The organism is Aquirufa antheringensis (genome assembly GCF_023921165.1).
GTDB lineage: Bacteria > Bacteroidota > Bacteroidia > Cytophagales > Spirosomataceae > Aquirufa > Aquirufa antheringensis.
In genome coordinates this window covers 2,347,152-2,404,822 of the sequence record NZ_CP049835.1, presented here as the reverse complement: position 1 = coordinate 2,404,822, position 57,671 = coordinate 2,347,152, and the positions used below count along the sequence as shown (strand labels likewise).

Below are 57,671 nucleotides of genomic sequence, written 5' to 3'. Positions count from 1 at the left end.
CTGTACGCTGTATTTTTTTCCTCAAGTAATATATTTAAATGCTGATCGATTTAAGCGTATTTTGAATCCACAAGAAGCGTATTGGTGGAAAATGGATCAAGCTTTGAATGCGACCTATATTTTTGATAAGCCCTTTCTCGATCCGTTTTTATCTTTGGATCAATTCGGGGAATTAGTCCAAAAGGATACAAGAGAAATACGAGATTTTTTCGAACTTTATCTTTTCACTAGTTTTACAGATGAAATGAACCGCTTACGCGTTCAGTTTGCGAAGAACTTGATTAAACAAGGATGCCAGCAGAAAGCTTGTTTGAATAATTTGTATAAGGATTCAGGTTTTGCTCGTGCGGAGGATTTGGAGCATTATTTTTCTGAATTTGAAGGCTTAACAGTGAAAGAGTTTATTCTAACATTAAAATAATAATCTTATGAGAAGTGCACTAATTACCTTTATCTTTATTTTATCTGCTCAAGTGATTTATTCCCAAAAAGTAATTAGTTCTGCCATTGGAGCTGGAGGCGCTACCACGGTGGTAGATGGTAAATATTATTCTCAAATTATTGGTCAGCAAAGTGCCGTAACAGGCACATCTACGAATGGTGGAGTAGTCGTACGCCAAGGATTTAAGCAACCTTCTCTTTTAGAGAGGAGCATAGCCGCTTCAGGTATAAAGTTAAATGTGCAAGAAGAGAATCCCATTACTTATACCACATTTCCCAATCCTTTTATCGATAAATTAACGATTGGTTTCTCTTCACCTAGTACTAAACCAACCTTTGTAGCCATTTATGATCAATTAGGTTCAGTTATTTACCAACACACCTACGAGGCTCCCATTAAAGAGATTGTATTTACTGACTTTTCTGGTATTCGGGTGGGCAAATATGTTTTGCACGTGATTTCAGCTGGAAAACCTTTTGCTACTACGATTGTAAAAGAATAATTAGAGGCTAAAGGCAATGTATTTATTGCCTTTAGGAGTTCCTAATTTCGTTCCTCCACAGGCGATGACAATAAATTGCTTTCCATTCACTGCATAGGTGGATGGTGTCGCGAAAGCTGCTGCAGGCAAGGTAATTGTTCGTAGCAGTTTTCCTGTTTTACTGGCATAGATGCGCAATTTTCCATCTTTGGCAGCACCAATAATGAGTAATCCGCTTGCCGTCACGATTGGGCCACCATAATTTTCAGCACCCGTACCAGTGATCCCTTGTTTAGCTAACGCTGGTTCATCGCCAAAAGGTATTTTCCAAGCGTATTTACCTGTATTTAAATCGATAGCATTTAGGGTTCCCCACGGCGGACTGAGTGCAGGTAGTCCTTTTGCGTCTAAGAATTTGATATATCCTGTCATTTGGTAAGGTGATACATAGCTATTAGAAGTTTTAGAAGCTACTTCTTTAGGCAATTCGTCGTTGATAAATGATAGAATATGATCCTTTTCCTCTTTAGATAGATGGTTGAATCCAGGCATCATCCCTTTCCCATTGTTGATTATCTGCTGGATATACGTTTTTGATTTTTTTGAGGAAATGCCTACTAAGGTAGGATAACCACTGAAGGGGTTTCCTTTTTTATCCGCGCCATGGCATGATTGACAATTCGTTTGATAAATTTTTTCACCTGGATTTAAACTGCTTCTTTTTGTGGGTACCATCTTTTGAATCCAAGCCATTTCATTACTATTCACATAAAGAATACCGTTAGGGTCAGCCGCTGCACCTCCCCATTCTCCACCTCCATCAAATCCAGGTAAAATAAGATTTCCTTTTTCACTTGGGGCTGCGTGCCAGCTTTTGTTTAAAGAAGCCAAGGTGTTGATTAATTCCTCTTTATTCTCTGAATAGGGGTTAATGTCGTTATGCTGTATTTCTGAAGATAATCTAGCGTAAGGCTTTGGTAAAGTGGGGTAGGGCTGTGTTAGCCAGGCTTTTTCCCCTTTTAATGCAGATCCCATTACTTTTTTTTCAACGATAGGGAAGAGGGGTTTTCCACTAACCCGATCAAAAAGAAAGACGAATCCTTGTTTGGTTATTTGGGCGACTGCAGGAATTTTTTTACCCCGGTGTGTTACTGTGATCAAATTAGGTGGGGCTGGTAAATCGCGATCCCAAAGATCGTGGTGGGTTGTTTGGAAATGCCAGAGCCGTTTACCTGTTTTAGCATCGAGGGCAATGAGGCAATTGGCAAATAAGTTAGCCCCCTTTCTGTTTCCGCCATAAAAATCGTATCCTGCTGAACCGGTAGGTACAAATAGGATACCTCTTTCGTTATCGACTGCCATCCCTGCCCAGTTATTGGCAGCCCCAGTATGGGTGTTTAAATAGGCATCTTTTGGCCAGGTAGTATACCCTTTTTCTCCTGGGTAGGGAATCGTATGGAAGGTCCAAACTAATTTTCCAGTTAATACATCAAAGGCACGAATATCTCCAGGGGCTGCATCAGCTCCTTCAGATAGGCGAACTGGCATAATGATGAGGTTATGGTAAATGGTGCCTGGTGTATTAGAAATAATAAATTTAGAAGAGGCAATGGCTGGTAAGCCTAGGTGTAAATCGATTTTACCTTGTTCACCAAAACTAAGAATAGGTTTTCCTGTCTGAGCATCTAGTGCCCAAAGATTAGGACCTGCTGTATATAAAATGCGTTTCTCAATCCCATTTGTCCAAAAGCTAACTCCGCGCGAAGTACTGGCCCAGTTTTTTAAAGGATCGCAAAATCGCCAAATTTCTTTACCTGTCGAGGCGTCCAAGGCAAAAGCTTGAACAGTGGAGCTTACTCCATAAAGGACTCCTTGGATAATCAGTGGATTTACCTGCATTTGGCCTGAATCCGGAAGATTATATTCCCAAGCTACTTTCAGCTGATCGACGTTATTTGCTTTTATTTGCGTCAATGTAGAATAGTGGTTGCGATCAGAACCACCTAAATACGCCGCCCAATCAGTAAAATCAGCAGGTTTAAGGGCTAGTATGATGATTAGAATAATTAATTCAATGAAATAAAGTACTTTCCTAGGGTGACTAAGCATAGTTCAGGATGATTATTAAACTAAATTCGGAAGCTGATATTCCAAATCTATCATTATTTTAGGTAATATTAGAAACCTTTTGACTTTGAAATTTATAAACTAATTAAATATGGGTTCTATACTAGGTCTTTTCTTTCATTCCCTTGGTGGTTTCGCGTCGGGTTCTTTTTACATTCCTTACCGTAAAATTCAAGTCTGGTCTTGGGAAAGTGCTTGGTTAGTAGGGGGAGTATTCTCGTGGTTGATTGTCCCGATTGTAGCGGCTTGGCTAACCATTCCAGATTTTATGGGAATTATTCAATCGATTGATTCTGATACCTTTTTCTGGACTTTTGTTTTTGGGTTATTATGGGGAATTGGTGGATTAACTTTTGGTTTAGCTATGCGTTATTTAGGGATGTCTTTAGGGATGTCTATCGCCTTAAGTTTGTGTAGTATCTTCGGTGCTTTAGTTCCACCCATTTACCGAGAATTAGCAGGAGTGGAAGGTGATACGATTTCTCACATTGTGGGAAGTACGGGTGGCCAAGTGGTTTTATTGGGGATTTTAGTTTGTGTTTTTGGTATTTTTCTTTGCGGTAAAGCAGGAATGATGAAAGAGAATGAGCTATCTCAAGAGCAAAAGCAAGAAACAATTAAGGAGTTTAGTTTGACCAAAGGTTTGATCGTTGCGACGATTTCTGGACTTTGTTCTGCTTGTTTTAATTTTGGCATTGAAGCAGGTAAGGATTTGGCAGACGCTGCGGTGGCTAAAGGCTGTGATCCCTTGTTTCAAAACAATGTCATTTTTATCGTGGTGTTATGGGGAGGATTCTTGACTAATTTTATTTACTGTATGTATTTAAACTTCTCAAATAAGACTTTTGGTGATTATGTAAATGCTTCAGCGCCTCTTCGTATGAATTACCTTTTTGCCGCAGTGGCTGGTACCACCTGGTTTTTGCAATTCTTCTTTTACGGAATGGGGGAGAGTAAATTAGGAAATGGTGCAAGTTCCTGGATTTTGCATATGGCTACCATCATCATGACTTCTAATTTCTGGGGATTGTATTTTAAAGAATGGAAAGGCGTTTCGTCTACGACAATGCGCACAGTTATTGGTGGAATTGTGGTGATTCTTATTTCAGTTATTATTGTGGGAATCGGTAATTCTATTCACTAATGTTGCAGCTGATACAAATCGATGAATTTTCCTCCACGCCTAAATACCGACAATTAGCGAATGCTATTATTGAAGGTATACAGCAAGGGAAAATAAAGAAGGGAGAATCATTGCCTTCGATTAACGAAGTGAGTTTTGAGCATTATATGGCTCGAATAACGGTGGAGAAGGGTTATAATTACCTCAAGCAACAAGGTATCATCGATTCAATTCGCGGAAAGGGATTCTATATTAAAGTGGAGGAAGTTCCTCGAAACCTCCGCATATTTCTTCTTTTTAATAAATTAAGTGTTCACAAAAAAATCATCTATGATGCTTTTGTAAAAGCGATAGGGGACCAAGGTTCTGTCGATTTTTACATTTACAACAATGATTTCAATCTCTTTAAAAAGATCGTAGATAGCCGAGATCGGGATTATACACACATGGTCTTGATCCCACATTTTGTGGAAGGAGAGGAGATGGCGGTTGATTTGATTAATTCACTGCCTAAAGAGAAGTTGATTTTATTGGATAAGTTGTTGCCCGGAATTCAAGGGAAGTTTGGAGCGGTGTATGAAGATTTTGAACATGATATTTACCAAAGCCTACAACAAGCCAAAGAATCAGTAGCCGCCTACCAGCAGATTCGGCTCGTTTTTCCGGCGCAGAGTTATTATCCAAAAGAAATCGTTCAAGGATTTATTAATTTTTGCCGAGATTATGCTTTTGAGTATGACGTAGTGGAATCTGTAAATGAGGTTATTTTGTGTGCAGGTCAAGTGTATATTACGGTGATGGAGGATGATTTACTACTTTTATTAGAACGAATTCGAAACGAGTCATTACAATTAGGAAAAGAGATAGGGATAATTTCTTATAACGAGACCCCCATTAAGCGGTTGTTATTTGAAGGTATTGCTACGATTTCGACGGATTTTGAAATGTTAGGTCGCAAAGCAGCTGAATTAGTGCTTTCGAATGAGCGGAATAAATGGCCAAATCCGTTTGTATTTATCTCCCGCGCCTCACTTTGACTTTTATTTTATTTGGCAAAATTCCAATTTAACAGCCGATTTGCTTTGCATTTTTGCAAAAAAAACGCCATTTTTGTAGCTTAATTATAATTAAAGCGCCTTTTAAATTAATTGATATAATGAGCAATTCCCCAACAACCTTATTTGATAAAGTATGGGACTCACATGTCGTTCGTAAGATTGCTGATGGTCCAGATGTGTTTTTCATTGACCGTCATTTTATTCACGAAGTGACGTCTCCTGTAGCCTTTTTAGGTCTTGAAACACGTGGTATTGGTGTATTATTCCCAGAGCGTACCTTTGCGACTGCGGATCACAATACGCCTACGATTAACCAACACTTACCCGTTGAGGATCCTCTATCTGCGAATCAATTATTGCAATTAGAGAAGAATACAGCGAAATACGGTATTTCTCATTGGGGTTTAGGTAATCCAAAGAATGGTATTGTACACGTAGTGGGGCCAGAAAATGGTATCACCTTACCAGGTATGACTATCGTTTGTGGTGATTCTCATACGTCTACGCACGGTGCTTTTGGAGCCATTGCATTTGGTATCGGAACTTCAGAGGTGGAGATGGTGCTATCATCTCAGTGCATTATGCAGCCTAAGCCTAAGAAAATGCGAATTAACGTAAATGGGGAATTAGGTAAAGGAGTTACGCCAAAGGACGTTGCTTTATACATTATTTCTAAATTAACGACTTCAGGAGCTACGGGTTATTTCGTAGAGTATGCGGGGGATGTGTTTGAGAAAATGTCAATGGAAGGCCGTATGACGGTTTGTAATTTGTCTATTGAGATGGGTGCTCGTGGTGGCATGATTGCTCCCGACCAAACAACATTTGACTATATCGAAGGACGCGAATTAGCCCCTAAGGGAGCAGATTGGGATAAACAATTGGCTTATTGGAAAACGTTGAAAACGGATGCAGGCGCTACGTTTGATGAAGAAATCACTTTCTTGGCTTCAGATATTGAACCGATGATCACTTATGGTACCAATCCAGGAATGGGTATGGGTATTTCTAAGCAAATTCCGAATGCGGATGAGGTAGAAGGAGGAGTAGCGACTTATGAGAAGTCTTTGGAATATATGGGCTTTGCTCAAAATGATTCCATGATCGGTAAGAAAGTAGATTACGTATTCATTGGTTCTTGTACCAATGGTCGTATTGAAGATTTTCGTGCTTTTGCATCGATTGTAAAAGGTCGTAAGAAAGCGGATCACGTGACGGCTTGGGTAGTACCAGGTTCTCATATTGTGGAAGCACAAATTAGAGAAGAAGGTATTTACGATATTTTGACGGAAGCAGGATTTGCCCTTCGTCAGCCAGGATGCTCTGCTTGTTTAGCAATGAACGATGACAAGATTCCGGCAGGTAAATATGCGGTGAGTACGTCTAATCGTAACTTTGAAGGTCGTCAAGGACCAGGTTCTCGCACTTTATTAGCGAGTCCTTTAGTCGCTGCGGCGGCTGCAATCACAGGTGTTGTAACTGACCCTAGAGAATTTTTATAAGATCGAATAAATAAAAGCAAGATGGCTTACGATAGTTTTAATGTATTAAAAAGTTCTGCAGTACCTCTTCCGATTGAGAACGTGGATACAGACCAAATCATCCCAGCTCGTTTCTTAAAGGCAACAGAGCGTAAGGGTTTTGGAGATAATTTATTTAGAGATTGGCGTTATGATAAAAACGATGCTCCTAAGGCAGATTTCGTTTTAAATAATCCCACATACTCAGGTAAGATTTTAGTAGGAGGAAAGAACTTTGGTTCGGGTTCTTCGCGTGAACACGCTGCTTGGGCGATTTACGATTATGGCTTCCGTTGTGTGGTTTCTTCTTTCTTTGCGGACATCTTCCGTGGAAATGCAATTAACGTAGGTGTTTTACCCGTACAAGTGAGTCCTGAGTTTTTACATCAGATTTTCACGGCGATTGAGGCTGATCCGAAAGCAGAATTAGAGGTTAGTTTACCGGAGCAAACTATCACGATTGTAGCGACTGGTGCGTCTGAAAAGTTCGCTATTAATGGATACAAGAAAAATAATTTATTGAATGGATTCGATGACATCGATTATTTACAAGCGATGAAGTCGGAAATCAGTACGTTTGCTGAAAACCGCTAGTCATTTGAAACGCCACATAGAAATAATGGATACGACGCTTCGCGACGGAGAACAAACCAGCGGAGTATCGTTTTCAGCCTCAGAGAAGTTAACCATTGCTCAATTGCTATTGACCGAATTGAAGGTTGATCGTATTGAGATTGCCTCTGCGCGTGTATCTGAAGGCGAATTTCAGGCGGTGAAGAAGATTACGTCTTGGGCCGCTGCGAATGGTTTTTTGGATAAAGTGGAGGTGTTAACCTTTGTTGATGGAGGAACCTCTGTTCAATGGATGCTAGATGCAGGTGCTAAAGTGATGAATTTATTGACTAAAGGATCTCTTAATCATTTAAAACATCAATTAAAAAAGACGCCGGAACAACATTTTAAGGAAATTGCAGAGACCATTTCTTTAGCCAAGTCGAATGGTTTATCGGTGAACGTCTATTTAGAAGATTGGAGTAATGGGATGCGCAATAGTGCAAACTATGTGTTTCAATACTTAGATTTTCTGGCTACACAACCAGTCGATCGCGTTTTACTCCCAGATACCTTGGGCATTCTAACTCCTTATGAAGTATCGGATTTTATTAAGCAGTTAATCGCAAAGTATCCGAACACGCATTTTGATTTTCACGCACACAACGATTACGACCTTGGAACGGCAAACGCCTTAGAAGCGGTTCGTTGCGGCGTTCACGGTTTGCATTTAACGGTGAATGGAATGGGTGAACGTGCTGGAAATGCACCATTAGCGAGTGTTATTGCGGTTTTGAATGATTACCAAACGGATGTAAAAACCTCTGTTTGCGAAAAGTCATTATACCGTGTTAGTAAATTAGTGGAAACTTTTTCAGGTTTCCGTATTCCTGTGAATAAGCCGGTGGTGGGAGAGAATGTCTTCACGCAAACGGCGGGTATTCACGCGGATGGTGATAAAAAGAATAATTTATACCATAATGATTTGATGCCTGAGCGTTTTGGCCGTGAGCGTAAATACGCTTTAGGAAAGACGTCTGGTAAAGCGAATATTGAGAATAATTTAGCTGCCCTTGGCATCCAGTTGTCTGATCAAGATTTAAAGATTGTTACGCAGCGTATCATTGAATTAGGCGATCGTAAAGAGGTTGTCACTCAAAATGATCTTCCTTACATCATATCTGATGTGTTAGATAGTAATACGATAGAAGAGCGAGTTCAGGTGTTGAACTATGTCTTGACACATTCGAAAGATTTGCGACCTTCGGTTACCTTAAAGATTTCGATTGATGGTGACGTATTTGAAGAACACGCACAGGGAGATGGTCAATACGATGCCTTTATGAAAGCATTAGGAATTATCTTCGAGAAGCACGGTAAAATACTTCCGGTATTGAAGGATTATGCGGTGCGTATTCCACCTGGCGGTGATTCAGATGCGCTTTGTGAGACGATTATTACTTGGGCAGACGGAGATAAAGAGTTAATTACGAGAGGTTTAGATTCTGACCAAACAGTTTCAGCTATCAAGGCCACTCAGAAAATGTTGAATTTGATTTAATAAAAATAATAATGGCGAAGAAGCATATTTTAATTGTTCCAGGTGATGGAATTGGTCAAGAAGTGACTGAAGTAGGAAAGAAAGTATTAGAGAAAATTGCGGCTAAGTTTGGTCATGATTTTACTTATGACGAAGCATTAATTGGTCACGTGGCGATTGAGGCGACAGGGGATCCATTGCCAGCAGAAACGTTGGAGAAGATGAAAGCATCTGATGCGGTTCTTTTTGGTGCGGTAGGTCACCCGAAATACGATAATGATCCATCAGCCAAGGTTCGTCCAGAGCAAGGATTGTTAAAAATGCGTAAGGAATTAGGTCTATACGCGAATCTTCGTCCGATTAAGTTATTTGATGAATTATTGAGTGCGTCTAGCATTAAGCCGGAGATTTTAAAAGGAGCAGACATTTTGTTCTTCCGTGAATTAACAGGAGATATTTATTTTGGTGAAAAAGGTCGTAAAAATAATGGCGATACAGCGTATGACGTTGCGGAATACAGCCGTTACGAAGTAGAGCGCATTGGTCGCAAGGCTTTTGAAGCAGCTCGTACGCGTAAGAAGCATTTAGTTTCTGTCGACAAAGCGAACGTATTAGAGTCATCTCGTTTATGGCGTGAAGAGATCCAAAAATTAGCGTTGGAATACCCTGATGTAACGGTGGAATACCAATTCGTAGATGCGACAGCGATGTTGTTGATCAAAGATCCTAAACGTTTTGATGTAGTGGTTACTGCGAATTTATTTGGAGATATCTTAACAGATGAAGCATCTCAAATTGCTGGTTCGATGGGTATGCTAGCTTCTGCTTCTATCGGTGATGGTACGGGTGTTTACGAGCCTATTCACGGTTCCGCACACGATATCACGGGTAAAGGCTTAGCAAATCCAATGGCGTCCGTTTTATCTGCCGCTCTTTTATTAGACATTTCTTTCGGAATGAAAGCGGAGTCAGAGGTGGTTATAAACGCAGTGGACCAGGTATTGAAGAAAGGATTCCGCACTGGTGATATCGCTGATGCGACAACAGATAAATCAATGATTTTAGGAACCGATGCGATAGGTGAAGAAATCTTGAAATTGATTTAATCGAATTAACTCGTATTTTTATGCTCAGTGTCATGCGATACTGAGCATTTTTTATACCTAGACATTTCATCTATGAAACATTTATTTTTTTTACTTTTCACTTTTAGTGTTTTAGCCAAAAGCCCTAAAGAGAAAATTCAAGTTACTGATTTACTGAAAATCAAGACAGCAGGCAAACCTATTGTCTCCCCGAAAGGTAATCAATTCCTCTACACGGTTACTTCCATTGTGGATGATCCCGATAAGAAGAATGAATTTGTATACCAGACGCATTTATATCTTGGTAGTCTGCAGACAGGTGAATCGAGAGCCTTAACCTCTGGCAAGAATTCTATCTCATCGCCAGTCTGGAGTCCCGATGGTACCAAAATAGCTTTCACTCGCGATATGGGTGCTAAATCTCAGGTGTATGTCTTGGATTTAGCAGGAGGGGAGCCTCAGGCGATGACCAACCTACCATTCGCGGTTTCCAATCCAGTTTGGTCTGCTTCTGGTCAGGAAATTTATTTCCAATCTTCATTTACTATGAAGGAATTCCTTGTGGATTCGGTCTATAATAAGAAAGGTTTAGTTCCGTCTTGGACTTTGGAAAAACCCATGCTTTCAGGCTTAGCTAAGAAATTAAAAGCAAATCCCAATGGAAACTTAGACGAGGTGAGAGCCTACCTAGCTCAGAACGAAGCTGATAAAAAGGCTAAAGTGATCAATCGCCTGAATTTCCAAGAGGAAAGTACAACCACCTCTGATATAAGCATTCCAGCTTACTTTAAGACAAATTTGACAGGAAAAGCTGTTTTATTGAATAATCCATTCTCACGTTGGTCAGATGTAGAAATAGCTTCCAATGGTATCTATGCGGTCATTCCAGCCGATTCATTAGCTCATCCCGATAAAGTATTGGATTCGTATATTGTTTTTGGGTCAAAGGTTATCTACCAAAAAGTAGGATACCGGATGTCCAATTTGACCTTATCTCCTTCAGAAAAATGGTTAGCCTTTCAAGAAGCTAAATCTACTGGAGTTCAAAATGCGGTGCTTCAAATTATCTCCGTGGCTAATCCCTCTCAAATCTATAAGGTTCCCATCGATCGCGTGATTACGCAAGTTAAATGGTCTTCAGATGAAACTAAGCTTTATTTTACCGCACAAAATCAGGGTGGCGCCCCACTTTATGTGTATGATGTGGCGACCAAACTGGTAAAACAAATGACTGACAATAACACAGGTATTTTAGGATTTGATCTGACTAAGGCTGGTTTTGTGTATGCTAAAACAGGAATTGAAAACCCGTCTGAAATCTACCAGCAATCTGCAGATTCTGTTCGCACATTTACTTCATTGAATACGGGTTGGTTAGCTTCTAAAAACATTGTTCGACCTATTAAACATACTTTCACAAATGCGAAAGGCCAAAAAGTGGATTATTGGGTGATGAAGCCGACAGGTTTTGAAGTGGGTAAGAAATATCCAGTCGTTTTAGAAATTCACGGTGGTCCCTCTGCTATGTGGGGAACTGGAGAAGCAAGTATGTGGCACGAATTTCAGTATTATGCAGCTAAAGGAATGGGTGTAGTGTATGCGAATCCGCGCGGTTCAGGTGGCTACGGTTCTGATTTCTTAGCGGCTAACGTGAAGGATTGGGGTGCAGGACCTACTGCTGACGTGATGAAAGCCTTGGATTTGACTATTGCCGAAGGTTGGGCAGATACTACTCAACTCGCTGTTACAGGTGGCTCCTACGCAGGTTACCTTGTGTCTTGGATCGTGGGTCACACGAATCGCTTCAAGGTAGCGTGTGCACAGCGTGGTGTCTATGAGCTTTCAACCTTTATGGGCGAAGGAAATGCGTGGCGTTTAGTGCCAAATTACTTCGGTGGATATCCTTGGGAAAAAGCAACGAAGTCTATTTTAGATAGAGAATCGCCTTATACCTATGTGCAAAATATCAAAACCCCTCTGTTAATTTTCCACGGCGAAAATGATTTGCGGACTGGTGTTATCCAAAGCGAAATGCTGTACAAAAGCCTAAAAGTATTAGGTCGTGAGGTGGAATATGTCCGTCATCCGGGCGGTACACACGAATTAACCCGTTCAGGTAATAACCGCCAGCGTATTGATCAATTGTTGAGGACGTATGAGTTCTTTGCGAGGTATTTGAAAATACAGTAATCAGTAGACAGTAATCAGTAGACAGTAATCAGTAGACAGTAGACTGTAATCAGTAATCAATAGACAGTAATCAGTAGACAGTAATCAGTTCCACAAAAAAGAGTAGAAAAAATTTACCTTCTCTAATCTATAATTTACTGATTACTGGCTACTAGATACTGTATATTAATTAAAAATAACGCCAATCCTCATTTCCCTTCACCTTCAATAAGCATTGGTAAATAAGATCGATCACTGCATTCATATCATCTTTCGCAATGGTCTCTACGGTGGTGTGCATATATTTCAATGGCAAACTGATAAGAGCGGATGCGACGCCTTCTGTGGCGTAAGCAAATGAATCCGTGTCTGTTCCTGTAGAGCGAGATACGGCCTGTCTTTGGAAGGCTATCTTGTTTTCATCTGCCACATCGATAATAAAATCGCGCACATTATTCTGTACAGCTGGTCCATAACAAATGACTGGTCCTTTTCCGCAGGCCATGTCGCCTTGCGTTTTTTTGTTATACATAGGTGACTGAGTGTCGTGTGTCACATCAGTAATGAATGCTAAATCTGGCTTCAATCGGCGAACAATCATTTCTGCTCCACGTAATCCAATTTCTTCCTGTACTGTATTAACGACGTAAAGCGTATAGGGTAGGGTGATGTTATTTTCTTTCAGTCTTCTAGCGACCTCTGCAATCATATAACCACCTATACGGTTGTCTAAGGCTCGTCCTACTAGGTATTTTCCGTTTAATTCCATTAAACCATCTTCGAAAGTAACGACTGTTCCCACGTGAATCCCCATTTCTTCTACCTCCTTTTTATTCGCAGCACCACAGTCGATGAAGATGTCAGCGATAGCTGGTGCTTTGTCTTTGGCAATATCTCTTACGTGAATGGCTGGCCACCCAAAAATCCCTTTCACCACTTTATCTTTCGTGTGAATATTCGCCCGCATGGAGGGCGCAATCAAGGCATCTGATCCGCCGTTGCGACGTAAAAACAGATATCCATTATCATCGATATAGTTCACAAACCAAGAGATCTCATCTGCATGCGCTTCAATGACCACCTTGTAAGGTTGCCCTGGATTAATGACGCCCACAGCAGTTCCGTAGGTATCGATGATTTTTTCATCGATGAAAGGTTGAATATAATCTAACCAAATTTTTTGTCCACTTGCCTCAAATCCGGTAGGAGAGGCGTTATTTAAATAGGAGTACAAAAATTCGTTTGCGTTCATGTGTGCTTTATATTTAATGTGACTAGCTCTCAAATTTACGTTTTTATTGCATTTTTAATACCAAAATTCGAGGTAAAAAGAGAGAAAGATTGTATTTTTGAAAGAATAAAGAGTCTAAGAAATTATACGACAGAAGAGATGAAGAAAATAGCTGTATTTACGTCGGGTGGTGATGCCCCAGGAATGAATGCTTGTATTAGAGCAATTGTTCGAGGTGCTGCGTACCACGGTGTGGAAGTATTTGGGATTGTAAGAGGATATAATGGAATGATTAAAGGGGATATTATTCCTTTGAATTCACAATCTGTTAGTAATATTATTCAGCGTGGAGGGACGATTTTAAAATCAGCTCGTTCTAAGGAATTTATGACAGCAGAAGGTCGTAAGAAAGCCTATGATAAGTTGCAAGAATTAGGGATTGAAGGTTTAGTGGCGATTGGAGGTAATGGAACCTTCACTGGAGCTGAGATTTTTTATAATGAATTTAAGATACCCACGGTAGGTGCCCCGGGTACTATCGATAATGATTTATTTGGTACAGATTATACGATTGGTTTTGATACAGCCGTAAACACTGCGCTAGATGCAGTAGATAAAATTCGAGATACGGCCGATTCACATGATCGCGTGTTCTTTATTGAAGTAATGGGTCGTGATTCTGGTTATATCGCCATTCAATGTGCGATTGCAGGTGGAGCCGAGTCTGTGATGATTCCTGAGAATTTAACTTCAGTAGATGAGATTTCTTCTATACTTCAGAAAGGTTTTGATAAGAAGAAGTCATCCTCTATTGTGATTGTTGCTGAGGGAGATGAAGAAGGGAACGCACAGATTGTGGCTAAGAAAATTAAAGACAAAATGGGCGAGAATTTAGATATTCGCGTTACTACTTTAGGTCACATTCAGCGAGGTGGAATTCCTACTGCCTATGACCGTATTCTAGCTAGTCGTTTAGGTTTAGGTGCTTTAGAGGGCTTATTACGTGGAGAGAAAAATGTAATGGCGGGTGTAGTGAATAACCAGTTGATTTATACGCCATTCCATGATACGATTACTAAGAAGAAGCCTGTTTCGGAAGATTTAATCCGCATGGTTGAGATTTTGTCTACCTAGGCAAAACCAACAATTTTATAAATGACGTAACCAGCCATTTCCCTGATTAATTCAGCGAATTTACTGAGGTTACGTTCTTGAGGAATAACTAGATCGAGGATACCTGAAGGGGTATCCTTTTTCTTTATGTCTGCAGGGAAGTCAACCACGATAAATCCTTCCTTTATATAACATGCTTTAGCTCTTGGCATATGCATAGCAGAAGTAACTAATACCATTTTTTCTTTAAGATACGGTTTAAGAATCTGTTTGGTATAGACCGCATTTTCATGTGTATTTCGAGCACTTTCTTCTAAAACGATATCTTCCGGTTTTACACCCATAGCAATGAGTATTTCCTCCACTTTCTTGCTTTCTTGCGTTTCGTCGATCTTTAGACCTTTAATATTGACGTTTCCACCTGTTATAAGGAGTTTTTTTACGATACCTTTTTTGTAAAGGAGTAATGGTTGAATAAATCGATCTGCTGTTTCACCTGTTCGATAGCCTTCTCCTGCGCGCATCATTCCACCACCTAAGATGATGCACCACTGGTAGTTTTGGGTCAATTTTACTTGAGGACTTTCATAGGCCAAATAACACTGGTTGACAAACCAGCCGTTACTACAGAGAATAAGAGCACCTAAAGTGACTAAAATGAGGCGTTTTGTGTATTTACTAAAATAGGCGACTCCCAGCAGGATAAATATCCAACAAAGTGGTTGAAGGAAAAAGTCGATTATTTTAGATAGGATGAAAAACATTGTAAATTTGGAGGTTAGTGACACAAATTTATTCTAATCTTATGAAAGTAGTCAGTACTCTTCTTTTTATTTTCCTGTTTGCTTTTAATTCTGATGCCCAATATTCCATAAAAGGTAAGATTAAAGGTTTGTCTACATCTGAGGTGTATTTAGCGCATTATTTTGGTTATAACCAACAAGTTATAAAAGATACAGTGGTAGCGAATGAGGTGGGGGAGTTTGAATTTAAAGGTTCTGAGGTTTTACCTAAAGGATTATACTTGATATCCTTTCTTAAATCTAAATACATTGATGTGGTAATCGAAGATCCTCATTTTTCTTTTTCCTTAGACACGACTGATATTTTAAAATCGATCAACTTTGTAAATTCCGCGGAAAATACAGCTTTTTATGTCTTCCAAAGGAGAATGAATGACTTGTATGCCCAGATAAATCAACCAACTCTTTCTCTTTCTAGCCGAAAGAATTTACAATTAGAAGTGCAGCAATTTCAACAGCAATGGAAAAAAGCTAATGCTTCTTTATTCGTTTCTAAACTCATTGAATCTTCCTTTGATCCAGAAATTCCAGTCTATTCAGGCAGTTTAAAGTCGAAGGCGGATACCACTAAAATGCAAGTGTATCAATACCAATACTACAAGAAGCATTATTTTGATGGGATGGATCTGGGGGATGAGCGCATGGTGCGTACGCCTTTTTTACAGCGTAAATTAGAACGATTTTTTAAAGATTTAGTAGTTCAAGATCCGGATTCGATTTCGCGCGAATCCGATATGATTCTATCAAAAGCTAAAAACCCCGAAGTGCGTCGTTACATCATCTATAAAATTGCGAGTACGTATGAGAACAATCCTATTTTAGGTACTGAAGGGGCATTTGTTCACTTAGCGGAGAAGTATTACATTGGAGAGCCGGCCTTATGGGATACAAGTACGGTAAGGCGAATGAAAGAACGTATAGCAATCATTAAACCTTTACTTGTAGGCAAGCCCTTTCCTAAGATGTATTTGACTGATGTGGGTGGTAAAGAAATTAATATGAGCTCTTTGCCCTTTAAATATACAGTTGTGTTTATCTATGATCCAGAATGCAGTCATTGCAGGATTGAAACCCCTAAACTAGTGGCATTGAAAGATTATTTTAAAGCCAAAAATGTGGGAGTTGTGGCTAGTTCTATCGTTCGAGATAAAGTCGCCTGGAAGAAATTTATAACGGAGTTTAATGCAGGCTCTTGGCTAAACGGAATCGATATTCATGTGAATTCTAAAACAGGAAAAGAAGAATTTTATACTGATTTTAGAAAGACGTTTGATGTCTACTCCACACCCGTAGTTTATGTGTTAGATGAGCAAAAAAGGATTGTGGGTAAGCGGATACCAGTAGAAAATTTGATGGATTTTATTCAATATTTGGAAACAAGACGTAAATAAGACTAACGTTTGATATATTTTTTGTTTTGGACGTTCTTCTTCATTTTGTACTGCGTCTTGTATTTTAGACGTGATTTTTGGTAGAAGTTACGGCTGAATTTGGGGGTACTTACTAAGGATAATTTTTGATAGGGGATGAGCATTAATTCATTCTCAAATCCAACTATCTTTATTTTTACACGTACTAATCCTATTTTCTTTAGGTTTAATTTCTTTGCAGCTGCTTCTGATAAATCAATGACTCTTCCTTTTCGGTAAGGACCACGATCATTAATACGAACAATGACGCTTTTGCGATTGGCTAGGTTAGTTACTTCAACTAATGTATTAAAGGGAAAACGCTTGTGGGCAGCCGTTAATAAGGTCTTCTTTAATTTTTCTCCGCTGGCCGTTTTTTTGCCATAGAATGAATTAGCGTAAAAAGAAGCGATACCTACTTTTTCGTATCCTAATTCTTGTGCTATAGAAGAAAAGGATAAAAATAGTGCTAACAATAGTACTATTGAAGGTATTTTTATCATTAAATAGGATGGATGATGATTGTAAAGATGGAGGATTTAGTTGGGAATTAAAAATGACAAGTTTTTAGGTCTCTGCTTAATTCTGGATATTTTTTTTGAGTGAATGAGAATAAATAGTAGATTTACACATTGTGAAACTATAATTTTAATACCAGTGGAAGAAAGAGATAGAGAAGAATTATTTTCTAAACGTATTCGGGCAGGAAAGAGAACCTATTTTTTTGATGTGAAGTCAACCCGTTCTCAAGATTATTACATTACGATCACAGAAAGTCGTCGTCACCAGAAAGAAGATGGCTTCGTATACGAGAAACATAAAATGTTTTTGTACAAAGAAGATTTTGATAAATTTATCGAAGGTTTGAATGAGGCCGTTAATCACGTTAAGACTGAATTGATGCCAGACGTTGATTTCTCCTCGTTTAATCGTGATGAGGACGAGTTTGGGAACAGTGAATTGAAATGGGAGTAATTATCTTTAAAATATTCAAAAAAGCCTCTGAGAAATCAGGGGCTTTTTGATTTTTAGCCGTACTTTTGTGCTTTCATTTTTAAAATTACTATGGGATTAACTTGTGGAATTGTCGGATTGCCTAATGTGGGTAAATCAACTTTGTTTAGTGCTATTTCTTCTAATAAAGCAGAAGCGGCGAATTACCCGTTTTGTACTATCGAGCCTAATGTGGGTATCGTCACTGTACCAGATAATCGGTTGAACGTGTTAGCTGAATTAGTGAATCCGAATCGCATTTTACCTACTGTTATTGAGTTTACAGACATTGCTGGTTTAGTAAAAGGTGCTTCGACTGGAGCAGGTTTAGGGAATAAATTCTTAGCTAATATCCGAGAGGTAGATGCTATTATTCACGTAGTTCGTTGTTTTGAAGATGAAAATATTGTTCACGTGGAAGGACGTGTGAACCCAGTAAGTGATAAAGAAATTATTGATTTAGAATTACAGATAAAGGATTTAGACTCTGTAGATAAGAAGATTTCTAAAACAGAACGTGCTGCGAAAGCAGGGGATGCCAAAGCAAAAGCTGAATTAGCGGCATTACAACAATTTAAGGCCACCTTAGAGGAAGGTAAATCAGCGCGTACGGTTGTAATGGATGATGAACTTCGTCAAGCGGCAATAGGTGATTTATATCTATTGACTGATAAGCCTGTGATTTATGTGGCGAATGTGGATGAAGCTTCGATTGCCGCAGGTGGCAATCAGTATGTGGACGAGCTGAAAGCGAATGTAGCGCCTGAAAATGCAGAGGTTGTAGTCGTTTGTGCTGCTTTAGAAGCTCAGATTGCAGAAATGGAGGATTTGGACGATCGTGCGATGTTTTTGGAAGAATATGGTTTGACAGAATCTGGCTTAGATAAGTTAATCCGTAGTTCGTATCATTTATTGAATTTGATTACCTACTTCACAGCGGGTGTTCAAGAAGTGCGCGCTTGGACGATACAAAAGGGGTGGAAAGCACCCGCTGCAGCTGGTGTAATTCACACAGACTTTGAACGAGGTTTTATTCGTGCTGAGGTAATTAAATTAGCTGATTATGTCGCTTACAAAACCGAAGCAGGATGTAAAGACGCCGGTAAATTAAGTGTGGAAGGCAAGGAGTATGTAGTGCAAGATGGTGACATTATGCACTTCCGTTTTAACGTGTAAGGACTGTCTACTGACCACTGATTACTGTTGTATACCCCACCAGTGAATCATATCTTGTTCCTGGTTTTTGATAATAAACGAGTACCTCATATAGGTTTTCGGTTTGAGCATGATTTCCCTCTAATGTCACATTAGGGGGATTTTTGCTTTTAAACTGGTAGTTATAAATGCCTTGTTTTAGCATTTGGGTATTTTCTAAGAAACCGGTTGCGGGGTTTAAACGCAATGGAGCATTAAACGTGAAATTATTGAATCCTCCCGCCACAAAGACATCGTTGAGCGAATCTGTAGGCTTTAATCGAAAAGTACATTCTACATAGTCCGCTTGCAATGGATTCTCCTGGTTTTCATATGATTCAATTACATAAGCACCATTTAGGTCATTTCTTTGTACGTATGGATATAGTCCTTGGGCTTGTTCTATTTGGGTGCTGACGGAGTTTATTGTTTCACCTGTTGCGACATGATCCACAAAGGAAAGTTTTTGCTGTGAGCTTCGTAGGTCGATGAGTCTAAATTCATTGGATCCCGGAAATGCATTTTCTTGGCCAAAGAAGGGGAATGTTAAGCTATTTTCTTGAAGATTAAATTGGCCTTCAGGTAATCTTTTTAGCAAGTTCTCTGATTGGTGGTTTTGGCGAACCTGGATACTTAGCTGATCATCACCTGCGAAATTTAAGCTAGGAGGAATGTGTAATTTGAAATCGATGGTTTGATGGCTGGCACGTAAGGTATTGGTTTTGGCATACGAAAAAGACGTCTGCACTTTCACCAGTTGTTCTGCTACAGAGAATCGAACGCATAATACAGTATCGCGTTTATTCCGTTTATTATACACCATCGCGATGTAATTCCCACTGACTTTTAGGCTTGAAATAGGAACGGCATAGTGTACATAGGGGACTTTGGTCCCCACGGAGGAAGATGGATTCCGAAGCGGAATATCATTGAAATCATCCAAATATTCAATGTCTGAAAGAGGGGATGGTTTCCAATCTGCCTGGCAATGGATAATACGGAAATAATAGGACGGGTAGGTGATCCCTAAGTCATCGAATTGCAAGGTCGCCTCGTTTGAAGAACCTAAATTCAGTACAACATTCGGATGAAGGAATCTGTCGGATGTTTGTATAAAAGCCGTTTTAATATTCGGATGATGAATACGCGAAACGATTTGTGGATAAACAGAAAAAGGAAGACCTAAAAATAGCAAAAGCGAGATATAGGTCTTCATTTTGGTCTAGATTAATGCTTCCCAAGAAGCGGTTGTTTTAGATAAGTTCTCTTTTTCAGCAGCGAGTGACACCTCCAGTTGCTTCAGGCCAGCATAGTCGGATTGATTTGCTAAATCTACCATTTGTACTTCGATGGCAGCAATTCGATTTTCGATTTCCATGATCTCAGACTCTAGCTTTTCTATTTGCTTAGCCTGATTAGGTGTTTTGGCTTCTACTGGAGCTAATTCGGGCTTTGCTTTAAGAGCTGCCTTTATAGAAACAGGTTTTGATGTTTCGCGAGTAGCCATCCAAGTCTCGTATTCATCGAATGAGCCTGGATATTCTTTGATTTCGTGATCCTCGATGTACCAAATCTTATTGGCGATATTACTAACGAAATAGCGGTCGTGGGAAACGACTACATAGGTTCCTTCGTATTGTTGTAAGGCTTGAATCAAGATATTCACCGATTGCATATCCAAGTGATTGGTAGGCTCATCGAGTAAAAGGAAGTTCGCTTCAGAGATTAATACTTTAGCCAAAGCCACACGCGATTTCTCTCCCCCTGAAAGTACCTTGATCTTCTTGAATACTTCTTCTCCTGAAAACAAGAAACAACCTAATACCGATCGTAATTCCATATCGGTTTTTGTCGTCCCTGTGCCCTTTAATTCATCTATTAAGGTATTTTCTACCGTTAAACTTTCTAATTGGTGCTGAGCGAAGAAGGATTCAATCACATTGTGACCTGTACGTCTTTCTCCTTCGATTTGTTCTGTACCAGAAATGATACGAAGTAAAGTTGATTTTCCTTTTCCGTTTGCACCGATCAAGGCAATTTTATCACCTCTATTAATGGTTGCAGAAGTATTCTTTAAAATAACCTTTTCTCCAAATGCCTTTGAAATGTGTTCTAAGAACAAAATGAAACGACCCGGTTCAGTTCCAAAGTTAAATTTGAAATTCACCTTCGCTTTTTCATCTATCACATCATCAATAATATCTATTTTATCCAATGCTTTTACGCGCGATTGTACTTGTCTAGCTTTAGAAGCTTTGGCCTTAAAACGCTCGATGAATCGTTCTGTCTGGCGAATCTGAGATTGTTGGTTCTCAAATGCCCCTTTTTGAATCTCATTCCGGAGTGCTTTTTCTTCCATATAGAAAGAATAATTACCCGGATATAAGGTGATTTTAGCGCCAGAAACTTCGGCAATATTATCAATGGTGCGATCTAAGAAATAGCGATCGTGAGATACGACCACAATGGAACCTTCATAATCGTGTATGTATTTTTCAACCCATTCAATGGACGGTAAGTCCAAGTGGTTAGTAGGCTCATCAAGCAGGAGTAAGGCAGGCTTTTGTAATAATAACTTGGCTAACATCACCCGCATACGCCACCCTCCAGAAAATAATTTCAGGGGGCGATCTAAATCGCTCGTGCTAAATCCTAAACCTTCTAATATTTCCTCAGTTCGAGATTGGATAGTATAACCGTCCAAACGCTCGAAATCTTCCTGCAGTTTTGCTAATACATCAATGTCTTTATCTTCATAATTTGTTTCCATCTTATGAAGTACTTTATCAATATCTTTTTGAAGCTCTAACTGCTTTTCAAAAGCCTGCATGGCCACATTCAAAATACTGTCATCCGTTTGGTAGGACAATAGATCTTGGTTTAAGAAACCAATGGTACAATCTCCAGACTTAGAAATCGTGCCACCATCGGGAGTGTATTCACCAGAAATAAGGCGTAATAAAGTAGATTTACCGGTACCGTTCGCACCGATTAAACCGATTTTAGTCTTAGGCTTGATGTGTAAACTAGCTCCTTCGTACAAGGCGCGACTTCCGAAATAGAAGTTTAAATTTGATATTGATAACATATTACAAAGATAGCCGTTTTCTTGCATTTAGACCACCCAAATGCGGACATTTGACTAAATCTTCTAAACCAGAATAGCTTATTTCGGTTTTGGTATATCCTAAAGCCTTAGAAAGTGCCATGGTTCGATTATTGTCACCCATCGACCATTCGATATCATCCATCGTCATTTGAGTAGGGTGTTCATAGCCACAGGCATGTGTAATTTCTGCGATTTCTTTGACTAAGGTATAATGGTAGCGGTAATACCGTTCGCTTTTTAAAGTGACGTCGATACCTGCTTGAAGCCATTTATTGGAAGTGGCAATTCCGGTAGGGCAGTGGTTTGTGTGGCATTTTTGGGCTTGAATACAGCCAATCGACATCATGGCTTCGCGCGCAATGTGAATGCTATCTGCTCCCATCGCAAAGGCCATTAAGGCTTTCTCAGGGAAGCCCAGTTTTCCAGAGGCAATAAAGAAGATCTTATCAGTTAGGTTATGACGTTGGAATATTTGGTATACTTTCGCAAAAGCAAAAGTAAAAGGCATCGAAACGTGGTCAGCAAACGCGTGTGGAGCAGCACCCGTTCCACCCTCGCCACCGTCGATAGTGATAAAATCAGGTCCTTTGCCGTGTTTTTCCATATAGGCAGCTAATTCTTCCCATTGTTCTAATTTACCAATAGCAGATTTTACCCCTACAGGTAATCCCGTTTCAGCAGCCATCGACTCAATGAAATCGACCATCTCTGGGACCGTGGAGAATTCAGAGTGAAAAGCGGGTGACATAGCATCTTTATCCATCGGAATATGGCGTATTTCCGCAATTTCTTTATTGATTTTAGATTTAGGAAGCATTCCCCCTTTTCCGGGTTTAGCTCCTTGCGAAAGCTTTAATTCAATGGCTTTGATGCATGGATTTTCCTCCACTTTTTGCCTAAGTTTTTCCATCGAAAAGCGTCCATCTAGTTCTCTAACGCCAAAATACGCGGTTCCAATGTTTAACATCACATCAGCACCGTTTTGGTGGTAGGGAGACAAGGAGCCTTCGCCCGTGTTGTGATAGCATCCAGCTAAAAGTGCTCCTTTGTTTAGTGATTCTACTGCTTTTGCAGAAAGTGAACCGTAAGACATCCCGGAGATATTAATGATAGAATAGGGGCGGAATGGCTTCGCTCTCTTGTGATATAAACCAATTACTTTAGCCGCAGGCAGTACCCCTGGATTTTGATGGTATAAATGTTCCTTGGATGGATTGAAACCCATCATTGCATTTTTGATGAAAATATACCCTGGAGAACTGAAATCTTGATCCGTTCCAAAACCTTGTAAATTATTTTCATTCTTCGAAGAAGCATAGATCCAGGAGCGCTCTTGGCGATTGAATGGTAATTCTTCGCGGTTATTGGCAACAATGTATTGTCTTAATTCAGGTCCAATGCGCTCAAGCCAGTATCTGAAATGACCTACAATAGGGAAATTATGTGTGATGGTATGGCTTTTTTGGATAAAAATGTCACGAATGATGACAAGGATAGCAATGAGTGTGATCCAAAACCAGGCGGATGATAATAGGTTCATATGGGTTGATGATTAATGGTTCAAATTTAGGTGCATTTTGGCAATATTATTACCAATAGTTCTAATTATCTTTGTGGTTTAGTTTATACTATGCAAGCAGACTATCATTTATTAAAAAAATACGTTGCCTCTGTTTTTACAGCCATTGGCTGTAGTGATGAAGAGGCGGCTTTAGCCTCGGATGTTTTAGTTTCTGCAGACGCTCGTGGAATTGATTCGCACGGAGTCGCGCGTTTGGCAGGTTATGTTCGCCTTTACGATAACGGAAGATTAAACACAAAACCTCAGGTAAAAGTTTTACACGAAACACCCTCTACAGCTACATTAGATGGTGATCGGGGCTTAGGCCTTATTGTAGCTCCTAAGGCAATGGAAATTGCGTGTGAAAAAGCAGCTCTTGCCGGTACTGGTTGGGTGGCAGTTCAGAATTCAAATCACTTCGGTATTGCGGGTTATCATGCCATGAAGGCCTTACCTTCTCAAATGATCGGTTGGGCGATGACGCATGCCGCTCCTTTAGTTACGCCTACTTTTTCGAAGGAGAAATTATTAGGAACGAATCCCATTGCCGTGGCTATTCCCGCAAATGAAGAGCCTGCATTTGTGGCTGATTTTGCTTCGACAGCTGTAGCTTATGGTAAGTTAGAGATACTTCAACGAAAAGGACTAGATACACCAGACGGCTGGGTTCAAGATGCTAATGGGGATCCTTCCAATGATGCTTTTGCGATTAAAAATGGTGGGGCATTATTGCCGCTAGGTGGTGATCGCGAACACGGTTCACACAAAGGATATGGTTTAGGTGCTATTGTAGATATCTTATCAGGTGTTTTGTCAGGGGCGAATTTTGGTCCTTGGGTGCCTCCCTTTGCTACGGCTGGTTTTATGCAAGCGGGAGAAACGGTCGGAAATGGAACAGGTCATTTTTTAGGTGCGATGCGCGTCGATGCGTTCAGACCAGCGGAAGATTTTACGAAGGATATGGATAAATGGATTCGTCGTTTTAGATCTGCCAAGGCAGTGGAAGGTAAGCAAGTGCTCATTCCAGGTGATCCAGAGCGGGAATTAGAAGCTATTCGCCGTATAGAGGGCATTCCGTTATTAAAACCGGTCGTAGAGGATTTACAATCTCTAGCCTCTCGTTTTCAGTTAGATTTTAAATTAGATTAATATGGTTTCGAATAAGCGTATCAAGATTTTCATTCTGGTTTTTAGTTTGGTTTCGGCCATGTTTTCCTACTACGTTTGGCAGGTATTCAAAACACCTAATTTCCGAGTAGAGGCAAATCAGCCTTTTGAATTATTTATTCCTAAGAATTCGACCTACGAATCGGTACTAGATACGTTAAAAAAGCACGATGTAGTGCGAGATCAATTAAGTTTCCGTTTCTTAGCTAAGGTGTTAAATTATCCAGAGAAAGTGCGTCCGGGACGTTATGTTATTCATAGTGAAATGGGTAACTGGGAGTTGTTACGTAAGCTAAGAAATGGCCGTCAGGATGCCTATAAAGTGGTGATTAATAATTTTCGCTTAAAAGAAGATATAGCCGGTCGAATTGCGCAACAAACGGACTATGATTCGGCTGCTATATATGCTTTTCTTGATTCAACTCAGTTGATGGAAAAGTGGGGTTTTACTTCTGAAACTAGTCCTGCCATCTTTGTCCCTAATACCTATGAGGTGAATTGGACAACTACATTTCCTGAGTTTTTGGACAAAATGAACAAGGCTTATGTGAAGTTTTGGACATCAAAACGTAAGGCAGAAGCACAGAAACTAGGGTTGACGCCAGTTCAGGTCTCGATTCTAGCCAGCATTGTGTACGGGGAATCTAAGAACCCTAAAGAGCAAGCGCGTGTGGCGGGAGTTTATTGGAATCGTTTGCAAGCTAATATGCCTCTACAGGCTGATCCTACTGTCGTTTTTGCTTGGAAAGATTTTACGATTAAGCGCGTTACGAGTAAATATACAGCGCTTAATTCCCCTTATAATACGTACAGGAATGCCGGATTGCCACCGGGTCCTATTTCGATTGTGCCGAGTGATGTGATAGATAAGGTTTTGAATTTAGAACACCATCAGTATATTTATTTCTGTGCCAAAGCTGATTTTTCAGAGAACCATGCTTTTGCAGTTACTTATGAGGAACATAGGAAGAATGCGGCTGATTATCAGAAAGCACTTGACCAAAACAAAATACATTAATATGCTCTCTCACCAGGTTTCTTACCGTGTTTGCTACGCTGATACAGACCAAATGGGCTATGTGTATTATGGTAATTATGCTCGTTTTTATGAGATAGCGCGGGTGGAAACTTTACGAAGCATTGGAGTTAGTTACAAGGTGTTAGAGGATGCTGGAATCGGTTTGCCCGTGTATGAAAATTACTCTAAGTACCACGCTCCAGCTTTGTATGATGATTTATTGCGAATAGAATGTACGTTAATCAAAATGCCTTCAGCTCGAATCGAATTTGAGTACAAGATTTATAACCAAAGTGAGGCCTTATTACACGAAGGGAAGACGACTTTGGTCTTTATGGAATTAGCCACTAAGAAGGTGGTGAAAGCGCCGGAATGGTTGATTTCGGCGATTTTAGAAAAAAGAAGTGATGCTTAGACGGGTTTGGAGAGAAATTCAGGTGTTTTGGAAAGATTGCGAGGAACATTATATCCTGGCCCGAATTCTGACGATTTTATACCAAAAGATTTTCCATTTTGATATTGATGTGCGTGCAGCGGCCGTTGCGTATAATTTTACCTTGGCTGTTTTTCCTACGATTATCTTTTTATTCTCTTTATTAGCTTATATTCCGGTGGATAATTTCGATATCAAGATGGTGAACTTTTTGAAGTCCTCTATCCCGAAAAACCTCCAAAAAGATTTCACTGAATTACTCTTAGATTTGATTCGAAAAAAATCGGGTGGAGTTTTGTCTTTCGGATTTTTATTTGCCTTATATGCCTCTACTAGTGGTATTCAAGCCTTAATTCGTTCCTTTAATTTAACGTATAGAACGAAAGAAAATAGGGGATTAATAAAAGAGAGAGTTATCGCTGTCTCCTTGAATTTCCTATTAACGTTTGTTTTGATAACGGCATTTTCGGTCTTCATTGTAGGCAAGCTGGTGATTGGGTATCTTAAAGGGAAGGGGCTAATAGATTATGATTTCAATTTCTACATGTTGAATATTTTGACCTATTTTCTGATCTTCTCGATCTTCTTTTTAACCATCTCTATTATTTATTATTACGCCCCTGCGATCACGAAACGTTGGAAGTTTTTTAATGCGGGTTCTATAACGGCCTCTGTTTTGACCATTTTAGTGACAAATTTATTTTCTTATTATTTAGTCAATTTTGCGAGTTATAATAAGGTCTATGGCTCGATTGGTTCCTTGATAGCCTTGATGGTTTGGTTGTACTTTATTGCGTTGATTTTACTGGTAGGATTCGAAATCAATGCAAGTATTGATCAAGTTAAAGAAGAGCAAGAGGAGTCTGAAACGGATTATTTTTTCGAATAATATGGCAGAGCTCATTCGTCTTTATGACAAGAACAATAGTCAGGCAACTTTAGACCTGATTGTGAAAGCATTGGAAAAGGATGCTGTTATAATCTATAAAACGGATACGATGTATGCCTTAGGTTGTCACATCAATTCAACTAAAGCGGTGAATCGAATCTGTGAGATTAAGGGTATTCAGGCCTCTAAAAACCGTTTTTCGTTTATTTGTGCGGATTTAAGTTCGATTGCGAATTATGCCAAAGTATCTGATTTTGCCTTCAAAACCCTGAAACGGTTCTTGCCTGGCGCTTTTACTTTCGTTTTACCAGCTAGTTCAAAGGTTCCTTCTGTACTAGTTCAGGGAAAGAAAACAGTAGGTATTAGAATACCAGATTATGAACCTGTTTTATCTATTGTTTCCCATTTAGGTTCACCTCTTTTAACCACGTCTTTACCTCATGATGATTTAGAAGTAGAAGAGTATACGGATCCAAGTTTGATTATGGAAAGATGGGGTCATGCTGTTGACTTGGTACTTGATGGGGGATTCGGAGGTTTTGTTCCTTCCAGTGTGGTGGAAATTTCAGAGGATGCTTTCGAAATTATACGCGAAGGTGCCGGGGATTGTTCTGAATTTAGTTAAGACCACTTCAGGCTTAATTTGTCAGGTTTTGTGTGCTTCCAGCGTCTATGCGACCACAAATATTGTTCTGGGTAAGCGTTGATGGATTTTTCCAAACGTCGTGCAAAGCGCTCAATGATTTCTCCCGGAGCTAATTCATCAAAAGGGACATTCGCTAATAATTCGTAGGTCATCGTGTATTTCCCTCTCTTTTTACGAATCAATTCTGCAAATACAACGGGATATTGGTAGTCCCTTGCAAAGCGCTCCATTCCGGTGAAGAAGGCGGTATCTTGGTGTAGAAAGGTGGTCCAATATGCACTTTCAGGTTTCTGAGGAGCTTGGTCAGCAGCTAAACAAATGACGCGCGGAATATCCTTTCTTTCCCTCGTTAACAAAACAGACTCTCTTTTTTCTAATAAAACGACATGCCCAAATCGCGCACGCACCTGCTTGGTAAATTCATTGAAGGTGGGATTGTTTAGTTTTTGGTAAATCACATCGTGCGGATTTTTACTCAGCGCTAAACGGTGAATGGCCCATTCCCAGTTACCTTGATGACCAGCTACTAAAATGACGGGTATTCCTTTTTTAATAAAATCAGTTACGATGTCCTCATTTTTAATCTCGAAACGATCAAGCATTTCTTCTTTTGAGATAGAAACCCCTTTAAAGAACTCAACTAATTGATCAGTTAAATAACCATAAAAGCGGTACGTAAGTTTGCCTAATTCTTTGTCTGAAAGCGTAGGGAAAGACTTTTTCATATTCCCCTGGATCACTTTTTTTCGATAGGGAATAAAGTAGTAGAACAGGATGGTACAGAAGGTTGCGAATCCATACAATATGGGCAAAGGTAATCTTCCAATAAGTTTGTACAGAAACAGGGGAGACGCTTTCATTCTTATTATCTTTGTTCTTTCGTTTTACAAATATCCGATTTATTTTTGGGAATGCACATTGAGACTCATTATTTGCCTAGTTTAGAATACATGACTGTTTTGCTACAGCAACCGTCTTTGCTATTCGAGGTGGAAGAAAATTTTCCGAAGCAAACTTATCGGAATCGTTGTTTGATTTTAGGGGCCAATGGGGTGGAGCGATTAACTGTTCCGGTGATTCATACATCTGGAGAGAAAACTAAAACGAAAGATACGAGGATTGATTATACTCAAAATTGGATGAAGCAACATCAAGGAGCTATTCAAGCGGCCTATGGAAATGCACCTTACTATGAATATTTTGAGCCATATTTACGCCAAATCTTTGCAAAAAAAAGGTTTTTTTTAGTAGATTTAAATATTGATCTCTTGAGCTTTGTTTACCGTATTTTAGATGTGCCTCTCGTATTAGAGAAGACGCAAGAATTCGGGGTTTATGATGGTGATAGTGAATATGATCAAATAAGTGCGAAAAATGACTGGACAACGCGTTCATTCTATCAAAATAAATCCTATCGTCAATGTTTTGGAGCAGAATTTGTTCCGAATTTGTCGATTTTAGATTTACTAATGAATCACGGGAAGGAGTCTTTGACTTTTTTAAAATAAAAGGGAACAATTTAGGGGCATACATGGTTGATGCAGGTAAGTTGTACGAAATTAATAGAACGATATGGAGGCTAAATTTTCGAATAAAGTGAAGGAAGTTATCTCGCTTGCGCGGGAAGAGGCATTACGTTTAGGTCACGATTACATCGGGACAGAACACTTGATGTTAGGGATGATTCGAGATGGACAAGGTCCAGGGATTGATTTATTATTGCGTTCTGGGGTTTCTTTGGATTCTTTACGCCAAAGCATTGAACACTCCACCGCCTCTACCACACGTTCTTCTTTCGATCGCGAGAATATGTTAAATATTCCGTTAACCAAGCAAGCGGAAAAGGTGTTGCGCTTGACGTATTTAGAAGCAAAATATTTTAAAACGAATGTCGTTGAAACAGATCATCTTTTGATGGCGGTTTTACGTGATGAAGATAATGTGGCGACTCAGATTTTGGAGAAATACCAAGTTTACTACGATTTAATCAAGGAAATGGTAGAGTTCCAATCCGGAAATGGTCAGGGTGCAAATCCGAAAGCAAGTTCTGATACAGATGACAATGACGACGATTCGCGTTTATATAGCGCAGGGTCTGGTTCTACTGGGGGAGCAAGTGCAGGTAATACAACAGGTTCGAAACCAGGAGAAAAAAGTAAAACTCCTGTTTTAGATAATTTTGGTCGTGATTTGACTAAAGTAGCAGAAAACGGTAAGCTTGATCCGATTGTAGGTCGTGAGAAAGAAATCGAACGTGTCGCGCAGATTTTATCTCGTCGCAAGAAGAATAACCCTATTTTAATAGGAGAACCGGGTGTAGGTAAAACGGCCATTGCAGAAGGCTTAGCCTTGCGTATCGTACAAAAGAAAGTATCTCGTGTACTTTTTGGCAAACGTGTCGTGACGCTTGATATAGCATCCTTAGTAGCTGGCACGAAATACCGAGGTCAGTTCGAAGAGCGTATGAAAGCGGTGATGAATGAATTAGAGAAGTCTACAGATGTTATTCTTTTTATAGATGAATTACATACCATTGTAGGTGCTGGTGGAGCTTCGGGTTCATTAGATGCTTCGAATATGTTTAAGCCAGCTTTAGCGCGTGGAGATATACAAGTGATTGGTGCCACTACCTTAGATGAATACCGACAGTACATTGAGAAAGATGGGGCTTTAGCTCGTCGTTTCCAAACCGTTATGGTGGATGCTACGACAGTCGAAGAAACTATCGAAATTTTACATAATATCAAGGATAAATACGAGGATCATCACCACGTAATTTATACAGACGAATCCATTATTTCTGCGGTTAAATTATCAGATCGCTATATTTCAGATCGTTTCTTGCCAGATAAGGCGATAGATGTGTTAGACGAAGTTGGTGCGCGAGTGCACATTTCGAATATTAATGTTCCGGAAGATATCGTTGCGTTAGAAGGCCAAATCGAAATCGTGAAGAAAGAGAAGAACCAAGTGGTGAAGTCTCAGAAATACGAGGAAGCGGCTCAATTACGTGATCGAGAGAAAAAATTAATTGATCAATTAGAGCAGTCGAAAGCGGCTTGGGAGGAAGATTCGAAGAAGCAGAAATTCACAGTTACAGAAGAGAATGTAGCGGAGGTGATTGCGCAGATGACGGGTATACCTGTTAACCGCGTTGCGGCGAAAGAGGGGGAGAAGTTGTTGCAGATGGACGAACAACTTTCAAAGCAAGTAATTGGTCAGCCAGATGCGATTAAGAAATTAGTGAAAGCCATTCAGCGTACGCGTGTAGGCTTAAAAGATCCGAAGAAACCGATTGGTTCATTTATTTTCTTAGGCCCTACGGGGGTAGGAAAGACGGAGATGGCTAAAGTTCTGGCGACCTATTTGTTTGATAAAGAAGATGCTTTAGTGCGTATCGATATGAGTGAGTACATGGAGAAATTCAGTGTATCTCGCTTAGTGGGAGCGCCTCCGGGATACGTGGGTTATGAAGAAGGTGGTCAGTTGACTGAAAAGATTCGCCGTAAGCCTTATGCGGTCGTTTTGTTAGACGAGATAGAAAAGGCACACCCAGATGTGTTTAACCTGCTATTGCAAGTATTAGATGATGGTATTTTGACGGATGGCCTAGGTCGTCGTGTTGATTTTAGAAATACGATTATCATTATGACTTCGAATATTGGGGCACGTGATTTGAAGGATTTTGGATCAGGAATTGGTTTCTCTACGAAGTCTAAGGTGGACAACTTAGATGAATACGCGAAGACAACCATTCAAAATGCGTTGAAGAAAGCTTTCGCACCTGAGTTTATTAATCGTCTAGATGATATCATCGTATTTAACTCGCTAGAGCGTCCTGCCATCCACCAAATCATTGATTTGATGTTAACGAAGTTAAAAACGCGTTTAGCGAACCTTGGTTTTGAAGTGGAATTAACCGAGAAAGCGAAAGACTTTATGGCGGATAAGGGCTATGATCCACAGTATGGGGCAAGACCGTTAAATCGTGCCATTCAAAAGTACTTAGAGGATGCGTTAGCTGAAGAGATTTTGAAAGGGGCTTTAGCGGAAGGCGAATACATTGTGGCAGATTTTGAAGAGGGGGCTGATGCCTTAACTTTGGCCAGGAAAAAGAAAAAAGAATTAACCAAACAAAAAAAATAATATGTCATTAGTACAAAACAAGGTCGTTTTAGTGACAGGTGCCTCTCGCGGTATCGGTCGGGCTATTGCGACAACTTTTGCCAAAGCTGGCGCCAATGTAGCTTTCACTTATTTATCTTCCGTAGAGAAGGGTCAGGCATTAGAACAGGAATTAGCTGCTTTTGGTATTACGGCCAAAGGTTATCGTTCAGATGCCTCTTCGTACACGGAATCGGAGAAGTTAGTAGAAGATGTGTTAGCGGATTTTGGAACGATTGACATATTAATCAACAATGCAGGGATTACGCGTGATGGTTTGTTAATGCGTATGTCTGAAGAGCAATGGGATGAAGTAATTCGCGTTAATTTGAAATCAATTTTCAATTTAACGAAGGCGGTTACGAAGCCAATGATGAAGGCTAAATCGGGCTCTATCATTAATATGACTTCGATTGTTGGTATCAAAGGTAATGCAGGTCAATCGAATTATGCTGCTTCGAAGGCTGGTATAATTGGGTTTACTAAATCAATTGCCCTTGAATTAGGTTCTCGTAATATTCGTTGCAATGCGATTGCTCCAGGTTTTATCGAAACGGAGATGACAGAGGAATTAAACGAGGCGGCCATTGAAGAATGGACAAAATCTATTCCAATGAAAAGGGGAGGTCAGGCAACAGAAGTAGCGGATGTTTGTTTGTTCTTAGGTTCTGATATGTCTTCTTACGTTACAGGTCAAGTAATTTCAGTAAACGGTGGTTTATTAACCTAGTTTAGTATGTAAACATAATTAGGCCTCAGTCTTTTCGTTTAAGATTGAGGCTTCTTTTTTTATGAGAATATATCTTTTATTTCTTCTAGTCTTAATCTCCTCTTGTGCTAAGACCATTGTTCCTGCGCAGATTGCCGAAAAGTCTGTTTACGTGGATCGCTTTCCTGCTATCAAGTCTGGATTAACTACGATTGATTTTTCCCTTTCCTATGATAGTTTATTTTCTTTAAGTCAATTGAAGCCAGGTTCTGTACTTTATCAAAATACAGCAGGTTCTTCCACGATTGATTTCCCTTTAGATGTGCGATTATTAGCACCTATTCAATTGCAAGCCATTCAAAAGGATCACATTAGTCTATCTTTGCCAGTTAGGATGGTGGCGAAACCGGAACTTGCAGGAATATCTGCTGGAACCGTTTCGGGTGATTTAGCGATGAAAGTGCAATTGAAATGGAATCTAGCGAGCATTAACTCCTTGCAAGTCAAAGAAGTGGCCTATGACTACCAATGGATCCAAAAACCTTCGGTGAAAGTGATGGGCTTTCCGGTCAATGTTTCCGGAGTAGTGGATCAACTTTTGAATCAAAAGAAAGCATTGATTTTAGCTCAAATGCAAGAGCAATTAAATGCTTCGATCAAGAAAATAGCGACGAAACCTTTTGCCTTCGAATCCTTTTTTACGGATTCGCCTTCCGGATACCGGATAGAACCTGCGACTAGTTCTGCCTTGGATTTGCGTGATTTGAGTTTTGAGCAAACTAGCATCAAAGGTCAATTGAGGTATATGGGTGGTTTTAAGGTGGTTTCGGGTCAAAACAATCCAACGACTTTGTTAATTCCAGTGAAGGATTTACCTGGTGCTGGAAAGCCGATGCTTCCTTTTCAATTTCAACTATCTGGCCCTGAATTAATCGCTGCCATTAAGGAGAGCAATCCTTCTTGGAAGGGAAATGGGGCATTTGTGTTCCAAAAAAAGGGTTTAGGCTTTCAACTAGCTCAATTTAAAGGCAAATCATCCCAATTAGCTATCGATTTTGATTTGGTGATTTATCCCGATAATTCGGTCGGAATCCAAGTAAAGGAAACACGACTTCAAAAATTATCTTTTCCTGCCTCTTTATTTAAGGGACGCATTCAAAAGAAATTGCAGTCACAGGCGGCAGCTTTCCGTTTTCAGTCGAAACAAATTCTTAATCGCCTTCCTAGTTCGATTTCCCTGGCAAAAAATGGACGCGTTCGTTTTCAAAAGATCTATTTCGATAGCAGCTCGGTGTTATTTGAGGGGGCTTTTGAGGGGAATTGGTCTTTGGCCAAATAAAATCCTACCTTTGCATTAGAGAAAATAGACTATCCTATCGCTTTTTAAAGAGGAAAGTCCGAACAACAAAGAGCAGCGTGCTTCCTAACTGGAAGGGGGATCTTCGGATTCAACAGCAAGTGCCACAGAAAATTACCGCCTTCGGGTAAGGGTGAAAAGGTGGGGTAAGAGCCCACCGCTGGTTTGGTGACAAATCAGGCTTAGGTAAACCTCACGCGTTGCAAGATCAAATAGGCTAGCTGCCGCAAGGCAAAAGGGTGGCTCGTCCGATGCTAGTGGGTAGATTGCTACAGGTAAACAGTGATGTTTATCGAAGATAAATGATAGGACGGTGGGTAACCATTGACAGAATTCGGCTTATCGGTTTATTTTCTCTATTTCTTTGTTTGAAATGAATGCAAAAAGACTTAATTTTGCAGACTATTTATAAACCCGGGGGACGAGATCCCTCACAAACCCATATCTAATGGCTGTTAAAATCAGATTAGCGCGTCGCGGACGCAAAAAGTTAGCAATGTTCGATGTTGTAGTTGCGGATGCTCGTGCACCACGTGACGGACGTTTTGTAGAAAAAATTGGAACATACAATCCTAACACCAACCCAGCAACTGTCGTTTTAAACGAGAAACAAGCAATCCAATGGGTATTGAACGGTGCTCAACCTACTGACACAGTTCGTGCAATCCTTTCTAACAAAGGAATTATGTATGCAAAACACTTACAAGTAGGTGTGAACAAAGGTGCGATCACGCAAGAACAAGCAGACGCGAAGTTCGAGGCTTGGAAAGCAGAGAAAGAAGTATCTATTCAAACGAAAGCGACTACTTTACAACAGTCTAAAGCGAAGTCTAAAGCGGCTCGTTTAGAAGCTGAGGCTAAAGTATCTAGCGCTCGTGCTGAAAATATTGCTGCAAAAAACAAAGTAGCTGAAGAAGCTTTAGTAGCTAGCGTAGTAGAAGCTATCAACGAAGCGGAAGAAGAAGCTACAGGTGTAGAAGTGGACGAAGTAGTAGCTGAGGCTCCTGCAGCAGTTGAAGAAGCACCAGTAGTGGAAGAAGTAGTAGCTGAAGAAGCTCCTGCAGTAGAAGAAGCTCCAGCAGCTGAAGAAGCAGCAGAAGAGGCTCCAGCAGCTGAATAATTTTTGATTTCATGTAGAATCATACAAATTTGTTCTCAAGTTTGTATGATTTTTTTTTGTACCTATGGCAAAGACTGAATATTTCGAATTAGGAACCCTTTCTAAACCGCATGGTTTAAAAGGCGCCTTTCACCTTTATTTAGATGTAGATGATCCGTATGAGTACGAGGATCTAGATGCTATTTTCTTACAACAAGGAAACGAGATGGTCCCCTATTTTGTGGAGGATATCCAGATTCGAGATAATTTGAATTTGATCACCTTGGAGGGGATTAACTCGTTAGACGCTACGAAGGATTTAGTAGGCTTAAAGGTATTTTTACCTCTTTCTGCTTTGCCTAAATTAAAAGATGATCAGTTTTATTACCATGAGGTAATTGGTTATCAGGTAGTAGATAAAAACTTAGGGGACTTAGGTACCGTGAAGGAGATTTATAGTACCGGTGCACAGGATGTAGTGGTGATGATTTACCAAAGCCACGAAGTACTCATTCCCTTAATCGATGCCATTATCCCGAAAGTGGATAAGAAGAACCAAATCGTTCACAGTATATTGCCGGATGGTTTATTAGAAGTTTATACTCAAGAAGATGCGGATTGATATCATTTCTGTAGTTCCTGCTTTAATGAATAGCTTTTTTGAGCATTCTATCTGCGCGCGCGCTGCAAAGGCTGGGCTTGTTGAGGTGGTATTTCATGATTTACACGATTTTTCTGAGAAGAAGCACAAGCAAGTGGATGATTATCCGTTTGGAGGTGGGGCAGGCATGGTGATGGCCGTGGAGCCTTTGTCAAAATGCATAGAATTCTTAAAGTCTGAACGCGAATATAATGAGATCATCTATTTTAGTCCGGATGGTATCGTTTTAAAACAAGGCTTAGTGAATCAATTAAGCTTAGGTGAAAACCTTTTATTTATTTGTGGTCACTATAAAGGAATCGACGAACGCATACGGGAGAGGTATGTGACAAAAGAGATTTCGATTGGTGATTATGTGTTGTCTGGTGGTGAATTAGCAGCCGCTGTGACGGCTGATGCGATCATTCGTTTGATTCCAGGCGCGATAGGGGATGAGAGTTCAGCATTGACGGATTCGTTCCAAGATGGTTTATTAGCGCCTCCTGTGTATACTCGTCCCGCTAGTTTTCAGGGGATGGACGTTCCAGAAGTATTATTATCAGGTCACGAAAAGAAAATTGAAGAGTGGCGTCATGAGCAGGCTGTTTTGCGTACGCAGACTAGAAGACCTGATTTATTAGATTAAGATGAATAAAAAGGAATCCATATCGCTGGTTACGATGTTAGCGCTTGGAGGCCTATACCTTATTTGGGGGAGCACCTTTCTGAGTGTTCGAATCCTATTGGAGTTTTTACCCCCTTTGGTTATTTCTTTTTCCCGAAATTTAGTTGCTGGTTTGCTCTTTTTAGTGTGGTCTTTCCTAGGCGGACATTGGAAGAAATTGCCTATTAAGCACTGGGGAGTACATCTTTTAGCCGGTGTATTATTAATTACGTTAGGTAATGGTTTTATGGCCCTAGCTGGGCAAACGATCCCCTCTGGATTATCCTCTGTTTTTATGGCAGTTGGACCACTTTTATTGATTATTTTCTTTTGGATTTCAGGTCGAAAACCCACTAATCGTAAGCTGTTAGGAACCTTAATTGGTTTTGTGGGAATCATCTTGTTAGCTTCTCAAAAGAACTTAGCAATTCCGGGAAAGGAAATAGACTTTTACCGGGGTATGGGTTTTCTGTTAATTGCAGTAGTTGCCTGGAATTTAGGCGTATTTTATATCCAGTTTATGAAGGCGAATACGTATCACTTTACGCAGGTTTGCGGGATTCAGATGACAACCGGTGGACTTATACTGCTTGGTATAGCTTTATTTCGGGGTGACGCACAATCCGTTGTTATTTCTGAATTGCCATTGAAAGCTATATATGTATTTATCTATTTAGCGCTTATTGGTTCGATGGTTGGTTTTGGATTATTTGGTTATTTGTCCAAAGCCCTAGATGCCACATTGGTTTCCACTTACACGTATGTGAATCCGATTATTGCGTTGTTTTTGGGTAATATTATTCTAGATGAGTCTTTAAGTAGTATATTGTTGTTCGCAAGTAGCTTGATTTTATCCGCTGTCTTGTTAATTACGACGGAAAAGACCTCAACCAAATGAAAAAATTAGTCCTCTTTCTTCTTTTTGCCTCACCGATTATGGCACAAGATTTCCTGCCTCTGTATCCTGCTGGTATTCCTAATTCAAAGCCCGTAGTGAATAAGCAAAAAGCCACGAAAGGCGCTGATGGTATTGAGCGCATTTCAGAGGTGACTATTCCTACCTATCGATTCTTTCCTGCGTCAGGTTCCACTAAACCGACGAGTTGCGTTGTGATTTGCCCAGGTGGCGGATACCGCATTTTAGCTTCCTCTCATGAAGGGTATGACATTGCCGCTAAATTCAATGAAATTGGTGTTTCTGTGTTAGTGTTGTATTATCGTTTACCTTCTGATTCCGCACAAGTAGAGAAAAAGTACGCTCCTTTACAAGATGCGCAATCCGCGATTGCTTTAGTTCGCGCGAATTCGGCAAAATGGAATGTGGATCCTGCCAAAGTAGGTATCATGGGTTTCTCAGCCGGAGGGCACTTAGCTGCGACTGCATCTACGCACTTTGGTAAAGATTATACAGGTTTACATGCTGGTGCTAACCTTAGACCGGATTTTTCGATCTTATTATATCCTGTAATCTCTGTCCGTTCCTTTGGACACGGAGGATCTTCCCAAAATCTCTTAGGAAAGAATCCTAGCGAAGCGGATTTAGCTCTTTTCTCAAACGAAGAACAAGTAACAGCACAAACGCCTAAAGCTTTTATAGTGCATGCGGCGGATGATAATGCAGTCCCTTTGAAAAACTCACTACTTTATGCAGAGAAATTAACGGCGAATAAAGTACCTGTTGATTTGCACGTTTACGCAAAAGGTGGTCACGGTTTTGGACTAAACAATAAAACCACAAGTGGGGACTTGTGGTTCGATCGTTTAAATACCTGGATGAAAGCAAATCAATTGCTCTGAGTTTTCTTCATGACAAAGTAGAATGGAATACCTAATAGCACGATTCCTAAACCAATGGAAGAGGAGAGAGTCTTCACCCATAATAGGTTTCCTGCGATTCCTACCAATAACACTAAATAGCCACTAAATAGCACCTTTTGTAAAAGGGGTAATTCATTTTGCATGATTCTTGTTTTGAAAACGGACGCTACCGTTAAGAAGTAGAAGATTAAGATCGCAAATACCGTAAAGTCTAAAAGCGCCCCATAAGATCCAGAGAAACACAATAGGATGGCCCAAATTCCTTGGATGCCTAATGAGTAGACTGGCACATCCTTTTCATTCGTTTCAGCTGCTTTCTTAAAAAATAAACGGTCATTCGCCATCGCTTGGAATAAACGTCCCCCAGCTAAAATGATTCCGTTGTTACATCCAAAAGTAGAGATCATAATAAATACCGCCATCACTAAGGCGCCGATCCCGCCTAATACGGTCTCTAATGCGGCCGCTCCTAAGCGATCCTGCGTCGCAAACATAATTCCACGCGCATAACTATTGATGCCATCTAGTTCTCCTTGTAATGGTAGAATGCTTAGGTAAGCCATGTTTGTTAATAAATACAATAAGCACACAAGTGCCGAACCATACACTAATCCTTTAGCAATCGTTTTTTTAGGATCTTCAAAATCAGCACTTGCAAATGTTACGTTATTCCATGCGGACGAAGAGAACAAGGGCCCAATCATGGCCACTCCGAATAGAGAGGCTAATTCCCAACCCCCAATGGAATGTATTGTATTATTCGTTGTGTCAACGGTGAATGGCTTACCAAAGAATCCTTCAAAGTGAATCCAATCATTTTGTACGCCCACATATAAACCAATAATGATGAGGATGATGATGGCACCAATTTTGGTAATCGTAAAGATGTTTTGAACTAAAGAGGCAAATTGAACTCCTCTACTATTGATATAAGTAAGAAGTGCAATGAGCGTTGCCGCTAAAATTTGCTGTGTCGTAATATAATCACCTACTAATGGCGTATCGTTCAGAATACCTGGGAAAATAAAGCCAGCATAGCGAGCGAAGGCAACAGCCACTGCAGCAATAGTACCCGTTTGTATCACTAGGAAGGTGGTCCAACCGAAAAGAAAGCCGATTAATGAATTGTAGGATTCCTTTAAATAGATGTACTGCCCACCTGTTTTAGGGAAAACGGAGCTTAATTTTCCATAGGCATAAGCTCCAGTAATGGTTAAAAAAGCAGTCAAAAGCCACGTTCCAATCCAATAAATAGGGGAGCCTACTGATCTCGCTACTTCTGAACTAACTAAGAAGATACCTGACCCTATCATCGATCCCATCACTAACATGGAGGCATCTAAGGTATTTAATTTTTTATTCATAGAGGTGTTTATTGATTTAATGCAATTCCTGATTTTAATCAGAAATTCAAAGAAACGATTAAAATCTCTGATTTGACAGATGTCTTTTGAACTTTTTTTAATTGTAAACGTTTCCGTAAACGTTTACGGAAAAAAATTAAATATTTTCTTTGATTTTTTATACAATTATCGTCTATATTCCCTGAGTAGTATATAACAAATGATAATGTTTATCGCTATTGTACAATTTTAGATCATTTTTATGAAGAAGTCCATTAATGAAGTAGAGGTTTGGGATCAGTTTAGAGCTGGAGATCAAAATGCCTTTGCCGTATTGTATTCGCACTTTGTTCAACCTTTATATACCTATTGTATGGGGATTACGAGTGATAAGGACCTTATAAAGGATTGCCTACATGATTTATTCGTAGAGATTTGGAAAAATCATGCCAGTTTAGGTCCTACCACAAGCGTCAAATTTTATTTAATGGCATCTATAAAGCGTAAAATTGTTCGCCAATTAGAGGCGCAATTGAAAAATCAAACGCATCATGAGGCCTATAAATACCAATTTATGGAAGATATGCCCTCTGCGGAAAGACAATTAGTGATGGTAGAAGAGGAGCGAATGTCACATACCTCTATGTATCAGAGTCTAAATAAATTAAGTAAGCGCCAAAGAGAGGCCATTACCTTGAAGTATTTTGAGAATATGGACACAGATCAAATTTCGGAAAGAATGAATATTAACCCTCAATCTGTTTACAATTTAATCTTTGGTGCTCTACGTGTAATGAAAGATCAAATGAGCGTACGGGCTTATGCTTGTTAATATTGAATAATTGTAAGATTAATTTGAGTAAATCGTATAGTTTCTTTGCTTTTCGGGGTATGTAATCTTAATAAGATTGAAATGTTATCGAAAAGAATGAGCTGGATCAAGAGATTAAAAATAGTAAATAAGTACCCAATTAAACCCTTAAAACTATCTCACCAAGAATGCAAAGCCTTGTGGGAAAGGATACAAATGACTTTGCAAACAACTTAATTTAATTAACCTATGAGAAAAAAATTACTTTCCAAGGTGCTCCTTAGCGGTATAATGCTGTTATTGAGTATTCAAATTTTTGCCCAAGATCGGACGGTCTCAGGTAAAGTAACATCATCTGATGATGGTTCTGGTATTCCAGGAGCAAGTGTTGCGGTTAAGGGTACTTCTAAAGGTACTTCTACAGACATGGATGGAAATTACAAGATAACAGTGGGTAACTCCGCTGTTTTAGTTTTTTCAGCTGTGGGAACAAACTCGCAAGAGGTTTCAGTAGGCTCTAAAACACAAATTAATGTTTCTTTAAGTGCTGATACGAAATCATTACAAGAAGTAGTGGTAGTAGGTTATGGTACGCAAAAGAAAAGCCAATTAACGGGAGCTATTTCATCCGTTACCGCTAAACAAATTACCGAGATGCCTATCACGAACTTAGGTCAAGCGATGCAAGGTCGCGTGGCGGGGGTAGACGTAGCGCAATCGGGTTCAAAGCCGGGTACGGTTCCACGTGTTTTAATTCGTGGTCGTCGTTCATTTAATGCGGGTAACGATCCTTTATATGTAGTGGATGGTATTCCTCTTTCAGGTGGTTATGAAGATATGAACCCGAATGATGTAGCATCAATGGAAATCTTAAAAGATGCAACAGCTACAGCTATCTATGGTGCACGTGGTGCCAATGGAGTTGTCTTGATTACGACAAAACGTGGTTCTAAAGATGGTAAAACGGTTATTTCTTATGACTCCTATGTGGGGGTTACTCAATCCTTAGATAAAATCAAATTATTTACGGGTGCTGAATATGCTGAAATGAAGCGTGAGTCTCGTCGTACTATTGGAACATATAAGGATGCGAATGGGAACCTTGTTCCTACAGGTGTTGTGGATGCTTTTGCTGACTCTAAGTTATTTACAGCTGTAGAATTAGATGGTATTGCTAAAGGCCGTTCACTTGATTACCAAGATATGATGGTAAGAAAAGGTGTTCAACAAAACCATGCTATTGGTGTTCAAGGTGGTAATGATAAAACGCAATTCTCTATTAATGCGGGTTATTTCCAAGATAAGGGTATCATTCAGGGATTAGATTTTACGCGTTATTCTTTCCGTGCTAGCGTGGATCACCAAGTGAACAAGCGTTTGAAAGTAGGAGCGTCATCATATTTAATGTATGCTGAAACGAATGGTGCAAATATTAATCCATATGGTTTCTTAATGTCTCAAAATCCATTAGCGAAAGCGTATGATGATAGCGGTAACTTGATCTTCCAACAAACAGATGATGCCTTATTAACTAACCCTTTGAATGAAATTGTTCCAGGTGCTGTTGTTGATGAGACGAAGAAATACCGAATGTTCAATAGTATTTACGCTGAATTAGAATTAGCGAAAGGCTTGAAATACCGTGTAAATTTTGGCCCAGACTTTACTATTTCTCGTAATGGTCGTTTCTATGGTGCTTTAACAAATAATATTAAAGGTGGTAACCCTACGGCTACGACAGATAATCGTTTTGGATTTAACTATACGATTGAAAATATCTTAACGTATAACAAGCAATTCAAGGATCACAACTTAGGAGTAACTTTATTACAATCTATGCAACGTGATAATTTTGAGCAGTATACACAAAGTGTGTTAGGTGTTCCAGTAGAAACGCAGCAATTCTATAACGTAGGTAATGCTTCTTCTATTCAAGGAGTAGGTTCTAACCTAATTCAATGGACTATTGCTTCTTATATGGCTCGTATTAATTACGACTACAAAGGCAAGTATTTATTGACAGTGACTGCTCGTCGTGATGGTTCATCTCGTTTTGGTGAAAACTCTAAGTGGGGTAACTTCCCAGGGGTGGCTCTAGGTTGGAATGTTCATCAAGAGAACTTTATGAAGGATTTGACTTGGTTAGATGAATTAAAGGTTCGTGCTTCTTATGCGCAAGTAGGTAACCAAGGTCTTTCTCCTTACCAAACGGTAGGTTTAGAAGGTCGTACTTCTTATGCTTGGAACAACACGGCTGCCTATGGATACCGTCCTAATACCATTGGTAATGCGGATTTGAAGTGGGAAACTTCCACTTCTCAAAACATTGGTGTTGATTTTTCTGTATGGAGGGGTCGTGTATCTGGTTCTGCTGAATACTACCAGACGAATACAACTGATTTATTATTATCTGATCAATTGCCTACTTCAACAGGTTTCGCAGCCGTTACACGTAACGTAGGAGAGACAATGAACCGGGGTATTGAACTTTCATTAACGACGAATAACATTGATGCGGCTAATGGATTTAAATGGAGCACCGATTTCGTATTTTATAAAAATACGGAGGAAATTGTTTCCCTATACAATGGAGCAAAAGATGACGTAGGTAACCGTTGGTTTATTGGTAAGCCTTTGAACTCTTATTTTGATTACGAATATGCTGGTATCTGGCAAACGGCTGAATCTGATAAAGCGAAAGCAATGGGCTTTACAGTAGGTCAAATTAAAGTTAAAGACACAAATAACGATGGAAAGATTGCAGCAGATGATCGTGTTCTATTAGGTTCTGATGTTCCTAATTGGACAGGTGGTATTACAAACCGTTTCTCTTATAAAGGATTCGACTTGTCATTCTTCATCTTTACACGTCAAGGACAAATGATTGTTTCCAGATTCCACCAAAACTCTAACTACCTACAAGGTCGTTACAACCAAATTAAAGTGGATTACTGGACACCTAATAACCCTGGTGCAAGATACCCTCGTCCGAACTTTAACCAAGAGTTCCCAGCGTACAATACAGCTATTATGTACTATGATGGTTCTTTCATCAAAGTTCGTAATATCAACGTAGGTTATAGTTTCCCAGCTAAAACAGCTCAGAAATTAGGTCTTTCTTCTCTACGTTTGTTCGCAAGTATTCAACAACCGTTTATTTTCTCGAACTACCGTTCGAAGGAGAATGGGGTGGATCCAGAAACATCAAATGGTAACGTAGATAACAATGTAACTCCGGCTACTTCTGTTTCTACGTTTGGTTTAAATATTAAATTTTAATCCCTGAAATAATGAAAAGTTTATATATCAAAAATTCATTAAAAATAGTAGGTTTTGCTTCAGCGATTATGTTGGGTACAGCCTCATGTAGTGACTTGCTGAAAGAAACAGTAGTTTCTTCTATCAGTAACGATTACATCGCTACGACTCCAGGATTCGTAGCTGCTACGAATGCTGCCTATACTCCACTCCGTTCATTTTATGCAACAGAGCGAGGATTAACCATGTCAGAGTATGGTACGGATATTTATAGTGCTGGTGCCGATGGATCATATAAGGGATTTCACTTTTATGATTCGCAATTAACTTCTTCTGTTGATATCTTAGCTCAATTGTGGGATGAGACATACAAAGGAATTAATACCATCAATGCGGTTATTGATCGCGCTCCTGCTGTTACAGGTGTTACTGATGCAGTAAAAGCAACTCGTGTAGCAGAAATGAAGTATTTGCGCGCTCACTATTATTTTATCCTAGTGCAGCAGTTCGGCCCTTTGGATCTTCGTTTAAAGGAGACGACGGGTCCTACAAAGGCAGCTACAAGAGCAACAGAGCAAGCAGTTTACAAGCAAATAGAGGCTGATTTATTAGCGGCTATTCCAGCTTTACCGGCAGTAAAGGCGGCTGGAGATTTTGGTCGCGCGACTAAGCCAGCGGCTGAGAATTTGTTAGCTAAAGTGTATTTAACACGTGCTTCTTCTAAATTTGCAGAGGCGACTGATTATGCAAATGCAGCTACTTTGTGTAATGGAGTAATTGCTAATTATGGGTTTAAATTATTACCTGATTTTGCTTCTGTATTCGATCAAGCTAACCAAGTGAATGATGAAGTCATTTTCTCTGTACAGTATACGTCTGATCCATTAACGAATGGTTTTGTTGACAATCAAGGAAATAAGCTTCACTTATACTTTGGTATGCAGTATGATACGCAACCAGGTATGCAGCGTGACGTAGTGAATGGTCGTCCATTCAAGCGTTTGAAGCCTACGCCTTATCTATTGAATACGGTTTTTGCTGAACGAGTAAATGATACGCGTTACAATAAAACGTTCAAGGATACTTGGTTATCGAATAAACCTGGTACCTATAATACTACGTTTGACGGATCTAAGGCTACAGTAACATACAAAGCGGGTGATACGACAATCTTCATTCCTGGGTATGAGATGTCTTTAGCAGAACGTGCTGCAAAGAAATACCAAGTATTAGTTCCAAGTTTATACAACTTTGCTTTGTTCCCAACCCTGAAGAAATTCTTCGATCCACTTCGTCCTGATATGACGTATGAAAATGGTTCTCGTGACTATTTTGTACATCGTTTGGCAGATACGTATTTGATGTTAGCAGAAGCTCAATTCAAATTAGGTAAGCAGGCGGAAGCAGTAGCTGCCATCAATATGGTACGTGTTCGTGCTGCAGCTGCTGGTAAGGCAGATGCGATGAAAGTTACTTCAGTAGACATGAACTTAATCATGGAAGAACGTGCTCGTGAACTTGCTGGTGAGCAAACGCGCTGGATGGACTTAAAGCGTTGGAATAACTTAGTAGAGCGCGTTAAGCTTTACAACACAGACGGTGCTGTTGGTGTTTCTGATAGACACTACGTTCGTCCTATTCCTCAAAAGCAAGTGGATCTATCTGAAAATGGTGGTTTCCCTCAAAATGCAGGATACTAAGATTAATTTGATTTCTTAATTTAGATTCCGAAGGTCGTTTGGCCTTCGGAATTTTATTTAATAAGCACTATGAAAAAGATTTTCACCTTGTTTTTGGGTCTTTTAGGCTTCACATCTTTAGCCCAAAATCTTCCAGTTACTTTTAAAAATGGTCAATCATCTGTCGATGTTTTGATTGGAGGAAAACCCTTTACTTCCTATTTTTTTCCTGGTCAGGATATTTTAAAGAAGGCTGTTTTGTTCCCTTTGATCTCTGCTCAAGGAACAACAATTACGCGTGGATATCCGATGGCTCCACGAGCTGGAGAACGGGTAGATCATCCGCATCATGTGGGAATGTGGTTGAATTATGAAGATGTGAATGGTTTTGACTATTGGAACAATTCGACTAATATCATTGCTTCTTTACAGAATCATAAGATGGGAACCATTGTTCATTCTTCTATTGTAAAGCAAGATGCTAAGTCAGGAACCTTAGTAGTATCAGCAGATTGGATAGACAATGATGGTAAAGGCCAAAAGGTTTTGCAGGAAAAGACAACCTATGTTTTTTCGGGTACGGCTGATTCAAGAACAGTAGATCGTATAACTACTTTAACTTCTTTTGCAGACCAAGTTTTATTTAAAGATGTGAAAGATGGCATGTTTGCCATTCGCGTGGCACGTCAGTTAGAAATTCCTTCCAATAAACCGGATGTATTTACCGATGCGCACGGTATAGAGACCAAAGTACCTGTGATGGATAATACGGGTGTGAATGGTGACTATTGGAGCTCTGAAGGAGTGAAAGGGGAGGCCGTTTGGAGTACGCGTGCTAAATGGATGAATTTGCATGGTGAAATGGATAATCACTCGATTTCTGTGACCATTTTTGACCACCCAGCTAATGTGTCCTACCCAAGTTATTGGCACGCACGTGGTTATGGCTTATTTGCGGTGAATCCATTAGGGGCTAAGGTATTTAGTAATGGCAAGGATGAACGTAATTTGACTTTGAAAAAAGGAGAATCTGTTACGTTTAGATACCGTACTTTGATTTCTGATCGTTTAAATACAAAAGAGGAATTAGACAAAATTCAAGCGGAATTCGCTACAGTGAAGTAATTTTTAAGAAAATACTCTTATTTTTGTAAGGTAAAGGGGGCTCTTGTAGCCCCTATTTTCTTTATTCTATGCAATTATCCTTTTTAGGAGCCGCTAGACAGGTAACAGGAAGTATGTTCCTGCTACAACTGGAAGATGGCTATCAAATATTAATCGATTGTGGAACGGACATGGAGCGTAAAATCGACTTCGATGAGCCGGTGGAGCAAAAGTCTTTTTTTCCATTCGATGCTTCACTAATAAATCTAGTGATTCTTACCCACGCACACATTGATCACTCTGGTAATATTCCGATGCTTTATCGAGAAGGATATGAGGGTCAAATTCTTTGTACACCTCCCACTGCAGATTTAGCAGAATTATTATTAATGGATTCTGCGAGTCTCCATTTACGGCGTTTACGCGCCGCGCAAGGGGATAGTCGTAAGAAACATAAACAAATGGATCGCTTACTTCGAAAAGGAGATCTCTATCTTCAAAAAGATGTAGAGAATGCGATGGACAATTTTGTTACTTTACAATTCAATCGCAAGTTCGTCGTTTTTCCTGGTCTGGAAATTACGTTTGTTCCTGCAGGTCACTTACTAGGAGCAGCGCACGTATTGATTTCTGTAACAGAAAAAGGTGAAACTAAAACGATTGGATTTAGCGGTGATATCGGTCGAGCTAATTATCCGTTGCACATCGATCCACAGCCTTTCCCTGAAGTGGATTATTTAGTATGTGAAACGACCTATGGTAATCGAATTCACGAGGATAAGGATAGTCCGATGGATGCTTTGGGAAAAGTTATTAAGGAAACTTGTATCGATCGTCCAGGTCGTTTGGTTATTCCTGCTTTTTCGGTAGGTAGAACGCAAGCTGTATTGTATACGCTTAATAAGCTAATTGAAGAACGCAATTTCCCAGCTGTTCGAGTTTTTACAGATAGCCCAATGGGCCGTAGTTCTACGAAGATTTATAGTAAATATCTTTCTTATTTAAATCCTGAGGCGCGTGAGTTTCACAAGGAGAATGATGAGTTATTTGACGTAGAAAATTTGATTTTCCTTCAAACAGAAAAAGAAAGTAGAGCAGTACGTAATTACCGCGAGCCTTGCATTATTATCTCTTCATCAGGAATGATTTCTGGTGGACGCGTGGAACAACATATTGCAGATAATATTTCTAATACCTACGCTACCATTTTATTGATTGGTTACACGGCGGAAGGTACCTTAGGTAGACAGCTTTTGGCAGGTACAGACGTGATCGTAGTGAAGGATCGCGAATATAAAGTCAATGCTCAGATTCGTAAAATTGATGTGTTTTCAGGTCATGCGGATCAGACGGGTCTTTTAGATTTTGTGAAGCAACAGAAGCCGTCTAAACTTAAAAAGGTTTTTCTCTCACATGGCGAGGAAGAAAGTATGCTTGAATTCGCGTCTATCTTAAATGGATTAGGATTTAATGACGTTATTTTGCCTCAAAAGGAAGACACTTTCGAGCTTTAATTTTATTTTTGTATTAAAATTTACGCCTTATGAAAATATTATTGGAATTTGAAAAGCCGATTGCAGAGCTTGAAGATAAACTGATTGAGATGCGCAAGCTTGCTTTAGAAAATAATGTCGATGTGACAGCTGCTGTGGCATCATTGACTGAAAAGATTTTAGAATTGAAAAAGGATACCTTCTCTAATTTAACCCGCTGGCAGCGAGTACAATTATCCCGTCATCCGGATCGTCCTTATACATTTGACTATATTGAGCATTTATGTGAGGAATTTATCGAAATTCATGGAGATAGAAATGTGGGAGATGATAAAGCGATGGTAGGTGGATTTGGAACGATTGATGGGGAGATGTCTGTCATGTTTATCGGTCAGCAAAAAGGGCGTAATACGAAGGAACGTCAATACCGTAATTTTGGAATGCCTAATCCAGAAGGATACAGAAAAGCGCTTCGTTTGATGAAGATGGCTGAGAAATTTAACAAGCCTATTGTTTGCTTAATTGATACGCCGGGTGCTTTTCCTGGTTTAGAGGCTGAAGAGAGAGGTCAAGGCGAAGCGATTGCACGCAATATTCGGGATATGTTTATGTTGAAAGTACCTGTTATTTGTGTCATTATTGGCGAAGGAGCTTCTGGTGGTGCTTTAGGCATTGCTGTGGGTGATCGCGTCTTAATGATGGAAAATACTTGGTATTCTGTTATTTCCCCTGAGTCTTGTTCTTCTATTTTATGGAGGAGCTGGAATTACAAAGAACAAGCGGCTGAAGCCTTGAAATTAACGGCTAACGATATGTTAGCAAACAAATTAATTGATGGTATCATTCCTGAGCCTTTAGGTGGGGCACATCTTCATCCGGAAGAAGCTGCTGCTACTTTGAAAGAAGTGCTTAAGAAGGAATTAGCTATTTTATCTGCCATTGAGCCTGCTACGCGTATTTCACAGCGTATTGATAAGTTTGGAGCGATGGGAGAAGTGATTGAATAAGATGGCTGCTCCTAAAGCGATCATTTTTGATTTAGGTAATGTCTTATTATCCATCGATTTGTCCTTGACTTACGAGGCATTTTCGGCGTATTCTTCTTTTAGTTCATCAGAAATAGCGTCTGCCATAGCCGATCATCAGTTATGGGTTCCCTATGAGTCTGGGAAGCAATCTGATCAGGAATTCAGGAATTTTTTAAGAGAAAGCCTTCAGTTACGTATTTCTGATGAGGAGTTTGATGAAGCTTTTTCTGCATTGTTATTAGATTTCCATGCCGGTGTATATGAATGGATTGCGTCTTTGCGTTCTCAATTCCACCTGATTTTACTGAGTAATACGAGTGCTATTCATGCAGCACGATTTACAAAAATTTCCTTAGGACCCGAAGGCCAAAACTTGTTCAGTCTATTTCACCATGTTTATTATTCTTTTGAAATGGGTGTAGTGAAACCAGATGTCACCATTTATCATCAGGTTTTAACAGAACAAGGATTTTCTGCAGAGGAAGTATTGTTTTTTGATGATAATGTCGCTAATATTAAAGCTGCCAAATCAATGGGGATAGATTCCTTTTTAATTGATCCTAGCCGTACCTACAGTCAAATTCAAGAAATTTTAGATACCTATGTTAGTTAGTAGTCCCATTTTTGATGTATTATTCAATTTAGCTGGTTGGAAATTAGTGGGGGAGGTACCGCGTGATCTAAAGAAAGCTTTGGTCATTGTTTGCCCTCATGCTACATGGAAGGATTTTCCCATAGGGTTAGGTGCTCGCTCTCTTCTTAAAATTCCTATTTTATTCTGGGGGAAGAAGGAGCTTTTTGAAGGACCTTTTGGAGGGATATTTTCGTGGTTAGGCGGTTATCCAGTTAATCGGGGAACGAAATCTAACTTAGTGGATGCGATTGTAGATATTTATAATTCCAAGGATTCCTTTTATGCCGTATTAGCGCCGGAAGGAACGCGTAAAGATGTTCAAGAATTAAAAACGGGGTTTTATTATATCGCAGATGGCGCTAAAGTTCCTTTAATCATGATTGGTTTTGACTTTGTGAATAAGGAAATTAAAATAAGAGAGCCGTATTATACGACGGGTGATTTCCAAAAAGACAAATTGGATATCGCGCGTTATTATCAATCGATTCCGGGTGTTCAAAAATCGTGGATTAAGAATTATTTAGCTGAAGCTGCTGAATAGATTAATTCCGCTGTTTTTTTAGAGGCACCTGCGTTTCCTACTAAGAATTGGAGTTTTTTATAATCTTCCTTTTGTTGTGAGTAAGTGGCCCCTTTAGTTAACAAGTCTCTCATCCAGGCTGTCATGTGGTCTACAGAGAATTTGGCTTGAATTAATTCAGGAACCGCTAGTTTATCTAATATGATGTTGACTAGAGAGATGTACTTGATCTGAATCACGATTTTTGCCAAAGAATAAAATACCCAATCCGTCTTATACACCACAATCTGTGGTGTATTTAATAGTGCTGTTTCTAAGGTTGCGGTCCCCGAAGTGACAATTGCCAGTTCGGCTTGTTGTACCACATCATAGGTTTGATCAAATAGAACTGGGATTTTTGTTTGGTATAACTCTTTCCAATCTGAAATTCCTGCGATAACAAACGACAAATCAGGGTTAGCTTTCGCTAATTGTTCGAATAGGGGTAAGGCTGTCTTGATTTCTTGTTTTCTGCTTCCTGCTAATAAGGCAATGTATTTTTGACCTTTTAGGCTGAACAGCTCGTTAGGAACAAATGCCTGGATCGCATCTTGAAGCGGGTTACCTACATAAGTAGTAGGGATTCCAGCGTCACTAAATAGCTTGAGCTCGAAAGGGAAGATGACATAGAGGTGATCTATCCATTTTTTAAGTTCTTCTACGCGACCTTTATTCCAAGCCCAGACTTTAGGAGCAATGTAGAAGTGGGTTTGAAACCCTTTTTTCTTAGCTATTTTAGCCGCCTTTAAATTGAATCCACCGTAATCAATAAAGATAATGGCATCTGGTTGAAAGGCTTCTATTTGTTCACCAAAGGTCTTGAAAAGTCCTTTTAATCGTTGAATATTCTGTATAACACCTAAAATGCCCATAATCGCAAGTTGATTATGGTGTATCAGTATTTGCGCACCTTGGTTTTCCATTGAATCCCCACCCCAGGCTTGGATCAGGGCTTCATTATCCAGTTTTTTGATTTCCTGAATTAGATTTGATCCGTGTAGATCCCCTGATTTTTCTCCTGCTAGGATGAAGTATTTCATACTTATTCTCCGAAGTATTCGACCGAATTTTTATTCGTTTCGATTAAGTGAATTTTATGTAGAGTGGCTGAAGTAGATGTCTCCTTTATTTTAGGCGCTAGAATCTTCCAAAATTCCATCACAAGAATCTCACAACTCGCTAATTTACCTAACATGAAATCCACATCTAAATTTAGATTTTTATGGTCGACCTTATCGATAATTTCAGCTTTAATTAAATCTCCTAATTGCTTGAGATCATATACAAATCCGGTGTCAGGATCAGGTATGCCTTTGACTGTTACGATCAATTCAAAATTGTGACCATGCCAGTTGTTATTAGCACAAGGGCCAAATACTTCGAAATTCTTTTCTTCTGTCCAGGCTGGATTGAATAAGCGATGCGCTGCGTTAAAATGTTCCTTACGGATGACGTGTACCATTGTTTTCAGTTTTGATGGAGGGACCCTGGGAAAACAATAGCAGAGTTCCAATTATTGTACAAAGTTAATAAACCTTCCGGGAATCTGTGTAAATTTGTATTTAAATCCTACCCATATGATCATTGTTACTGGTGCCGCAGGCTTTATTGGAAGTTGTTTAATTCAGAAGTTAAATGAATTAAAGTTTCGTTACATTATTGCGGTGGATGATTTTTCGAATGCGGATAAGAATCGAAATTTAGAGGGAAAGTCGATCATGGAGCGGGTTGATCGCAAGGATCTATTTTCTTGGTTAGAGAAAAATAACCGAGAAGTGGAATTCTTATTTCACATTGGTGCCAGGACTGATACCACAGAGTTTGATACGAAAATTTTTGATGAACTCAATTTAGATTATTCTAAGAAGGTTTGGAATGCCTGTGTAGCTTACCAAATTCCTTTAGTCTATGCTAGTTCAGCAGCCACCTATGGTTTAGGTGAATTAGGCTATGACGATAACGAATCGGTAATTCCTTCCTTGAAACCCTTGAATCCCTATGGAGATTCAAAGAATGACTTCGATATCTGGGCTTTACAGCAAGAGAAGAAGCCATTCTTCTTTGCAGGTTTAAAGTTTTTTAACGTCTATGGACCTAATGAATACCACAAAGGGCGGATGGCGTCGGTTATTTGGCATGCCTATCGTCAAATTCAAGCGAATGGGGCACTTAAATTATTCAAATCTCATCGGGATGATTTTAAAGATGGGGAACAGATGCGGGATTTCATTTATGTGAAAGATTTAATCGAGGTGTGTATATTTTTAATGGAACATCGCAAGAACTCAGGAATTTATAATTTAGGTACAGGGAAAGCTAGATCATTTAATGATTTGGGTAAAGCGACTTTCGCAGCTTTGGGATTAGAATCAAACATCCATTACATTGATACGCCTGCCGATATTCGAGACAAATACCAGTATTTCACAGAAGCCAATATGGCTAAATTGCGTGCTATAGGTTTTACGAAAGAATTTACGAGCCTAGAAGAAGGGGTGAAGGATTATGTCCAAAACTACTTAGCTAAGCAGCTCTATTATTAAGTATTTTTTTCAAGCCCTCTTCGGCAAATCCTTTGCCATAGGCAAATAGTTGAATATTCGCGGCAAAGATGGAAAGTATAGCGATTTTGATACTTCTCGTGCTAATTAAGGCGGCTATAAAGATCAAAAGACCATACGTAATTATTCCCGATAATAAGATCAATCCATATACGGGAATAGCTAAAAGCGCAATTCCAGTTAGTACGTAATAACTAAAGAATAAGAATGGGAAGAAATGTACCGCTTTTAGCTCTTTAGGAAAGTAACGACTAATGTTGATTCGCGCTCGTCCGAAGAAATGCAATTGTTTATAGAATTGCCTAAAGTCAGTTCTGCGTTTATGGTAGATGAAGGCTTTAGAGATTAGGCCTGATTTAAATCCGAGTGAAATGCACCGAATACTGAATTCAATGTCTTCGCCCATTCGGGTGATTTTAAATCCTCCTGTCGCTTCATATACTTTTCGGGAAATACCCATATTGAAACTGCGGGGATGGAATTGGCCTCCGATGTTTTTTTCTTTTCCTCGAATACCTCCAGTGGTAAAGAAAGAGGTCATGGAATAGCTGATGGCTTTTTGGATGGGAGTGAAGCTAGGATGATCCTGATCTGGTCCTCCAAATAAGTCTAATCCTTCTGCTTTCACCGCTTTGTCTACTTCCGTTAAATAGCTGGGCTCTAAAAGTGCGTCTGAATCGAGAATGATGAAGTAATCTCCTTTGGCACGCTCAAATGCATAATTTCTCGCAAAACCTTGTCCTCCATTTTCTTTGACATAATAGGCTAAGGAGAATGCCTCTTTATATTTTTCAATAACGGCGGAAGCATCTTCTGTTGATCCATCTTCAATAACGACCACTTCAAAATCTTTGAATTCCTGTGATTGAATACAGCCTAATAGCTCATCCAACTCTTGTGGACGGTTATAAACAGGAATAATCAGGCTGTAGGCCGGCGCTTTCATCTTATAAGGAACGAAGTGTTTCTTTGCTAGCTGAAATGATTTGATCGTATTCAGAATCCCCTAAGGCAGCTGATAAGAACCACGATTCGTATTGAGAGGGAGGTAAATAGATACCTTTGTCCAGCATACCTTTAAAATACTTACCAAATAGGGCAGTATCTGATGTTTTAGCATCACTAAAATTGTTTACGGCTTTGTCAGTAAAAAACAAAGTAAACATGGAGCCGATTTGGTTAATGGTATAATTAAGACCTAATGTCTTCAAATCTGCACTTAAAGCTTCTTTTAAGGCTGAACCCCGCTGCTCTAGAGCGGCATATACTCCCGGATTTTCGGTTATTAGGTTTAGCATGGCTAAACCTGCCGTCGTTGCTAATGGATTTCCTGAAAGCGTTCCCGCTTGGTAAACAGGACCAGCAGGAGCTATCATATCCATGATCTCAGCTTTGCCGCCATAGGCACCTACCGGAAGTCCTCCACCGATAATTTTTCCTAAGGTGGTTAAATCAGGTTGAATTCCAGCCAGTCCTTGGTATCCGGCTGCTGATAGACGGAATCCCGTCATCACTTCGTCGAATATAAGTAAGGCCCCGTATTGTTGGCACATTTTCTGAACAGCTTCTAAATAACCTTCTTGGGGTATAACTAATCCCATATTACCCACAACAGGCTCAACGATGATTGCGGCTACTTCAGTTGGATTAGCTTTGAAAAGGTTCTCTAAGCTCTCTAAATCGTTATATACAGCCGTTAAGGTATCTCTAGCGGTTGAAACGGTCACTCCTGGACTATCTGGGGTTCCTAAGGTGGCAACGCCAGAACCAGCCGCAATTAGGAAAGAATCCCCATGACCATGGTAACAGCCTTCCATTTTAATGATCTTATCCCGTTTTGTGTAAGCTCTAGCTAAGCGAATGGCCGCCATCGTTGCTTCCGTTCCAGAATTCACTAAACGAACCTTTTCAACGGAAGGAATCATGGAGATGATTTTCTCTGCGATCAATACCTCGTTATAAGTAGGAGCACCAAAAGAAAATCCATTACTTAAGGCTCCACGAACAGCCTCTTCAATTCCCGGATGTGCTTGTCCGAAGAGCATAGGTCCCCAAGAACCAATTAGATCAATATAGGAATTACCATCAACATCATGTAAATAAGCTCCTTTAGCTGATTTGATAAACACAGGATTTCCTCCTACTGATTTGAAGGCACGAACAGGAGAGTTAACTCCACCTGGAATTAATTCTTTGGCTCTCTCAAAATAGGCTGCGCTTAGGGTAGTCATCTTATTTCTTCTTCGGATTTTTAGCGGTAGTTTTTTGTTGCTCTTCCATAGTCTTCAATTGTGTTTGAAGGTATTGAGAGAACTTAGATTTCTTAGGACCTCCTCCAGCGGCGATTTTCTTGCGATTTTCGTCTAATAAAGCTTTGATCTTATCTTCGTTCACAAATTTACGGATCGCTAGTTGTTGACCGATCGTTACTAAGTTCGATACGAAATAGTAGAAACTTAGCCCAGCAGGGAAGGAGTTCATTACGAACATGAAGATAACTGGCGTAACATAGGCCATCATTTTCATGTTGATCGGTTGACCCGGTTGATCTGGTGTAATTTGGTTGTTATAATAACCGTAAGCTAGCTGTGAAACTGTCATTAACAAACAGAATAAACTAACATGTGAACCATAGAACGGAATGTTGAATGGTAGATTTAAGAATGAATCATACGTAGATAAATCGTTGGCCCATAAGAATGATTCTTGGCGTAGGTTAATCAAATTAGGGAATAACATGAATACCGCCATTAAAACAGGCATCGTCGCTAATACGGGAATACATCCGCTTAATGGATTCACACCCACCTCGCCGTATAATTTCATGGTTTCTTGCTGAACGCGCGCTGCATCATCCCCGATCTTTTCTTTAATCGCCGCGATTTCAGGAGCTAAAATACGCGTCTTAGCCATAGAGACGTAAGATTTATACGTTAAGGGCAATAATGCGGTCTTGATGATTAAGACTAAAACAACAATTAACAAACCGTAATTCGAAAACAAACTTTCTAGGAATCCGAATAATGGAACGAAAATGTATTTCGTAATCGGCAATAAGAAATCATAACTTAGTTTGACGTTCTTACCAAAATTAGGTGCCTCAACCTTATTAACAATCGAATAGTCATTAGGTCCAAAGTAGAAAGTGAAGTTTGATTTTCCAGCTCCTAAATCTTGTGCTGAAGCAATAATCTGCGCATCTAAGGTTTTAATATTGACAGAATCTGTCAAATTAGGCGTTGCTGTTAAAGCTGCAGACTTGAAAGTGAATCCCTGTGGAATTAATCCCGTTAAGAAATACTTCTTTTTAAAACTAATCCACTTAGTGCTTTGATCTAAATTCTCATTCGTTACGGAGCTAGGGTTTTCTGATAGGTAATCAAATTCCTCATCTTCGGTCAATAAATAATTAATAGTAGCTTTACGCTCTTCGGTAATATCTTTCTCTGATTGATGAACTTGCTCTTTCCAATGAATGAAATAGTCGCCGCCCGTTAAGGTCACTGATTTAGCATCTAATTGGTAGTCTACCAGGAAACCTGATTCAGGTAAAGTATAGCTAGATGAAATGATTTGCCCATTAGCTAAAGCCCCAGAGAAAGTTACTTTATTACCTGTTTGAACCCCTTTGAAGTCGAGATTTGCCACTTTAACCTTTCCTGCTGTAGTGGGTAATTCAATGCTAAATTCATCTGATGCAGTATTGTACAAATACAAGCCGTCTGATTTTCCGACATTAAAGTTAGCATAGGTTTTGTAGTTCTTTAATTGAACAGTTACTAGCTTAGCACCTTTAGAAGATACCTTAACGATGATATCCTTGTTCTCTAAGGTAAAGATTTGTTCTTGCTTAATGCTAGAATCAATCGGTACTATTTTGGCAGTATCCTTAGGGATAATGGCTTTTTGAGTAACTACGTTTGGTTTTACTGCAGGAACCTCTTTAGGGGCAAAGAAATATTGGTAGCCTAACAGCATACCCATAATTAATACAATACCCGTGATGGAATTTCTATCCATGATTACTTATTTTGAATTTTTGATGAATGGAACAGCGTGTTGATGCGCTGCCTTAACAAATTGTACAAATAGGGGAGACGGACTTTCAACCGTCGATTTATATTCTGGGTGAAATTGAACACCCACAAAGAAAGGATGATTTTCAATTTCCACGATCTCCACTAAATTGGAATCAGGATTAATACCAGAAGTAATTAATCCCGCTTTATGGAATTGGTCTAAGTAATCGTTGTTGAATTCATAGCGATGTCTGTGACGCTCTTGAATGGATGTTTTTCCGTAGATTTTATAGGCCAAAGTTCCTTTTTCAATCTTACAAGGATAGGAGCCTAAACGCATCGTACCGCCTTTTTCAGAAATATCCTTTTGTTCTAGCATTAAGTTAATAACGGGATCAGGACTTTCCGGGTTCATTTCAAATGAATGTGCCTCTGTTAGGCCCATAACATTTCTAGCAAACTCAATGACTGCACATTGCATACCTAAACAAATTCCAAGGAATGGAATTTTGTTCTCACGGGCATATTTCACTGCGTTAATTTTTCCTTGAATACCTCTTTCACCAAAACCTGGTGCCACTAAAATGCCATCTAATCCCGCCAAAGTTTCAGATAAATCTTCCGAGTCCATCGTTTCTGAAGACAACCATTGAAGGTTTACTTTAATGTCATTAGCGGCTCCAGCGTGAATAAAGGCCTCTGCAATGGATTTATAAGAATCTTTTAATTCTACATACTTTCCAATTAAACCAATGTTGATTTCAAACTTGGGATTTTGAAGTTTAGAAAGGAAGGATGTCCAATTCTTTAAATTCGATTCTTTATCGTTATAGATATCTAGTTTGTATAAAACACGGCTATCTAAACGCTCTTCTTTCATTAATAATGGAACCTCATAGATCGTAGACGCGTCGCGCGCTTCGATTACGTCGGCTTCCGATACGTTACAGAATAAACCAATTTTCTTCTTCATTTCCTGAGGAAGTGGGTGTTCTGTACGGCAAACTAAGATATCTGGTTGAATACCTGACTCAGATAATTGTTTAACGCTATGTTGGGTAGGCTTAG

The 57,671-nt window shown here is 39.6% G+C and carries 51 protein-coding genes and 1 other RNA gene (2 of these 52 cut by a window edge); 37 read left to right on the top strand and 15 right to left on the bottom strand.

Annotation, left to right across the window (positions count from 1 at the left end; genetic code table 11):
• Nucleotides 1-421, top strand: partial view of a hypothetical protein gene (locus tag G9X63_RS10865; RefSeq protein WP_252623027.1) — the end only. The gene continues 719 nt to the left of window position 1, outside the view; 421 of the gene's 1,140 nt are visible here — the last part of the coding sequence; its start codon lies off the left edge, out of view; its stop codon occupies nt 419-421.
• A gap of 7 nt (nt 422-428) precedes the next feature.
• Nucleotides 429-944: a T9SS type A sorting domain-containing protein gene (locus tag G9X63_RS10860; RefSeq protein ID WP_130923262.1), complete on the top strand. Its 516-nt coding sequence runs from the start codon at nt 429-431 to the stop codon at nt 942-944.
• Here G9X63_RS10860 and G9X63_RS10855 read toward each other — a convergent pair whose 3' ends face one another.
• A complete protein-coding gene (locus G9X63_RS10855; RefSeq protein WP_252623026.1) occupies nt 945-3,032 on the bottom strand; it encodes a c-type cytochrome in 2,088 nt (695 codons plus the stop codon). It abuts the gene before it with no gap.
• A gap of 109 nt (nt 3,033-3,141) precedes the next feature.
• Between G9X63_RS10855 and rhaT the strand changes: the two genes are divergently transcribed.
• The 7 genes from rhaT (at nt 3,142) to G9X63_RS10820 (ending at nt 12,118) form a co-directional block, all read left to right on the top strand.
• Entirely contained in the window at nt 3,142-4,194 is a 1,053-nt protein-coding gene (gene rhaT / locus G9X63_RS10850) for an L-rhamnose/proton symporter RhaT (RefSeq protein ID WP_252623025.1), read from the top strand.
• A complete protein-coding gene (locus G9X63_RS10845) occupies nt 4,194-5,210 on the top strand; it encodes a GntR family transcriptional regulator (RefSeq protein ID WP_252623024.1) in 1,017 nt (338 codons plus the stop codon). The genes rhaT and G9X63_RS10845 overlap by 1 nt, the downstream gene beginning before the upstream one ends.
• 119 nt (nt 5,211-5,329) lie before the next feature.
• A complete protein-coding gene (leuC, locus tag G9X63_RS10840; RefSeq protein WP_130896791.1) occupies nt 5,330-6,733 on the top strand; it encodes a 3-isopropylmalate dehydratase large subunit in 1,404 nt (467 codons plus the stop codon).
• Between the two features lie 21 nt (nt 6,734-6,754).
• Entirely contained in the window at nt 6,755-7,345 is a 591-nt protein-coding gene (gene leuD, locus G9X63_RS10835; RefSeq protein WP_130896790.1) for a 3-isopropylmalate dehydratase small subunit, read from the top strand.
• A gap of 25 nt (nt 7,346-7,370) precedes the next feature.
• Nucleotides 7,371-8,864: an alpha-isopropylmalate synthase regulatory domain-containing protein gene (locus G9X63_RS10830; RefSeq protein WP_252624879.1), complete on the top strand. Its 1,494-nt coding sequence runs from the start codon at nt 7,371-7,373 to the stop codon at nt 8,862-8,864.
• A gap of 11 nt (nt 8,865-8,875) precedes the next feature.
• On the top strand, nt 8,876-9,949 hold the full coding sequence (gene leuB / locus G9X63_RS10825) for a 3-isopropylmalate dehydrogenase (protein WP_130896789.1): 1,074 nt from the start codon (nt 8,876-8,878) through the stop codon (nt 9,947-9,949).
• Between the two features lie 72 nt (nt 9,950-10,021).
• Complete coding sequence (locus tag G9X63_RS10820; protein WP_252623023.1) at nt 10,022-12,118, top strand: alpha/beta hydrolase family protein; 2,097 nt, start codon at nt 10,022-10,024, stop codon at nt 12,116-12,118.
• A 169-nt stretch (nt 12,119-12,287) separates the two neighbouring features.
• On the opposite strand, the gene G9X63_RS10815 is transcribed toward G9X63_RS10820, so the two are convergent.
• Entirely contained in the window at nt 12,288-13,349 is a 1,062-nt protein-coding gene (locus G9X63_RS10815; protein WP_252623022.1) for a M42 family metallopeptidase, read from the bottom strand.
• Nucleotides 13,350-13,487: 138 nt separating this feature from the next.
• On the opposite strand from G9X63_RS10815, the gene pfkA reads away from it, so the two are divergent.
• Nucleotides 13,488-14,462: a 6-phosphofructokinase gene (gene pfkA, locus G9X63_RS10810; protein WP_130896786.1), complete on the top strand. Its 975-nt coding sequence runs from the start codon at nt 13,488-13,490 to the stop codon at nt 14,460-14,462.
• Here the strand turns inward: pfkA and G9X63_RS10805 are convergent.
• Nucleotides 14,459-15,205, bottom strand: coding sequence for a YdcF family protein (locus tag G9X63_RS10805; protein WP_130923270.1), 747 nt, complete (start codon nt 15,203-15,205; stop codon nt 14,459-14,461). The genes pfkA and G9X63_RS10805 overlap by 4 nt on opposite strands.
• A 41-nt stretch (nt 15,206-15,246) precedes the next feature.
• Here G9X63_RS10805 and G9X63_RS10800 point away from each other — a divergent pair, with 41 nt between their 5' ends.
• Nucleotides 15,247-16,635, top strand: coding sequence for a DUF4369 domain-containing protein (locus G9X63_RS10800; RefSeq protein WP_252623021.1), 1,389 nt, complete (start codon nt 15,247-15,249; stop codon nt 16,633-16,635).
• Between the two features lie 2 nt (nt 16,636-16,637).
• Here G9X63_RS10800 and G9X63_RS10795 read toward each other — a convergent pair whose 3' ends face one another.
• Nucleotides 16,638-17,129, bottom strand: coding sequence for a septal ring lytic transglycosylase RlpA family protein (locus tag G9X63_RS10795; RefSeq protein WP_252623019.1), 492 nt, complete (start codon nt 17,127-17,129; stop codon nt 16,638-16,640).
• 181 nt (nt 17,130-17,310) lie between these two features.
• Here G9X63_RS10795 and G9X63_RS10790 point away from each other — a divergent pair, with 181 nt between their 5' ends.
• Both G9X63_RS10790 and ychF read left to right on the top strand, forming a co-directional pair.
• Entirely contained in the window at nt 17,311-17,628 is a 318-nt protein-coding gene (locus G9X63_RS10790) for a DUF3276 family protein (protein WP_130896782.1), read from the top strand.
• 90 nt (nt 17,629-17,718) lie between these two features.
• Entirely contained in the window at nt 17,719-18,822 is a 1,104-nt protein-coding gene (gene ychF / locus G9X63_RS10785) for a redox-regulated ATPase YchF (RefSeq protein WP_252623017.1), read from the top strand.
• A 7-nt stretch (nt 18,823-18,829) separates the two neighbouring features.
• On the opposite strand, the gene G9X63_RS10780 is transcribed toward ychF, so the two are convergent.
• From G9X63_RS10780 to G9X63_RS10770, 3 genes are read right to left on the bottom strand one after another with little or no spacing between them, the layout of a single operon-like run.
• Complete coding sequence (locus G9X63_RS10780; protein ID WP_252623015.1) at nt 18,830-20,056, bottom strand: type IX secretion system plug protein; 1,227 nt, start codon at nt 20,054-20,056, stop codon at nt 18,830-18,832.
• 6 nt (nt 20,057-20,062) lie between these two features.
• Complete coding sequence (locus tag G9X63_RS10775) at nt 20,063-21,928, bottom strand: ABC-F family ATP-binding cassette domain-containing protein (RefSeq protein ID WP_252623013.1); 1,866 nt, start codon at nt 21,926-21,928, stop codon at nt 20,063-20,065.
• Between the two features lies 1 nt (nt 21,929).
• A complete protein-coding gene (locus G9X63_RS10770; RefSeq protein WP_252623011.1) occupies nt 21,930-23,489 on the bottom strand; it encodes an FMN-binding glutamate synthase family protein in 1,560 nt (519 codons plus the stop codon).
• A gap of 90 nt (nt 23,490-23,579) precedes the next feature.
• Here G9X63_RS10770 and G9X63_RS10765 point away from each other — a divergent pair, with 90 nt between their 5' ends.
• Genes G9X63_RS10765 through G9X63_RS10745 form a run of 5 tightly spaced genes read left to right on the top strand, consistent with a single transcriptional unit; the run spans nt 23,580 to nt 27,642 of the window.
• Entirely contained in the window at nt 23,580-24,659 is a 1,080-nt protein-coding gene (locus tag G9X63_RS10765; protein ID WP_252623009.1) for an Ldh family oxidoreductase, read from the top strand.
• A 1-nt stretch (nt 24,660) separates the two neighbouring features.
• The gene (gene mltG, locus G9X63_RS10760) at nt 24,661-25,695 is read left to right on the top strand and encodes an endolytic transglycosylase MltG (protein ID WP_252623007.1); all 1,035 of its coding nucleotides are present in this window, start codon (nt 24,661-24,663) and stop codon (nt 25,693-25,695) included.
• Nucleotide 25,696: 1 nt separating this feature from the next.
• Complete coding sequence (locus G9X63_RS10755; protein ID WP_130923279.1) at nt 25,697-26,110, top strand: acyl-CoA thioesterase; 414 nt, start codon at nt 25,697-25,699, stop codon at nt 26,108-26,110.
• Entirely contained in the window at nt 26,103-27,017 is a 915-nt protein-coding gene (locus G9X63_RS10750; RefSeq protein ID WP_252623005.1) for a YihY/virulence factor BrkB family protein, read from the top strand. The genes G9X63_RS10755 and G9X63_RS10750 overlap by 8 nt, the downstream gene beginning before the upstream one ends.
• A 1-nt stretch (nt 27,018) precedes the next feature.
• Nucleotides 27,019-27,642: an L-threonylcarbamoyladenylate synthase gene (locus G9X63_RS10745; protein WP_252623003.1), complete on the top strand. Its 624-nt coding sequence runs from the start codon at nt 27,019-27,021 to the stop codon at nt 27,640-27,642.
• Here the strand turns inward: G9X63_RS10745 and G9X63_RS10740 are convergent.
• The gene (locus G9X63_RS10740) at nt 27,639-28,523 is read right to left on the bottom strand and encodes a lysophospholipid acyltransferase family protein (RefSeq protein WP_252623001.1); all 885 of its coding nucleotides are present in this window, start codon (nt 28,521-28,523) and stop codon (nt 27,639-27,641) included. The two genes, G9X63_RS10745 and G9X63_RS10740, sit on opposite strands and share 4 nt — an antisense overlap.
• Nucleotides 28,524-28,595: 72 nt before the next feature.
• Here G9X63_RS10740 and G9X63_RS10735 point away from each other — a divergent pair, with 72 nt between their 5' ends.
• The 10 genes from G9X63_RS10735 to G9X63_RS10690 all read left to right on the top strand — a co-directional run bounded on the left by G9X63_RS10735 (nt 28,596) and on the right by G9X63_RS10690 (nt 38,093).
• Complete coding sequence (locus G9X63_RS10735; RefSeq protein WP_252622999.1) at nt 28,596-29,171, top strand: WbqC family protein; 576 nt, start codon at nt 28,596-28,598, stop codon at nt 29,169-29,171.
• A 64-nt stretch (nt 29,172-29,235) separates the two neighbouring features.
• Entirely contained in the window at nt 29,236-31,809 is a 2,574-nt protein-coding gene (locus tag G9X63_RS10730) for an ATP-dependent Clp protease ATP-binding subunit (protein ID WP_130923283.1), read from the top strand.
• Nucleotide 31,810: 1 nt separating this feature from the next.
• A complete protein-coding gene (gene fabG / locus G9X63_RS10725; RefSeq protein ID WP_130923284.1) occupies nt 31,811-32,557 on the top strand; it encodes a 3-oxoacyl-[acyl-carrier-protein] reductase in 747 nt (248 codons plus the stop codon).
• 61 nt (nt 32,558-32,618) lie between these two features.
• Nucleotides 32,619-33,875 carry a DUF4403 family protein gene (locus tag G9X63_RS10720; protein ID WP_252622996.1) on the top strand — a complete coding sequence of 419 codons (1,257 nt, stop codon included), beginning with the start codon at nt 32,619-32,621 and terminating at the stop codon, nt 33,873-33,875.
• Nucleotides 33,876-33,896: 21 nt separating this feature from the next.
• Nucleotides 33,897-34,251: RNase P RNA component class A (gene rnpB, locus G9X63_RS10715), an RNA gene on the top strand.
• 90 nt (nt 34,252-34,341) lie between these two features.
• On the top strand, nt 34,342-35,013 hold the full coding sequence (locus G9X63_RS10710; protein WP_130896767.1) for a 30S ribosomal protein S16: 672 nt from the start codon (nt 34,342-34,344) through the stop codon (nt 35,011-35,013).
• 64 nt (nt 35,014-35,077) lie between these two features.
• Entirely contained in the window at nt 35,078-35,614 is a 537-nt protein-coding gene (rimM, locus tag G9X63_RS10705; RefSeq protein ID WP_130896766.1) for a ribosome maturation factor RimM, read from the top strand.
• Nucleotides 35,604-36,278, top strand: coding sequence for a tRNA (guanosine(37)-N1)-methyltransferase TrmD (trmD, locus tag G9X63_RS10700; protein WP_252622994.1), 675 nt, complete (start codon nt 35,604-35,606; stop codon nt 36,276-36,278). Before rimM ends, trmD begins: the two co-directional genes overlap by 11 nt.
• Before the next feature lies 1 nt (nt 36,279).
• Nucleotides 36,280-37,194 carry an EamA family transporter gene (locus G9X63_RS10695; protein ID WP_252622992.1) on the top strand — a complete coding sequence of 305 codons (915 nt, stop codon included), beginning with the start codon at nt 36,280-36,282 and terminating at the stop codon, nt 37,192-37,194.
• Nucleotides 37,191-38,093 (top strand): alpha/beta hydrolase, encoded by a 903-nt coding sequence (locus G9X63_RS10690; protein WP_252622990.1) that lies wholly within the window; start codon nt 37,191-37,193, stop codon nt 38,091-38,093. The genes G9X63_RS10695 and G9X63_RS10690 overlap by 4 nt, the downstream gene beginning before the upstream one ends.
• Here G9X63_RS10690 and G9X63_RS10685 read toward each other — a convergent pair.
• Nucleotides 38,081-39,478, bottom strand: coding sequence for an APC family permease (locus G9X63_RS10685; protein WP_252622988.1), 1,398 nt, complete (start codon nt 39,476-39,478; stop codon nt 38,081-38,083). The genes G9X63_RS10690 and G9X63_RS10685 overlap by 13 nt on opposite strands.
• Nucleotides 39,479-39,719: 241 nt before the next feature.
• On the opposite strand from G9X63_RS10685, the gene G9X63_RS10680 reads away from it, so the two are divergent.
• The 8 genes from G9X63_RS10680 to G9X63_RS10645 all read left to right on the top strand — a co-directional run bounded on the left by G9X63_RS10680 (nt 39,720) and on the right by G9X63_RS10645 (nt 50,005).
• Complete coding sequence (locus G9X63_RS10680) at nt 39,720-40,289, top strand: RNA polymerase sigma factor (protein WP_252622986.1); 570 nt, start codon at nt 39,720-39,722, stop codon at nt 40,287-40,289.
• A 270-nt stretch (nt 40,290-40,559) separates the two neighbouring features.
• Nucleotides 40,560-43,547 carry a SusC/RagA family TonB-linked outer membrane protein gene (locus G9X63_RS10675; RefSeq protein WP_252624878.1) on the top strand — a complete coding sequence of 996 codons (2,988 nt, stop codon included), beginning with the start codon at nt 40,560-40,562 and terminating at the stop codon, nt 43,545-43,547.
• 11 nt (nt 43,548-43,558) lie between these two features.
• The gene (locus G9X63_RS10670; RefSeq protein ID WP_252622984.1) at nt 43,559-45,226 is read left to right on the top strand and encodes a RagB/SusD family nutrient uptake outer membrane protein; all 1,668 of its coding nucleotides are present in this window, start codon (nt 43,559-43,561) and stop codon (nt 45,224-45,226) included.
• Between the two features lie 69 nt (nt 45,227-45,295).
• Nucleotides 45,296-46,330, top strand: coding sequence for a DUF6807 domain-containing protein (locus G9X63_RS10665; RefSeq protein ID WP_252622982.1), 1,035 nt, complete (start codon nt 45,296-45,298; stop codon nt 46,328-46,330).
• 68 nt (nt 46,331-46,398) lie between these two features.
• Entirely contained in the window at nt 46,399-47,823 is a 1,425-nt protein-coding gene (locus G9X63_RS10660) for an MBL fold metallo-hydrolase RNA specificity domain-containing protein (RefSeq protein ID WP_130896757.1), read from the top strand.
• 29 nt (nt 47,824-47,852) lie between these two features.
• Complete coding sequence (locus tag G9X63_RS10655; protein WP_252622980.1) at nt 47,853-48,809, top strand: acetyl-CoA carboxylase carboxyltransferase subunit alpha; 957 nt, start codon at nt 47,853-47,855, stop codon at nt 48,807-48,809.
• A gap of 1 nt (nt 48,810) precedes the next feature.
• Nucleotides 48,811-49,443 carry an HAD family hydrolase gene (locus G9X63_RS10650; RefSeq protein WP_252622978.1) on the top strand — a complete coding sequence of 211 codons (633 nt, stop codon included), beginning with the start codon at nt 48,811-48,813 and terminating at the stop codon, nt 49,441-49,443.
• Entirely contained in the window at nt 49,433-50,005 is a 573-nt protein-coding gene (locus tag G9X63_RS10645; protein ID WP_252622976.1) for a 1-acyl-sn-glycerol-3-phosphate acyltransferase, read from the top strand. The genes G9X63_RS10650 and G9X63_RS10645 overlap by 11 nt, the downstream gene beginning before the upstream one ends.
• Here the strand turns inward: G9X63_RS10645 and lpxB are convergent.
• Together lpxB and G9X63_RS10635 are read right to left on the bottom strand one after the other, a co-directional pair.
• On the bottom strand, nt 49,981-51,063 hold the full coding sequence (gene lpxB / locus G9X63_RS10640; RefSeq protein WP_130896753.1) for a lipid-A-disaccharide synthase: 1,083 nt from the start codon (nt 51,061-51,063) through the stop codon (nt 49,981-49,983). The two genes, G9X63_RS10645 and lpxB, sit on opposite strands and share 25 nt — an antisense overlap.
• Nucleotides 51,064-51,065: 2 nt before the next feature.
• A complete protein-coding gene (locus G9X63_RS10635) occupies nt 51,066-51,485 on the bottom strand; it encodes a 6-pyruvoyl trahydropterin synthase family protein (RefSeq protein WP_130896752.1) in 420 nt (139 codons plus the stop codon).
• A gap of 115 nt (nt 51,486-51,600) precedes the next feature.
• Here G9X63_RS10635 and rfaD point away from each other — a divergent pair, with 115 nt between their 5' ends.
• On the top strand, nt 51,601-52,566 hold the full coding sequence (gene rfaD / locus G9X63_RS10630; RefSeq protein ID WP_252622974.1) for an ADP-glyceromanno-heptose 6-epimerase: 966 nt from the start codon (nt 51,601-51,603) through the stop codon (nt 52,564-52,566).
• Here the strand turns inward: rfaD and G9X63_RS10625 are convergent.
• The 4 genes in view from G9X63_RS10625 to G9X63_RS10610 are tightly spaced (at most 6 nt apart) and all read right to left on the bottom strand, a layout consistent with a single transcriptional unit that may run on beyond the window.
• Complete coding sequence (locus tag G9X63_RS10625) at nt 52,547-53,530, bottom strand: glycosyltransferase family 2 protein (RefSeq protein ID WP_252622972.1); 984 nt, start codon at nt 53,528-53,530, stop codon at nt 52,547-52,549. The genes rfaD and G9X63_RS10625 overlap by 20 nt on opposite strands.
• A 1-nt stretch (nt 53,531) precedes the next feature.
• A complete protein-coding gene (gene hemL, locus G9X63_RS10620; RefSeq protein ID WP_252622969.1) occupies nt 53,532-54,815 on the bottom strand; it encodes a glutamate-1-semialdehyde 2,1-aminomutase in 1,284 nt (427 codons plus the stop codon).
• A 1-nt stretch (nt 54,816) separates the two neighbouring features.
• Entirely contained in the window at nt 54,817-56,604 is a 1,788-nt protein-coding gene (yidC, locus tag G9X63_RS10615) for a membrane protein insertase YidC (RefSeq protein ID WP_252622967.1), read from the bottom strand.
• Nucleotides 56,605-56,610: 6 nt separating this feature from the next.
• On the bottom strand, nt 56,611-57,671 hold the 3' portion of the coding sequence (locus tag G9X63_RS10610) for a CTP synthase (RefSeq protein ID WP_130896747.1). 589 nt of this gene lie beyond the right edge of the window; the window shows 1,061 of its 1,650 coding nt (coding positions 590-1,650); its start codon lies off the right edge, out of view; it ends in the stop codon at nt 56,611-56,613.

Bases quoted from the DNA above. Each gene is read 5' to 3' on its own strand.
- G9X63_RS10860 (WP_130923262.1), top strand. From the start codon at position 429: ATGAGAAGTGCACTAATTACCTTTATCTTTATTTTATCTGCTCAAGTG.
- G9X63_RS10855 (WP_252623026.1), bottom strand. From the start codon at position 3,032: ATGCTTAGTCACCCTAGGAAAGTACTTTATTTCATTGAATTAATTATT.
- rhaT (WP_252623025.1), top strand. From the start codon at position 3,142: ATGGGTTCTATACTAGGTCTTTTCTTTCATTCCCTTGGTGGTTTCGCG.
- G9X63_RS10845 (WP_252623024.1), top strand. From the start codon at position 4,194: ATGTTGCAGCTGATACAAATCGATGAATTTTCCTCCACGCCTAAATAC.
- leuC (WP_130896791.1), top strand. From the start codon at position 5,330: ATGAGCAATTCCCCAACAACCTTATTTGATAAAGTATGGGACTCACAT.
- leuD (WP_130896790.1), top strand. From the start codon at position 6,755: ATGGCTTACGATAGTTTTAATGTATTAAAAAGTTCTGCAGTACCTCTT.
- G9X63_RS10830 (WP_252624879.1), top strand. From the start codon at position 7,371: ATGGATACGACGCTTCGCGACGGAGAACAAACCAGCGGAGTATCGTTT.
- leuB (WP_130896789.1), top strand. From the start codon at position 8,876: ATGGCGAAGAAGCATATTTTAATTGTTCCAGGTGATGGAATTGGTCAA.
- G9X63_RS10820 (WP_252623023.1), top strand. From the start codon at position 10,022: ATGAAACATTTATTTTTTTTACTTTTCACTTTTAGTGTTTTAGCCAAA.
- G9X63_RS10815 (WP_252623022.1), bottom strand. From the start codon at position 13,349: ATGAACGCAAACGAATTTTTGTACTCCTATTTAAATAACGCCTCTCCT.
- pfkA (WP_130896786.1), top strand. From the start codon at position 13,488: ATGAAGAAAATAGCTGTATTTACGTCGGGTGGTGATGCCCCAGGAATG.
- G9X63_RS10805 (WP_130923270.1), bottom strand. From the start codon at position 15,205: ATGTTTTTCATCCTATCTAAAATAATCGACTTTTTCCTTCAACCACTT.
- G9X63_RS10800 (WP_252623021.1), top strand. From the start codon at position 15,247: ATGAAAGTAGTCAGTACTCTTCTTTTTATTTTCCTGTTTGCTTTTAAT.
- ychF (WP_252623017.1), top strand. From the start codon at position 17,719: ATGGGATTAACTTGTGGAATTGTCGGATTGCCTAATGTGGGTAAATCA.
- G9X63_RS10780 (WP_252623015.1), bottom strand. From the start codon at position 20,056: ATGAAGACCTATATCTCGCTTTTGCTATTTTTAGGTCTTCCTTTTTCT.
- G9X63_RS10775 (WP_252623013.1), bottom strand. From the start codon at position 21,928: ATGTTATCAATATCAAATTTAAACTTCTATTTCGGAAGTCGCGCCTTG.
- G9X63_RS10770 (WP_252623011.1), bottom strand. From the start codon at position 23,489: ATGAACCTATTATCATCCGCCTGGTTTTGGATCACACTCATTGCTATC.
- G9X63_RS10765 (WP_252623009.1), top strand. From the start codon at position 23,580: ATGCAAGCAGACTATCATTTATTAAAAAAATACGTTGCCTCTGTTTTT.
- mltG (WP_252623007.1), top strand. From the start codon at position 24,661: ATGGTTTCGAATAAGCGTATCAAGATTTTCATTCTGGTTTTTAGTTTG.
- G9X63_RS10755 (WP_130923279.1), top strand. From the start codon at position 25,697: ATGCTCTCTCACCAGGTTTCTTACCGTGTTTGCTACGCTGATACAGAC.
- G9X63_RS10750 (WP_252623005.1), top strand. From the start codon at position 26,103: ATGCTTAGACGGGTTTGGAGAGAAATTCAGGTGTTTTGGAAAGATTGC.
- G9X63_RS10745 (WP_252623003.1), top strand. From the start codon at position 27,019: ATGGCAGAGCTCATTCGTCTTTATGACAAGAACAATAGTCAGGCAACT.
- G9X63_RS10740 (WP_252623001.1), bottom strand. From the start codon at position 28,523: ATGAAAGCGTCTCCCCTGTTTCTGTACAAACTTATTGGAAGATTACCT.
- G9X63_RS10730 (WP_130923283.1), top strand. From the start codon at position 29,236: ATGGAGGCTAAATTTTCGAATAAAGTGAAGGAAGTTATCTCGCTTGCG.
- fabG (WP_130923284.1), top strand. From the start codon at position 31,811: ATGTCATTAGTACAAAACAAGGTCGTTTTAGTGACAGGTGCCTCTCGC.
- G9X63_RS10720 (WP_252622996.1), top strand. From the start codon at position 32,619: ATGAGAATATATCTTTTATTTCTTCTAGTCTTAATCTCCTCTTGTGCT.
- G9X63_RS10710 (WP_130896767.1), top strand. From the start codon at position 34,342: ATGGCTGTTAAAATCAGATTAGCGCGTCGCGGACGCAAAAAGTTAGCA.
- rimM (WP_130896766.1), top strand. From the start codon at position 35,078: ATGGCAAAGACTGAATATTTCGAATTAGGAACCCTTTCTAAACCGCAT.
- trmD (WP_252622994.1), top strand. From the start codon at position 35,604: ATGCGGATTGATATCATTTCTGTAGTTCCTGCTTTAATGAATAGCTTT.
- G9X63_RS10695 (WP_252622992.1), top strand. From the start codon at position 36,280: ATGAATAAAAAGGAATCCATATCGCTGGTTACGATGTTAGCGCTTGGA.
- G9X63_RS10690 (WP_252622990.1), top strand. From the start codon at position 37,191: ATGAAAAAATTAGTCCTCTTTCTTCTTTTTGCCTCACCGATTATGGCA.
- G9X63_RS10685 (WP_252622988.1), bottom strand. From the start codon at position 39,478: ATGAATAAAAAATTAAATACCTTAGATGCCTCCATGTTAGTGATGGGA.
- G9X63_RS10680 (WP_252622986.1), top strand. From the start codon at position 39,720: ATGAAGAAGTCCATTAATGAAGTAGAGGTTTGGGATCAGTTTAGAGCT.
- G9X63_RS10675 (WP_252624878.1), top strand. From the start codon at position 40,560: ATGCTGTTATTGAGTATTCAAATTTTTGCCCAAGATCGGACGGTCTCA.
- G9X63_RS10670 (WP_252622984.1), top strand. From the start codon at position 43,559: ATGAAAAGTTTATATATCAAAAATTCATTAAAAATAGTAGGTTTTGCT.
- G9X63_RS10665 (WP_252622982.1), top strand. From the start codon at position 45,296: ATGAAAAAGATTTTCACCTTGTTTTTGGGTCTTTTAGGCTTCACATCT.
- G9X63_RS10660 (WP_130896757.1), top strand. From the start codon at position 46,399: ATGCAATTATCCTTTTTAGGAGCCGCTAGACAGGTAACAGGAAGTATG.
- G9X63_RS10655 (WP_252622980.1), top strand. From the start codon at position 47,853: ATGAAAATATTATTGGAATTTGAAAAGCCGATTGCAGAGCTTGAAGAT.
- G9X63_RS10650 (WP_252622978.1), top strand. From the start codon at position 48,811: ATGGCTGCTCCTAAAGCGATCATTTTTGATTTAGGTAATGTCTTATTA.
- G9X63_RS10645 (WP_252622976.1), top strand. From the start codon at position 49,433: ATGTTAGTTAGTAGTCCCATTTTTGATGTATTATTCAATTTAGCTGGT.
- lpxB (WP_130896753.1), bottom strand. From the start codon at position 51,063: ATGAAATACTTCATCCTAGCAGGAGAAAAATCAGGGGATCTACACGGA.
- G9X63_RS10635 (WP_130896752.1), bottom strand. From the start codon at position 51,485: ATGGTACACGTCATCCGTAAGGAACATTTTAACGCAGCGCATCGCTTA.
- rfaD (WP_252622974.1), top strand. From the start codon at position 51,601: ATGATCATTGTTACTGGTGCCGCAGGCTTTATTGGAAGTTGTTTAATT.
- G9X63_RS10625 (WP_252622972.1), bottom strand. From the start codon at position 53,530: ATGAAAGCGCCGGCCTACAGCCTGATTATTCCTGTTTATAACCGTCCA.
- hemL (WP_252622969.1), bottom strand. From the start codon at position 54,815: ATGACTACCCTAAGCGCAGCCTATTTTGAGAGAGCCAAAGAATTAATT.
- yidC (WP_252622967.1), bottom strand. From the start codon at position 56,604: ATGGATAGAAATTCCATCACGGGTATTGTATTAATTATGGGTATGCTG.